Here is a 55,790-nt window from a genome sequence, read left to right as displayed (position 1 = left end):
GGTGCGGCTTCCGCGGCCCCTCGGAACCGCACGGAGAAACCCTCAGCACGCGGCACGCGACGGACCCCGGACGCGGCGTTGCGGTTTGGCACTGGAGCGGGGACGGCCGTCCGTGCCGACGGTTCCTGACCAGCCCATTAAACGGCCAGGGGGCCGCTGGGGCAAGCCGCGTCCGTTCAGTGGTCCGCCAGGGGGAGGCGCACGGTGAACCGGGTGCTGCCCGGGGCGCTGCTGACGTCGATCCGCCCGTGGTGCGCGTGCACGATGGCCTCCACGATCGAGAGCCCCAGTCCCGCGCCGCGGGCGCTCCCGGCACGGGCGTGGTCCTCCCGGGCGAAGCGGGAGAAGATGTGCTCGAGGAAGTCGGCGCCGATGCCCGGGCCGTCGTCGCCCACCGCGAGCACGGCCTCGCCGCCGGGCTCCGTCCCGGCCGCCGTCCCGAGCGACGCCGTGACCGTCGTCCCGGCGGGCGTGTGCTGGTGGGCGTTGGCGAGCAGGTTGATGAGCACCTGGCGCAGCTGGGCCGGGTCGCCCCGGACGAGCACGGGCTCGTCGGGCAGCTCGAGGCGCCAGACGTGGCCGGGCGCCGCGACCCGGAAGTCGCTGACGGTCTCGACCACCAGTTCGAGCAGGTCGACGTCCTCGCTGACCACGGCCCGGCCCTCGTCCAGTCGCGCGAGCAGCAGCAGGTCCTCGACGAGAGCGGTCATCCGCGCCGCCTCGGACTCCACCCGGGACAGGGAGTTGCGGCCCTGCTCGCTCATCGGCTCCGTGAGCCGGATCAGCTCCGCGTAGCCGCGGATGCTGGCCAGGGGAGTGCGCAACTCGTGGCTGGCGTCGGCCACGAACCGGCGCACGCGCGTCTCGCTGCGCTGTCGCGCGGTCAGCGCGTGGGCCACGTTGTCCAGCATCCGCCCGAAGGCGTGGCCGAGCCGGCCCACCTCCGTGTCCGGGTGCGCGGCCGGCGCCACGGCGCCCACGGGCAGGACCACCTCCCCGTGGTCGAGGTCGAGCTCCGAGACGCGGGTCGCCACGTCGGAGAGCCGTTCCACGGGGCGCAGGGTGCGCCGGACGACGACGAGCCCGACCAGCCCCGTGACGGCGATGGCGCCGGTCGAGATCGCCGTGGTGCTCACCCCGAAGCTGCGCAGGGTGTCCTCCTTGTCGGCCAGCGGCAGACCGGTCAGCACGAGCCCCCAGTCCCACGGGTCGTCGACCACCAGCACGCGGTAGCCGCCCACGGTCAGCTCCACGTCCACGGGGCCCCACTGACGGCCCCCGATCTCCTCCGACTCCGCCCCGAGCGACGTCACGAGCTCCCCGATGCGCCGGCGGTCCTCGTCGGTCAGCTCCTGCCGCGTCCCGTCGGCCGCGAACAGCCCGGCGCGGACCACCTCGTCGTCCACGATCCGGGCGTTGAGGGTGCCGGCGCCCTGTGCGGGCACCTCCATCATGGCCTCGAGCTCCTCTGAGGGCCCGGCCGCGGCCCGGACCCCGTACTCGATCGTGCGGAACGAGGCCTCCCGGACCCGGCCGTCCAGCTGCTCGCCCAGGGACATGTCGAGGACCGCGAGACCCAGGGCGCCTACCGCGGCGCACGCGACGGTCAGCAGCGCCAGGACCGTCAGCAGCAGCTTCGTGCGCAGCTGCAGGGCCCGGCCGGGACCCCGCGGCCGGGCCCGCGGAGCCGCTCCCCCCGTGCTCATCGGACGGCGCTCATCGGTCGTTGCTCATCGGTCGCTGCTCATGGGACGGCACGTCCTGGACGGGTGCTCACTCGGCCGGTTTGAGCACGTAGCCGGCGCCGCGCACGGTGTGGATCATGGGCGGGCGCCCGGCGTCGATCTTCTTGCGCAGGTAGGAGATGTAGAGCTCCACGACGTTGGTCTGTCCGCCGAAGTCGTAGCCCCAGACCAGCTCGAGGAGCTGCGGCTTGCCGAGCACCCGGCGGGCGTTCTCCATGAGGCAGCGCAGCAGGTCGAACTGGGTGGCCGTCAGCGCGATCTCGTCGCCGCCGCGGCGGACCTCCCGGGTGTCCGCGTTGAGCACGAGGTCCCCCACGACCAGCTCCGCGGCGTCCGGGTGGGCGATGCCCGCGCGCTGCACCAGGCGGTGCAGCCGCAACAGCAGCTCCTCCATGTCGAACGGCTTCGTCACGTAGTCGTCCCCGCCCGCCGCGAGGCCGGTGATGCGGTCCTCGGTGCTGTCCTTCGCGGTGAGGAACAGGGCCGGGACGGTGGGCGAGAAGGAGCGGATCCGCTCGAGCACCTCCACCCCCGAGCATCCCGGGAGCATCACGTCCAGGACCAGGACGTCGGGCCGGAAGCCGCGGGCCTCGGCCACCGCGGCGTCCCCGTCGTGGGCGGAGCGCACCTGCCAGCCCAGCATCGACAGCCCCATGGACACCATCTGGGCCAGCAGCGGCTCGTCGTCGACGACGAGGGCGCGCACCGGTGCGCCGTCGGGGTGCCGCAGGCGCGGGAGGTCCACGGCGGTGGGCCGCTGCACGGGTTCGGTCACGGCGGGCTCCCTCCTGGTCCCCGCCGGCGGCACCGGCGTCCTCGGACCGTCCTCAGCGTAGCGCCGGACCCGCCCCTCGCTCCTCCGCGGATCGTTCGCGGACGCACTTCACAGCCCCGGCACAGGAACCCGATAAGAGCGCCACATCCCCGTCTGCTGGAGTGGGTCTCTGACCGGGCCCTCGGGCCCGGACCCGTGGGGCAGGAGCCCGCGCGGCGCCACGAGAGGGGAACCACCGCCATGCTGCACACCCACCACCCGGTCGGAGAGGCCCGGTCCGCGGAGCCGTCCCCGGGTCCGCCCGCCCGCCGGCGCCTGGTCGGGATCGACGCGGCCCGCGGTCTCGCCCTGCTCGGCATGGTCTCCGTGCACATCCTGCCGGCCTGGGACCCGGAGACCTTCGAGGCCACCGCCCAGTGGACGCTGTTCTCCGGCCGGGCCGCCGCCCTGTTCGCCCTCCTCGCCGGCGTGGGGCTGGCCCTCGGCTCCGGCGGGACCCGGGTGCACGAGGGCCGGCGGATGACCGCCGACCGGGTGGGGCTGCTCGTGCGCGCGGTGCTCATCACGGTGCTGGGGCTGCTGATCAACCAGCTCTCGCCGGGCGACCCGCCCGCCTACAACATCCTGGTCTACTACGGCGTGTTCTTCCTGCTCGCCCTGCCCTTCCTGCACCTGTCCGTGCGGGCCCTGCTCGCCTGGGCCGCAGGGCTCGCCGTGCTCGGACCCGTGCTGGTGCACGCACTGGGCCCCGTGCTGCCGATGTTCGGCGTGTACAACCCCGGCTTCGCCGAGCTCGTCACCGAGCCGGCCACCACCCTCGCCCAGCTGCTCGTGACCGGCTCGTACCCCGGCGTGACGTACCTCGTCTACCTGCTCGCGGGCCTGGCCCTGGGGCGGCTGGACCTCTCGGCCGCACGCACGCAGGCCGGGCTGGCGATCGGCGGGGCCGCGCTCGCGGCGGCGTCCGCCGTCACCTCCTGGCTGCTGCTGCACCCCCTCGGCGGGATCGAGCGGCTGCTCGCCGCCAGTCCCTTCCTGGGCCGGGAGGACGTCCGGGACATCCTCGTGTACGGGCCGGACCCCGTCCTGCCCTCCTCCACCTGGTGGTGGCTGGCCGTGGACGGGCCGCACACCAACACCCCGCTCGCCCTGCTGAGCGGGGTGGGCACCGGCGCCCTCGTGCTGGGCCTGTGCCTCCTGGTGGCCCGGCGGGCCGGGCCCGTGCTGCTGCCGCTGGTCGCGACCGGCTCCATGACCCTCACCCTGTACTCGGCGCACCTGCTCGGCCTCTTCCTGGAGCTGCACTACGAGCAGCCGGTGCTGTGGTTCCTCGTGCACGTCCTGGTGGGCACCGTCTTCGCGGTCCTGTGGCACCGGGCCCGGGGCCAGGGGCCCCTCGAGCGGGTCGTCGGCCGGGCCGCGCACGCCGGGCGGGACCGGGTGCTGCGCCATCGCCTAAACTCGTAGACGGTCCACCCAGGTTCCCGACTTCAGGAGCGGCATGTCCACGAGCACGTCCCCGTCCGTCACCAACCAGCCCCTCGCCGAGGTCGATCCGGAGATCGCGGCGGCCATCGCCGACGAGCTCGGCCGCCAGCGCGGCACCCTCGAGATGATCGCCTCCGAGAACTTCGCGCCCCGGGCGGTCCTCGAGGCGCAGGGCTCCGTGCTGACGAACAAGTACGCCGAGGGCTATCCCGGGCGCCGCTACTACGGCGGCTGCGAGTTCGTCGACGTCGTCGAGAACCTCGCCCGGGACCGGGCCACGGCCCTGTTCGGCGCCGAGCACGCCAACGTCCAGCCGCACTCCGGCGCCCAGGCCAACACGGCGGTCATGCAGGCGCTCATGACCCCCGGCGACAAGCTGATGGGCCTCTCCCTCGCCCACGGCGGCCACCTGACGCACGGGATGAAGCTCAACGTCTCCGGCAAGCTCTACGAGATCGCCGCCTACGAGGTCGACCCCGGCACCTACACCATCGACATGGACAAGGTGCGGGAGCAGGCCCTCGCCGAGCGCCCGCAGGTCATCGTGGCCGGCTGGTCCGCGTACTCGCGGGAGCTGGACTTCGAGGCGTTCCGCTCGGTCGCCGACGAGGTCGGGGCGAAGCTGTGGGTGGACATGGCCCACTTCGCGGGCCTCGTGGCCGCGGGCCTGCACGCCAACCCCGTGCCGCACGCCCACGTGGTGACCTCCACCGTGCACAAGACCCTCGCCGGGCCCCGCTCCGGCGTGATCCTGACCACGGGCGAGCTCAAGAAGAAGATCGACTCCGCCGTCTTCCCCGGCCAGCAGGGCGGACCGCTCATGCACGCCATCGCGGGCAAGGCCGTGGCCTTCAGGATCGCGGCCACCGAGGAGTTCCGCGCCCGCCAGGAGCGCACCGTCCAGGGCGCCCGCACCCTCGCCGAGCGGCTCGGCGCCGACGACGTCGCCGCGGCGGGGGTCTCCGTGCTGACCGGCGGCACCGACGTGCACCTGGTCCTGGTGGACCTGCGCGACTCCGAGCTGGACGGCAAGCAGGCCGAGGACCTCCTGCACCAGGCGGGGATCACCGTCAACCGCAACGCCGTGCCGTGGGACCCGCGCCCGCCGATGGTCACCTCCGGGCTGCGGATCGGCACCCCCGCGCTGGCCACCCGCGGCTTCGGCGCCCCGCAGTTCGAGGAGGTCGCCGAGATCATCGCCACCGCCCTCAAGCCCGGGGCGGACATCCCCGCCCTGCGGGCCCGCGTGGACCGGCTGGCCGCGGACTTCCCGCTCTACGACGGCCTCGAGGAGTGGTGAGCGTGGGGGCGCGGGTCCTCGACGGACGGGCGGCCTCCGCCGCCATCAAGGCCGAGCTCGCCGAGCGCGTCGCCGTGCTGGCGGAGCGGGGGATCACCCCCGGCCTCGGCACGGTGCTGGTGGGCGACGACCCCGCCTCGCACTCCTACGTGGGCGGCAAGCACAAGGACTGCGCCGAGGTCGGCATCTCCTCGATCCGCCGGAACCTCCCCGCGGACGTCTCCCAGGAGGAGCTCGAGCGCGTCCTCGACGAGCTCAACGCGGACCCCGCGTGCACCGGCTACATCGTCCAGCTGCCGCTGCCGGAGCACATCGACACCAACGCGATCCTCGAGCGGATCGACCCGGACAAGGACGCGGACGGGCTGCACCCGACGAACCTCGGCCGCCTGGTGCTCAACGTCTCCGAGCCGATGACCTCCCCGCTGCCCTGCACGCCGAACGGGGTGATCGAGCTGCTGCGCCGGAACGACGTCGACCTCGCGGGCCGGCACGTGCTCGTCGTGGGTCGCGGCGTGACCGTCGGACGGCCGATCGGGCTGCTGCTGACCCGCAAGGAGATCAACGCCACGGTCACCCTCGCCCACACCGGCACGCAGGACCTCGACGCGCTGCTGGCCCAGGCCGACGTCGTCGTGGCCGCCGCCGGGCGGCCGCACATGATCACGGCCGACAGCCTCAAGGACGGCGTCGTGCTCCTCGACGTCGGGGTCTCCCGCGTGGAGGACCCCGCGACGGGGAACAAGAGGCTCACCGGGGACATCGACCCGGCCGCGGCGGAGAAGGCCTCCTGGATGTCGCCGAACCCCGGCGGGGTCGGGCCCATGACCCGGGCCATGCTGCTGCTCAACGTCGTGGAGACCGCCGAGCGCCACGCCGGTCTCCGCTGAGCACCGTCCACCGCGCCGAGCCCCCGGGAGCCGCCGCTCCCGGGGGCTCGGCCGTTCCCGGCTCCGGGCGGGGAGGGCGCCCGCGCCGGTTCGTGGCCCGGGCCGGGATTTGAGACAATGGGGACCATGCGCTCCCTCGGATCCTCGACCCCGTCCACCTCCCCGGCCGCCGAGCCCGGCAGCCGCACCGCCCAGTGGGGCACGGTGATCGGACTGGCCGTGCTCGTGGTCATCTTCGTGGTGGCGCTGCTGCAGGCCGCGAACGCCAACTCGTGGCTGGGCTGGGCGCTCGCCGGCATCGCCCTCGGCTGGCTGCTGCTCGCCACCTGGGTGGTGCTCATGGTCCGCAAGGCCGCCCGGTTCGGCCGCCGGCAGGTCGACGAGGCCCGCGAGCAGCTGCGCACCGGCTCCGGCCGCGCCCCCGCCGCCACCCGCTCCGGCGCCGCGGGCTCCATGCGGGACGAGAAGCTCTCCCACAGCTTCCAGATCGTCCTGGTCCAGTCCAAGGTGATCAAGCAGGAGCTCGCCGCGCTGTCCGTCGAGGGGCCCGAGCGCGAGGCGCTGGACCGCGCCCTCGACACCATCGACATCACGGCCGGCAACGGGATGAGCATGTTGCGCCAGGAACCCCTCAGCGGCACCGTGGTCGACTGACCTCCGCCCGCCCCCAGCACGCCCCCCCCCCGCACGCCACTCCCCGGAAGCCAGGTGCCCCCGCATGTGCCGCCCCGAGAACGTCCTGCGCGTCGCCACCGTCAACGTCAACGGCATCCGCGCCGCCTACAAGCGCGGCATGGCCGACTGGCTGGCGGGCCGTGACGTCGACATCCTGTGCCTGCAGGAGGTCCGGGCCCCCGACCGGATCGTGCGGGACCTGCTCGACGAGCAGGTGTGGGACGTCCACCACGCCGAGGCAGCCGACAAGGGCCGGGCCGGCGTGGCCGTGGCCACCCGCCGCGACGCCCGGGACGGGTCGCTGCTGCCCGTGCAGCGGCGCGACTCCATCGGCCACGACCACTTCGAGACCTCGGGCCGGTGGGCGGAGACCGACCACGCCCTGTCCGACGGCAGCACGCTGACCGTGGTCTCGGCCTACGTCCACTCCGGGGAGGTCGGCACCCCCCGCCAGGACGACAAGTACCGCTTCCTCGACGTCATGACCGAGCGGCTGCCCGAGCTCGCCCGCACGAGGGAGCACGTGCTCGTCGTCGGCGACCTCAACGTGGGGCACACGGAGCTGGACATCAAGAACTGGAAGGGCAACGTCAAGAACGCCGGCTTCCTGCCCGAGGAGCGCGCCTACTTCGACCGCTTCTTCGGCGAGCACGGGTACAAGGACGTCGCCCGGGAGCTGGCCGGTCCGGTCCCCGGGCCCTACACGTGGTGGTCCTACCGGGGCAAGGCCTTCGACACCGACGCCGGGTGGCGCATCGACTACCACATGGCCACCCCGGGGCTCGCGGCCCGGGCCGTGACGGCCGCCGTGGACCGCGCCGCCAGCTACGACACCCGCTTCTCCGACCACGCGCCCGTGGTGGTCGACTACCAGCTCTGACCCGTTCCCGCTCCGCGCCCACCCGCGCACGCCCGATCGAAGGACCCCGCACCGTGACCCCTGAGCCCGTACCGTTCGACGTCCCCACCGCTTCCGGCAGGCCCCGTGTCGTCTCGGGGGTGCAGCCCTCGGCGGACTCCCTGCACCTGGGCAACTACGTGGGCGCCGTGCGCAACTGGGTGGACCTGCAGGACGACAACGAGTGCGTGTTCTTCGTCGCCGACCTGCACGCCATCACCGCCGAGCAGGACCCGGCCGCCCTCGCCCAGCGGACCCGCACCACGGCGGCCCAGTACATCGCCGCGGGCATCGACCCCGAGCGCTCCACCCTGCTGGTGCAGTCGCACGTGCCCGAGCACGCCCAGCTCGCCTGGGCGCTCAACTGCATCACGGGCTTCGGCGAGGCGTCCCGGATGACGCAGTTCAAGGACAAATCCGCCAGGCAGGGCGCCGAGAACGCCACGGTCGGCCTGTTCGCCTACCCGGTGCTCATGGCCGCGGACATCCTGATCTACCAGGCGCACCAGGTGCCGGTGGGGGAGGACCAGCGCCAGCACCTGGAGCTGACCCGCAACCTCGCCCAGCGGTTCAACGCCCGCCTGGGGGACACGTTCGTGGTGCCGGACGCGCTGATCCTCGCCGAGTCCGCCAAGATCTACGACCTGCAGAACCCCACCGCCAAGATGTCCAAGTCCGCCGCGTCGGAGAGCGGGCTGATCCGGCTGCTCGACCCGGCCAAGAAGAACGCGAAGAAGATCAGGTCGGCGGTCACCGACGACGGCACGGAGATCCGCTTCGACCGCGAGGCCAAGCCGGGCATCGCCAACCTGCTGACCGTGTACTCGGCGCTCACGGGCCGGTCCGTGGCCGACCTCGTGGGGGAGTACGAGGGGAAGCTGTACGGCCACCTCAAGGTGGGGCTGGCCGAGGTGGTCACCGAGACGCTGGACCCCATCCAGGCGCGCGCCCAGGAGCTGCTGGACGACCCGGCGGAACTGGACCGCCTCCTCGCCCGGGGCGCTGAGAAGGGCCGGGAGATCACCGTCCGGACCCTGGCGTCGGTCTACGACCGGATGGGCTTCCTGCCGCGCCTGGGCGGGTCCGGGGGGCTGGGCTAGGCTGGGTCCCGTCCTGTGAGGAGTTGAGTTGACCCGTACGCAGCAGTCCCCCACCATCCGTCCCGGCCAGGTGTACGCGGGCGTGGTGATCGAGCTGCCCGAGCCCGTGGGCCGGGAGCTGCAGGACTGGCGCGCGTCCTTCGGGGACCCCGCCTCCTACGCCGTGCCGGCGCACATCACGCTGATGATCGCCCCGCAGGCGGAGCGCTGGGCGGACGTGGTGCAGCGGGTGGGCTCCGTGGCCCGCGAGTGGGAGCCGTTCCGGGTGGAGATCAACGGCACCGGCACGTTCCGCCCCGTGAGCCCGGTGGTCTACCTGCGCATCCAGGAGGGCGAGGAGCAGTGCCGGGCGCTGCACGACGCCCTGCACGAGGAGCAGCTCGTCTCGGCGTCCCCCTTCGAGTTCCACCCCCACGTCACGATCGCCCAGGCCGTGGAGGAGGAGGACCTCGACCGGGCCCAGGAGATGCTGCGGACCTACCGCGCCGGGTTCCTCGTGGACCGGATCGGCCTCTACGAGCTCGACGGCCGGGGCGTCTGGCGGATCCGCGAGGAGTTCCCCTTCACAGGGCGCGATCGCGACCGGCGCTGAGCCGCCCCGGCCATGAGCACCCGAGCCGGACCCCGCACCGGTCCCGCCCCGAACCTGCCGCCCCGCGCGGTCGACAGGCACGGCATGCGCCGCGAGGCGCTGCGCCAGCGGGCGCTGCTGCGCGAGAAGCGGGCTGCCGGTGCCGGCGCCCTCGGTCTGGCCGGTTCGGCGCTCGGGGTGGCGCTCGCCGAGACGTACCGGCGGATGCCCGTCCGCGTGGTCCTGCACTACCTCTTCCACGGCGGGCCCCTCATGGCGGCGGGCCTGTCCTTCGTGCTGATCTTCGCGTCGACCGCCCTGCTGGTGATGGGCTTCTCCGTGATCGGGGTGTTCCTCGGCAACGACCCCCTGGTGCGGGACGCCGTGGTGGAGGCCGTGACGGAGAGGGTGCCGGGTCTGCTGGACACCGGCAGCGGGGGAGTGGTGCCCCTGGAGCTGCTCGAGGACACCCGGCCCTTCACCCTCGCCACGGTGATCGGCGGCGCGGTCCTGTTCTTCTCCGGCTGGCGCTGGGTCTCCGGGGTGCGGCTCGCGTTCCGCCGGCTCTTCGAGGTGCCCCCGGCGCAGGGCCTGCCCATCGCGGCCGTGCCGCGCGACCTGCTGGGCCTGCTCGTGCTCGGCGTGCTGCTCGCCCTCTCGGTCGTGGCCAACGGCGCGGCCTCCGGCTTCCTCGGCTTCCTGCTGGACTCCGCCGGAGAGCTCGGCTGGGGCAGCGGCCCCGAGTGGCTGCGCACCGGGCTGACGTGGGCGCTGAGCACCCTGCTCGTCGTCGTGCTCGACGCGCTGTTCGCCCTCGAGCTCGTGCGGGGCGTGGCCGGGCTGCGGATCACGCGCCGCGCCCTGGCCGTCACGGTGCTGTCCGCGGCGGCCGGCAGCTTCGCGCTGCGCTACATCGGGGGCGCGGTGGTCGCCGGGGCCACCACCAACCCGTACCTGCTCTCGGTCGCCCTCGTGGTCGGCGTGCTCCTGTGGTTCTACCTGTTCAACCAGATCCTGCTGTTCTCGGCGGCCATCGGGGCGATCGTGCACGCGGACCAGCGCGGCGGGCGGGTGCACCCCGACGGGGAGAACGTGGCGATCACCGTGGTGCCCATGGCCTCCCTGGGCGGGCGCCGCTGAGGGACCGACCCCACGACGACGGCGGCCCGTCCCCTGCCGAGCAGGGGACGGGCCGCGGCGGCCTCGGGGCACGCTCACATGGAGCGGCTCAGGATGGCATTCTTGACCTCGGCGATGGCCTTCGTGACCTGGATGCCGCGCGGGCACGCCTCGGTGCAGTTGAAGGTCGTGCGGCACCGCCACACGCCCTCCTTGTCGTTGAGGATCTCCAGGCGCAGGTCCCCGGCGTCGTCGCGGGAGTCGAAGATGAACCGGTGCGCGTTGACGATCGCCGCCGGACCGAAGTACTGGCCGTCGGTCCAGAACACGGGGCAGGACGACGTGCACGCGGCGCACAGGATGCACTTGGTGGTGTCGTCGAAGCGCGCCCGGTCCTCCTGGGACTGGTAGCGCTCCATGGTCGGCTCGTTGCCGCCGGCCACCAGGAACGGCATGATCTCGCGGTAGGACTGGAAGAACGGCTCCATGTCCACGATCAGGTCCTTCTCGCACGGCAGGCCCTTGATGGGTTCGACCGTGACGGGCTTGGACAGGTCCAGGTCCTTCAGCAGCACCTTGCACGCGAGGCGGTTCTGGCCGTTGATGCGCATGGCGTCCGAGCCGCACACGCCGTGGGCGCAGGAGCGGCGGAACACCAGCGTGCCGTCGATCTCCCACTTCACCTTGTGCAGGGCGTCCAGCACCCGGTCGGTGCCGTACATGGTGAGCTTGAACTCGTCCCAGCGGACCTCGTCGGAGACCTCCGGGTTGTAGCGGCGGATCTGCAGGGTGAGGTCGAAGGTCGGGATCTCCTGGTTGCCCTGCTGCTCCTCGGGCAGCTCCACCCGCGCGGCGGGCTCCCCGCCCTCGGCGTTCTCGGCGGCGGGGTCCACGGCCGGGGCCGTGGCCTCGTCGCGCCCGTCGATCGAGCCGGCGTCCGCGTCGGTCTTGTAGCCGGCGCGGTCGTCCTGGTCGTGGGCCGGGGCGTGGCCGTGCTCGGGGGCGCGGTCCTGGGGATCCTCGCTGCGGCCGTCCTCGGACCGGTCGGGAGTGTGTGCGGTAGACATCAGTACTTACGCTCCATGGGCTCGTAGCGGGTGAAGATGACGGGCTTCGTCTCCTGCCGGATCCCCGCGGTGGGGGAGGAGGGGTCGAGGTAGACCATCGAGTGCTTCATGAAGTTGGCGTCGTCGCGCTCCGGGAAGTCCTCCCGGAAGTGCCCGCCGCGGGACTCGGTGCGGTGCAGGGCGGCCACGGTCATGACCTTCGCGAGCTGCAGGAGGAAGCCGAGCTCCACGGCCTCGAGCAGGTCGAGGTTGAAGCGCTTGCCCTTGTCCTGGATGGAGATGTTCGCGTACCGGGCCTCGAAGGCGGCGATGTCGTCGAGCGCCGCCTGCAGGGTGTCGGCGGTGCGGAACACCTGGACGTTGAGGTCCATGGTGTCCTGCAGGTCCTTGCGGATCGCGGCGACCTTCTCGGTGCCCGTGCCGTTGCGGGCGTTGTCGAGCAGCGACACGGTGCTGTCCAGGGCGTTGTCCGGGACGGGCACGAACTCGGCCTGCTGCGCGTACTCGGCCGCGTAGATGCCGGCGCGCTTGCCGAACACGTTGATGTCCAGCAGCGAGTTGGTGCCCAGGCGGTTGGAGCCGTGCACGGACACGCAGGCGACCTCGCCCGCGGCGTACAGGCCCGGGACGACCGTCTCGTTGTCCTGGAGCACCTCGGCCTTGATGTTGGTCGGGATGCCGCCCATGGCGTAGTGGCAGGTCGGGAACACCGGGACGGGCTCGGTGTAGGGCTCCACGCCCAAATACGTGCGGGCGAACTCCGTGATGTCGGGCAGCTTCGCGTCGATGTGCGCCGGCTCGAGGTGCGTGAGGTCGAGCAGGACGTAGTCCTTGTTCGGCCCGGCGCCGCGGCCCTCGCGCACCTCGTTGGCCATGGAGCGGGCCACGATGTCACGGGGGGCGAGGTCCTTGATGGTCGGGGCGTAGCGCTCCATGAACCGCTCGCCGTCGGCGTTGCGCAGGATCCCGCCCTCGCCGCGGGCCGCCTCGGAGACGAGGATGCCCAGCCCGGCCAGACCCGTCGGGTGGAACTGGATGAACTCCATGTCCTCGAGGGGCAGGCCGTTGCGGAACGCGATCGCCATGCCGTCGCCGGTGAGCGTGTGCGCGTTGGAGGTCGTCTTGTAGACCTTGCCGGCCCCGCCGGAGGCGAAGACCACGGACTTGGCCTGGAAGACGTGCAGCTCCCCGGAGGCGAGGTCGTAGGAGACGACGCCGGCGACGCGGCGCTGGCCGTCGACCTCGGTCATGATCAGGTCCAGGACGTAGTACTCGTTGAAGAACTCCACGTTGTGCTTGATGCAGTTCTGGTACAGCGTCTGGAGGATCATGTGGCCGGTGCGGTCCGCGGCGTAGCACGCCCGGCGCACGGGAGCCTTGCCGTGGTCCCGGGTGTGGCCGCCGAAGCGGCGCTGGTCGATCTTGCCCTCGGGGGTGCGGTTGAACGGCAGGCCCATCTTCTCGAGGTCGAGGACGGCGTCGATGGCCTCCTTGGCCATCACCTCGGCGGCGTCCTGGTCGACCAGGTAGTCACCGCCCTTGATGGTGTCGAACGTGTGCCACTCCCAGTTGTCCTCCTCGACGTTGGCGAGGGCCGCGCACATGCCGCCCTGCGCCGCGCCGGTGTGGGAACGCGTGGGGTACAGCTTGGTCAGTACGGCAGTGCGGGAGCGCTGACCGGCCTCGATGGCGGCGCGCATACCGGCACCACCGGCGCCGATGATGACCACGTCGTACTTGTGAACCTGCATACCGGTTGTTCTTTCTGTTGGATGTTCAGTCAGATGTGCTGGCGCCCGGTCGCCTGTGACCGGACGGCGGAGACGGCCCGCCGCGGGCGGACCGTCTCCGGCAGGGCTCAGCCCGCGGTGCAGAAGCTCGCGAGCAGCGCGGGGTCCGCGCCGGCCGGGCAGGGCTCGAAGGTGAAGATGACGAGGGTGCCGAGCAGGATCACGAAGGCGGAGGTGGTGAAGAGGAAGACCTTCAGCCAGAACCGGGTCCGGTCACGCTCCGCGTAGTCGTCGATGATCACGCGCAGGCCGTTGGTGCCGTGCAGCATCGCGAGCCACAGCAGCAGCAGGTCGAAGACCTGCCAGAACGGGCTGGCCCACTTGCCGGCCACGAACGCGAAGTCGACGGCGTTCACGCCGCCCTCGGGGCCCACGAGGTTGACCCAGAGGTGGACGAAGACGAGCACCAGCAGGATCACGCCGGACAGGCGCATGAACAGCCACGCGAACATCTCGAAGTTGTTGCGGCGGGACGAGGAGCGGTTGTACTTGATGCCGTTGACCTCGAGGTCCTTGCTCCGGGGGACCGAGATGTTTGCCTTGAGCGGTGTGCTCATTGTGATTAACCCCCGAAGACGTGGGACAGGTGACGGATGAGGAACGGGATCATGACGACGACCCACAGGGCCAGGACACCCCAGAGCATCTGCTTCTGGTACTTGGTGCCGCTGGACCAGAAGTCGACCATGATGATGCGCAGGCCGTTGAACGCGTGGTAGACGATGGCCGCCACGAGGCCGGCCTCGCCGAGGCCCATGACCGGGTTCTTGTAGGTCGCCATGACCGCGTTGTAGGCCTCGGGTGAGACCCGCACGAGCGCGGTGTCCAGGACGTGGACCAGAAGAAAGAAGAAGATGGCCACGCCGGTGATGCGGTGGGCCACCCAGGACCACTGGCCATGAGCCTGGCCGCGGTACAGGGTGCCCTTGGATGTCTTCGCCACTGAAAAACCTCCCTGAGTCGCTCGCCGTCGTGCGCTCTAGAAATATCCGGGAATTCGCACTGCGCACGACGTGAGCGGAGCCCTCCGGCTCTGTGTCGGATGATGCGCGAGTTCCCTCCCACGATACCAGCACGGCCGGTGTTTACTGACAGGCTGTCCCTCGCTCTCGCGCGGTTTCCGCCGCAGGCTGACGTCGTTTTCCGTGCGTCCCGGGGCGAGGTCGTATGGTGTTGTCCGTGACCTCCCCACTCGCGCACTTCCACCCCTTCATCCCTGCCGGAGGGGTCGGCTCCCGGCTGTGGCCCCTGTCCCGGGCCGACGCCCCCAAGTTCCTGCTCGACCTCACCGGCTCCGGCTCGTCCCTGCTCCGCGCCACGTACGACCGGCTCGCGGACCTCGGCGACGGTCCGGTCATGGTCGTGACCGGGCGCACCCACGCCGCCGCGGTCTGCCGTCAGCTCCCGGAGCTCTCCACGGTGGACCTCGTGCTCGAGCCGTCCCCGAAGGACTCCGCGGCGGCCATCGGCCTGGCCTGCATGCTCGTCCAGCGCCGGGACCCCGAGGCGATCGTCGGGTCCTTCGCCGCCGACCACGTGATCGAGCCCGCCGAGGCCTTCCAGGACGTCGTCCGGGAGGCCGTGGCCGCGGCGGCGTCCGGGCGGATCGTGACGATCGGCATCCCGCCGAGCTCCCCGGCCACCGGTTTCGGCTACATCCGGGCCGGGGCCCAGCTCGGGCTGCCGGACGCGCCGCACGCCCTCCAGGTCGAGGAGTTCGTGGAGAAGCCCGACGAGGACACCGCCCGCCACTACGTGGCCGGCGGCAACTACACGTGGAACGCCGGGATGTTCGTGGCGCCCGCGTCCCTGATGCTGCGCCACCTCGCCGCGAGCCAGCCGGAGCTGCACGCGGGGCTCACCGAGATCGCCGACGCCTGGGGCACGCCCGCCCAGGACGAGGTGGTGGACCGGGTGTGGCCCGGCCTGCCCAAGATCGCGATCGACTACGCCGTGGCCGAGCCCGCGGCGGCCGCGGGGGACGTGGCCATGGTCCCGGCGAGCTTCACCTGGGACGACGTCGGGGACTTCGCGGCGATCCGGCGGCTCAACCACGTCGATCCCGAGACCGACCCCGACGTCACGGTCCTGGGCGACAACAGCCGGGTGCTCTCCGACAGCTCCAGCGGCATCGTCGTCTCGGACACGGGCCGGCTGATCGCGCTGATCGGCGTCGAGGACATCGTCGTCGTCGACACCCCCGACGCGCTGCTGGTGACCACCCGGGAGCACGCCCAGCGCGTCAAGGACGCGGTGGCCTCGCTCAAGCAGAGCGGCAACACGGACGTCCTGTGAGCGTCCCGGGCCGTGCGCGCCCGGGAGTAGGCTGAACAGATGCCTGACGCGCCATCCACCGCCGCGGCCCCGGAGGCCGGCCTCCCGCCCGCCATCGGCCCCCTGCTCAAGCGCTACCTGCCCGACCTGATCGCCTTCCGGCGGGACCTGCACCGGCACCCGGAGCTGTCCTACCAGGAGTTCCGCACCACGGACCGGATCGTGGGCGCCCTGGAGAACATGGGCCTCGCCCCGGTGCGGCTCTCGGACACCGGGTGCTACGTGGACATCGGGCACGGCCCGATCGCCGTGGGCCTGCGGGCGGACATCGACGCGCTGCCGATCCAGGAGGGCACGGGTCTCGAGTACTCCTCCGTCAACGACGGCGTGGCGCACTCCTGCGGGCACGACATCCACGCCACGGTGATGGTGGGCGTGGCCAAGGTGCTCGCGGACCTGCACCGGACCGCGCACATCGCCGGGACCGTGCGGATCGTCTTCCAGCCCGCCGAGGAGCAGCTCCCCGGCGGCGCGCTCACCGTGCTGCGCCAGGGCGTCCTCGAGGGCGTGCCGCGGATGTTCGCCCTGCACTGCGAGCCCAAGGTCGACGTCGGCCAGGTGGGCACCCGGATCGGCGCGATCACGTCCGCCTCCGACACCGTGCGCATCGAGTTCACCGGCCGCGGCGGGCACACCTCCCGCCCCCACCTCACGCAGGACCTCGTCTACGCGATGGCCCAGATCGCCGTCAACGTCCCGGCCGTGCTCTCCCGGCGGATCGACGTCCGCTCCGGAGTGGCCGTGGTGTGGGGCCAGATGCACGCCGGCGTGGCGCCCAACGCCATCCCCGCCACCGGATTCATGTCCGGGACCATGCGGTGCCTCGACGCCGACGCCTGGCACCGGGCGGGCAAGCTGCTCGACGAGGTCGTGCACCAGGTCGCGGCGCCCTACGGGGTGGACGTGGAGCTGGAGCACATCCGCGGCGTCCCTCCCGTGGTCAACGGGGAGGCCGAGACCACCCTGATCGAGAACGCCGCCCGCGCCGAGCTCGGCGAGGACGCGGTGGTGCTGGTGCACCAGTCGATGGGCGGGGAGGACTTCGCGTGGTTCCTCCAGGAGGTCCCCGGGGCGATGATGCGGCTGGGCACGCGCACGCGGGACGGGCACACCTACGACCTGCACCAGTCGGACTACGTGGCGGACGAGGCCGCGATCGGCTGCGGCATCCAGGTCATGGCCAGCACGGCCCTGCGCGCCATCCGGCTGCACTCCCGGCAGACACGGCCGGACGTCACGACGAATTAACGGCGGCCTCCGGCCCGTCGCGCCTACCCGTGGGTAGAGTGGCACCACGTCGCGCTTGCCGCGTGACCGGGCCCACAGCCCGGCCGCGCCCGTCTCCTGGAGGAACCATGACCTTCTCGCCCCGGACGTCCCGAGGAACCCGCCCGCTCTCCGCCGCCGCGCTGCTCGGCGCCTCCGCCCTCGTCCTCGCCGGCTGCGGCGCCGCCCCCGAGGAGGGCGGCGAGGCGCAGGAGCAGGCCACCGACTTCACCGGCTGCATCGTCTCGGACTCCGGCGGGTTCCAGGACCGCTCGTTCAACCAGAACTCCTACGAGGGCCTGAAGGCCGTCGAGGAGAGCATGGGCATCAAGGTCAACCAGGCGGAGTCCCAGGCCGAGACCGACTTCGAGCCCAACCTGACGTCCATGGTGCAGTCCGGGTGCGACCTGACGCTGTCCGTGGGCTTCCTCCTCGCCGACGCCACCCGGGCCGTGGCCGAGGCCAACCCCGAGTCGAACTTCGCGATCGTCGACGACGCCTCGATCGAGCTCGACAACGTCAAGCCGCTCGTCTACAACACGGCCGAGGCCGCGTTCCTCGCCGGCTACGTCGCGGCGGGCAGCACCCAGAGCGGGACCGTGGCGACCTACGGCGGCATGGACATCCCGACCGTGACCGTGTTCATGGACGGCTTCGCCGACGGCGTCGACCACTACAACCGGACCAAGGGCGAGGACGTCCGGCTGCTGGGCTGGGACAAGGACTCCCAGGACGGCACGTTCGTCAACAGCTTCACGGACACCTCCGCCGCCAAGACCACCACGCAGAACTTCATCAACGAGGGCGCGGACATCGTCCTGCCCGTGGCCGGGCAGGCGGCCCTCGGCACCCTCGACGCCGTGGTGGAGGCCAACAGCGGCGGCGGCGACGACGTCCGCTTCGTGTGGGTCGACGCCGACGGCTACGAGACCCTCGACCAGGGCAAGGAGTACCAGCTCACCTCCGTGCTCAAGCAGATGAGCACCTCCGTGCAGGACGTCGTCGAGTCGGCCGCCGAGGGCGAGTTCAGCAACGAGCCCTACGTCGGCACCCTCGAGAACGACGGCGTGGGCATCGCCCCGTTCCACGACCAGGAGGAGGCCGTGGGCGAGGAGCTCGCCGGCGAGGTCGAGCAGCTGCGCCAGGACATCATCGACGGCACCGTCGCCGTCGAGTCCGAGAACTCGCCGCAGGCCTGATCCCGGACGACACCGACCACCGCACCCACCGCCGCCAGCGGAGGCCACCGCCGCAGCTGGCGGCGGTGGCGTGCCCGCCCGGGACCGGCGGACGGCCCAGGAGGAGGACCACCCCACCATGAAGCTGGAACTGCAGTCCATCACCAAGCGGTTCGGCTCCTTCGCGGCGAACGAGGACGTCGACCTCGTCGTGGAGCCCGGGCAGATCCACTGCCTCCTCGGCGAGAACGGGGCCGGCAAGTCCACCCTGATGAACGTCCTGTACGGCCTGTACCGACCGACGGAGGGGCGCATCCTCGTGGACGGCACCGCGGTGGCCTTCCGGGGCCCCGGGGACGCCATGGCCGCCGGGATCGGCATGGTGCACCAGCACTTCATGCTCGTGCCGGTGTTCACCGTCGCCGAGAACGTGGCGCTCGGCGCCGAGAGCACCCGCGGCGGCACCCTCGACCTCGAGACCACCCGACGCCGGATCCGGGAGATCTCGCAGCGCTACGGCTTCCACGTGGACCCGGACGCCGTGGTCGAGGACCTGCCCGTGGGCGTGCAGCAGCGCGTCGAGATCATCAAGGCCCTCGTGCGGGAGGCGCAGGTGCTCATCCTCGACGAGCCCACCGCGGTGCTCACGCCGCGGGAGACCGACGAGCTGCTCGAGATCATGCGCCAGCTGCGCGGCTCCGGGAAGTCGATCCTGTTCATCTCCCACAAGCTGCGGGAGGTCAAGGCGATCTCCGACGTCATCACGGTGATCCGCCGCGGCCGGGTGGTGGGGCAGACGTCCCCGGAGGCCTCGACCGCCGAGCTCGCGGCCCTCATGGTGGGCCGGGACGTGTCCCTGACCGTCGCCAAGGACGAGGCCGAGCCGGGGGAGCGCGCCCTGGAGGTCTCCGGGCTCACCGTGGTCGCGGACAACGGCGTGAAGCTGCTCGACGACGTCGGCTTCGACGTGGCCCGCGGGGAGATCCTCGCGGTGGCCGGCGTGCAGGGCAACGGCCAGACGGAACTGGCCGAGGCGATCCTCGGCCTGCGGGAGCGGGCCACGGGGTCCATCCGGCTGGGCGGCACGGAGCTGCTCGGGAAGTCCGTGCGCCAGGTCCTCGACGCCGGCGTGGGCTTCGTCCCGGAGGACCGCTCCACGGACGGGCTCGTGGGCCCTTTCACGGTCGCCGAGAACCTCGTGCTGGACCTCTACGGCGACGACCGCTTCTCCCGCGGACCGTCCCTGCGCCTGGGCGAGGTCCAGGCCAACGCCCGCCGCGCCGTCGAGCAGTTCGACGTCCGCACCCCCTCCGTGGACGCCCCCGTGCAGACCCTGTCCGGCGGCAACCAGCAGAAGGTCGTCATCGCCCGGGAGCTCTCCCGGCCCCTCGAGCTGTTCCTCGCCTCCCAGCCCACCCGCGGCGTGGACGTCGGCTCGGTCGAGTTCATCCACGAGCGGATCGTCGCCGAGCGGGACAAGGGCGTGCCGGTCCTCATCGTCTCGACCGAGCTCGACGAGGTGTACGCGCTGGCCGACCGGATCGCCGTGTTCTTCCACGGCCGGATCATGGGGATCGTGGGCCCCGACACCCCGCGCGACGTCCTGGGGCAGATGATGGCCGGGGCCACCGCCGAGGAGCTCCGCGCGGCCGGCGCCTGGCCGGCCGGCGCCCAGCAGACCGGCGCCCAGCAGACCGTCCCCCAGCCGACCGACGCCCCGCAGGACACGGCGCAGCACACGAAGGAGCAGGCATGAGTGCCACCGGACCGGCCCCCGCGGTCGCCGACCAGCAGAAGGCGCCGCCGCCCACGGCCGTCGCGCCCGGTGCGCCGCGGCGCGACTGGACGGGCTCCGCGGTGCAGTCCGTGCTCGCGATCGTCGCCGCCCTGGTCCTGGGCGGACTGCTCATCGCCCTGACCGACGACCGGGTCGCCGACGCCGCGAGCTACTTCTTCGCCCGCCCCGGGGACACGCTCGCGGCCATGTGGGCCGCCGCGTCCTCCGCCTACGAGGCGATGTTCTACGGCGCCGTCTACAACCCGAACGGCACCACGTTCGCGCAGCGGGTCTACCCGCTCGCGGAGACCCTCACCGTGGCCACGCCGCTGGTCCTGGCGGGGCTCGGCGTGGCCGTGGCCTTCCAGGCCGGGCTGTTCAACATCGGCGCCCAGGGGCAGCTGCTGATCGGCGCGGCGCTCGCCGCCTGGGTCGGCTTCGCCTGGCAGCTGCCGATGGGCGTGCACCTGCTCGCCGTGATCCTCGCGGGTGCCCTCGGCGGCGCGCTGTGGGGCGCGATCGTCGGTGTGCTCAAGGCCCGCACCGGCGCCCACGAGGTGATCCTGACGATCATGCTCAACTACATCGCGCTGAACCTCGTCGCCTGGCTGCTCACCCGCCCGGCGTTCCTGCGCCCGGGCTCCTCCAACCCCGTGAGCCCCCAGGTCGCGGACACCGCGATGTTCCCCAAGCTGCTCGGCGAGCAGTTCCGGCTGCACTGGGGCTTCGTGCTCGCGATCCTCGCCACCGTGTTCGTCGCGTGGCTGCTCCAGCGCTCCACGATCGGCTTCGAGCTGCGGGCCGTGGGCGCCAACCCGCGCGCGGCCCGGACCGCCGGCATCTCCGTGACGCGCGGCTTCGTCGTCGTCATGGTCCTCGCGGGCGCGCTCGCGGGCCTCGCGGGCGTGGCCCAGATCTCCGGCACCGAGCGGGCGCTGACCGCGGGCGTCGCCGCGTCCTTCGGCTTCGACGCGATCACGGTGGCCCTGCTGGGCCGCTCGAAGCCGTGGGGCACGTTCTTCGCGGGCCTGCTCTACGGCGGGTTCCGCGCGGGTGGCGTCACCATGCAGTCGATGACCGGCACGAACATCGACATCGTCCTGGTCGTGCAGTCCCTGATCGTCCTGTTCATCGCCCTGCCGCCGCTGGTGCGGACGGGGCAGGACCGGGTCCGCTCCCGCCGCGGCCGGGGCACCACCGCCACGGCCACCACTGCCCCCGAAGGAGGCCGGGCATGAGCTCGCAGCATCCGGGACCGCGTCCCGAGCCGGCGCCCTGGGCGTCCGGCAGCACGACCGGCGGCCCCGCCGGCAGCACACCCGACAGCACGCACGGCGGCACCGCCGCGGCGACCCTGCCCCCGCCGGCCGAGGCCGAACTGTCCACGACCGCGGCCAACGAGGTCGTGGGCGTCACGAGCTGGCGCACCCCGGTCGTGCTCGGCCTCCTGAGCCTCGTGGCCCTCCTGCTGTTCGGGCTCAACGCCCCGGACAACACGGTGAGCTTCCGCGTCTCGGAGGCCGGCGACCTCTTCCGCGTGCCGGACCTCGTGGTGCACGGCGTCCTGTGGGGCTGGCTCACGGTGGCCGTGCTGGCCGGGCTGACGGTCCTCGCGTTCCTGCGCGCCCGGGCCGGGGCGCAGCTGCCCCGGTGGGCGGTGCTCGTGGTCGGCTTCTTCTTCGTCAGCGGCTTCCTCGTGTGGGTCGTGGGCAGCGCGCGCAGCCCGGACGTGTCCCTGTCCGGGCTGCTGGCCGGGTCCGTGGCCCTGGCCATCCCGCTGATCTTCGGCTCCCTGGGCGGCCTGCTGTGCGAGCGCTCGGGCGTGATCAACATCGCGATCGAGGGCCAGCTGCTGTTCGGCGCGTTCTCCGCCGCGGTGGCCGGCTCGCTCTCCGGCAGCGCCTGGGTGGGGCTGCTCGCCGCCGTGCTGGGCGCCGGGCTCGTCTCCCTCGTGCTGGCGGTCTTCTCGATCACCTACCGGGTCAACCAGGTGATCGTGGGCGTGGTGCTCAACGTGCTCGTGTCCGGGCTGACCGGCTTCCTCTTCGCCACGGTGCTGGAGTCGAACCCGGGCGTGTTCAACTCCCCGCCGCGGCTGCCGCGCTTCGCGGTCCCGGTGCTCTCGGAGATCCCCCTGATCGGGCCCATCGTCTTCGACCAGTCCGTGATCGGCTACCTGATGTACGCCGCGGTGGCGCTCGTGTGGTTCGCGCTCTACAAGACGCGCTGGGGGCTGCGCACCCGGTCCGTGGGCGAGCACCCCAAGGCCGCCGACACCCTCGGCGTGAAGGTCAACGCCCTGCGCTTCCGCAACGTGCTGCTGGGCGGGATGGTCGCCGGTCTCGGCGGCGCGTTCTACACGCTGGTCTCCGTCTCCGCGTTCACCCGGGACATGACCTCCGGGGCCGGCTACATCGCGCTGGCCGCCCTGATCTTCGGCCGGTGGAACCCGGTGGGGGCGCTGCTCGCGTCCCTGCTGTTCGGCTTCGCGTCCAACCTGCAGTCGATCCTGTCCTTCCTGGGCACGCCCGTGCCCAGCCAGTTCCTGGCCATGCTCCCGTACGTCGTCACGATCCTGGCCGTGGCCGGGCTCGTGGGAGTCTCCCGCGGCCCCGCGGCCATCGGCAAGCCCTACACCAAGGAGTGAGCGCCTCGTGAACGAGCCCCTGCGCACCGGCGGCGAGGAGAGCGGCGACGACGGGACCCGGGTCGACTGGGACCGGCTGCGGAAGGCCGCCGTGGCCGCCCTCGAGCACGCCTACGTCCCGTACTCGCACTACCCGGTGGGCGCGGCCGCCCTCACCGAGGACGGGCGGGTGGTCTCCGGGTGCAACGTGGAGAACGCCTCCTACGGGCTGACCCTGTGCGCCGAGTGCACCCTGGTCTCCGCGCTGCACATGTCCGGCGGCGGGCGGCTCGTCGCGTTCGTGTGCGTCGACGGGCACGGCGACGTCCTGATGCCCTGCGGGCGGTGCCGGCAGCTGCTGCACGAGCACCGCGGCCCCGGCCTGCGGCTGCTCACCGTCTCCGGGGTGCGCACCATGGCCGAGGTGCTGCCCGACGCCTTCGGCCCCGAGAACCTCTAGTCCCCGAAAGGACCCCTCATGACCGAGCAGTTCGACGCCGTGGACGTCATCCGGACCAAGCGCGACGGCGGTGCCCTGTCGCCCGGGCAGATCGCGTGGGTCCTGGACGCCTACACCCGCGGGGCCGTGGCCGAGGAGCAGATGAGCGCCCTGGCCATGGCGATCTTCCTGCGGGGCATGGACCGGGACGAGATCGCGTGCTGGACGCGGGCGATGATCGCCTCGGGGGAGCGGATGGACTTCTCCGCGCTCGTGCGCTCCGGGGCGCGCTCGGCCACCGCGGACAAGCACTCGACCGGCGGGGTGGGGGACAAGATCACCCTGCCGCTGGCCCCGCTCGTGGCGGTCTACGGCGTGGCCGTCCCCCAGCTGTCCGGGCGCGGTCTCGGCCACACCGGCGGCACCCTGGACAAGCTCGAGTCGATCCCCGGCTGGCGGGCCGCCCTGTCCAACGAGCAGATGCTGGCCCAGCTGCGGGACGTGGGCGCCGTGATCTGCGCGGCGGGCTCCGGCTTGGCGCCGGCGGACAAGAAGCTCTACGCGCTGCGGGACGTCACCGGGACGGTCGAGTCGATCCCGCTCATCGCGTCCTCCATCATGTCCAAGAAGATCGCGGAGGGCACCCAGTCCCTCGTGCTCGACGTCAAGGTGGGCTCCGGGGCGTTCATGAAGGACCTGGCGTCCGCCCGCAAGCTGGCCCGCACGATGGTCGACCTCGGCACCGGCGCCGGGGTCACCACCACCGCCCTGCTCACCGACATGTCCACGCCCCTCGGCCTTACGGTCGGCAACGCCGTGGAGGTCCAGGAGTCCGTCGACGTGCTCGCCGGCGGCGGCCCGGCCGACGTCGTGGAGCTCACCGTGGCGCTCGCCGCGGAGATGCTCGCCGCGTCCGGGCTCCCCGACGCCGACCCGGCGGAGGCGCTGCGGGACGGCCGTGCCATGGACGTGTGGCGGGCCATGGTGGCCGCCCAGGGCGGCGACCCCGACGCCCCGCTGCCCCGGGCCCGCGAGTCCGAGACCGTCGTGGCCGAGGCCGACGGCGTGCTCGCCGAGCTCGACGCCCACCGGGTCGGAGTGGCCTCCTGGCGCCTCGGCGCCGGCCGCGCCCGGCGCGAGGACCCGGTCCAGGCTGGCGCCGGCGTGCTGCTCCACGCCAAGCCCGGGGACGCCGTCCGGGCCGGGCAGCCCCTGCTGACCCTGCTCACCGACACCCCCGACCGCTTCGCGCGCGCCCGGGAGGCCCTCGAGGGCGCCGCCGTGGTCGCCCCGGAGGCGCCGGCGTCCCGGCCGGACCGGGCCGTGGTCCTCGAGACCGTCCGCTGAGCGCTGGGCACTGAGCGCCGGACGCCGATCGCCCGGGCACCGGGCTCCGCACGTCGAGCGCTGGGCGTCGAGCGCCGGACGCTCAGGGCCGGCCGCTGAGAGCCCGGGGCGGGGGCGGGGCCCGCCTATACTGCGGAGAGAACCAGCGCGAAACGAGAACCGAGGGCGTGCGCACACGCTCGGAAGGGTGGGTCCAGTTGGGTCTGCGAGGCATTTTCCGGAAGAACACCGAGGACAGCACGCCGCACCGCGAGACCGGACGGCCGGAGCAGCCGGCCGGTCCGACCCCCGGCCCCGACGGTCGCGACACCGGCGCCCGGGACACGGGCGCCGGGGAGGGCCAGGACACCCGAGGCCAGGACTCCGCTTCCCGGGACCTCGGCGGGAACGGACACGAGGAGCACGGCGCCGGGGAGGCCCGGCCGCTGCCCGACCGCGGCCCGCTGCCCTTCCTCGTGGACCGCCTGACGTCCCGGGGGGCGGACCGGGCCGTGCTCACGCTCGTCCAGCGCGGCAACACCATGACCCACCAGACCCAGCAGTCCGTGGGCGACGCCGATCCGTCCGTGGAGTCCGGCACCGTGGACCAGGACTCGCCGCTCTTCGACCCCGTGGCCGACCTCTACAGCGAGTCCATGTCCTCGCCGCGCGGCGCGTGGCAGAACGCCCGCATCGAGGTGGGCCCGGAGCAGGACGGGGTCCGGACCGTGGTGACGACCTACGGGTTCGCCGACGGCACCGAGGACGTCCGCACCTGGCGATCGGGCCGGCCCGTCCCGGGCGCCGCCGCGGCGGGAGGCCGGCAGCCCGCCGCGGACGCGCAGTCCGCCCGGGCGCAGACCGCCGGCGGGCCCTCCACCGGCGATCGGCTCCGCGCCGGGGCCCCGTCCGAGCCGGTGTCGCCGGCCGCGGAGCGTGCGGCCGGCGGCGTCACCGCGGCCGCCGCCGCAGGCACCGGGTCCTCCGCGGCCGGCACCGCCCCCTCCTCCCAGTTCGCCGACGGGTCGACCCCCGGGTCGACCCTCGAGCCCGTCGACGTGCCGGCGGCCGAGCGGACCGGCGAGCCGGCCACCGGGGCGGAGTCCGCCTCCGCCGCGGAGGCTCCTGCGGCCGGCCAGGAGGACGACGAGCAGCGCGCTGCCGACCACGGCGTGTCGTCCCACGACGCCCCCGACCAGGGGGCGCCCCACCACGACGTCCCCGACCACGTCGACCACGAGGAGTGGCACGAGGACGTCGAGCCGGCCGCGCCCACCGGGGCGGCGGCCGCGACGGCCGCCGCGGCCGCCGCCGGCACCGCTGCGGGGGACGACCACGACTCCTCCGCCCCGGGGACCGCGGTCTCCACGGACGTCTCCCCGTCCTACCGGGCGCCGGCGGGGGTCCCCGACCGGCCCTCCCAGGACAGGCTGGCCGAGGGCAACCTGGTGCTCAAGGAGGCCGACGTCCTGCGCCGGCTCGCCGACGCCCAGCGGCGCCTGTTCGGCGAGGACGGCACAGCGATGGACGTCTCCACCGTCCTGGTGCGGGTGCGGGCCCTGGGCACGTACTACGACGCCCTCACCCACGTGCGCAAGAACGGCTTCTGGGACCAGCGCCGCACCTTCGAGCTCATCCCCGAGGAGCTGCTGCACGTGCAGGAGCTCAAGGACGAGTCCTACGTGGAGGGCAGCGGCGCCCCGCTGGCCATGATGTTCCGCTTCCGCCCGGGCATCCCCCCGGAGGTGTCCTTCGACTACGCGGACGAGGAGGCCTTCGTGCGCTACGAGGACCGGCTGCCCGCGCAGAACTACCTCGAGGAGCTGCGCATGTACCCCCGCACCGGGGCGCACATCCCGCAGCACATGAACGAGGCCCTGCAGGACTGGAACTACTGAGACCGACCGAGACAGGGGCCGTCCCGACCGTGATGCTGACCTCCGCCGAACGGCACCCGGGCCGCGTGCCGGACCGGGTCCTGCGCGACCTGCCCAAGGTGTGCCTGCACGACCACCTGGACGGCGCCCTGCGCCCGGCCACGATGGTCGAGCTGGCCGCCGCCGCCGGGCACCGGCTGCCGGCCGAGGACCCCGAGGCGCTGCGCCGGTGGGTGCGCCGGAGCGCCGACTCCGGCTCGCTGCTGCGCTACCTGGCGACCTTCGAGCACACGGTCGCGGTGATGCAGACCCCCGAGGCGCTCGTGCGCTGCGCCCGGGAGTACGTCGAGGACCTGGTGGCGGACGGGGTGGTCCACGCCGAGGTGCGCTGGGCCCCCGAGCAGCACACCGCCGGCGGCCTGTCGATGGCGGAGGCCGTCGAGGCCGTCCGGCTGGGGCTCTCGGAGGGCGTGCTCGCCGCGGAGGACGCCGGCCACATCGTGTCCGTCACCCAGATCCTCTGCGCCATGCGCCACGCGGACCGCTCCCTCGAGGTCGCCCGCCTCGTGGTGGACAACCGGGACCGCGGCGTGGTGGCCTTCGACCTCGCGGGCCCCGAGGACGGCTTCCCGCCCGCCCGCCACCGGGCCGCCCTCGAGCTGCTCGCGGACGAGCTGGTGCCCGTCACCCTGCACGCGGGGGAGGCGGCGGGCGTCGAGTCGATCCGGGACGCGCTGGCCACGGGCCGCGCCCTGCGCCTGGGCCACGGCGTGCGCATCGCGGAGGACATCGACATCGACTACCTGGAGGACGTCGCCGTCGTCGACCTCGGGCGCACGGCCGAGTGGGTCCGGGACCGGGGGATCGCCCTCGAGGTGTGCCCCACGTCCAACCTCCAGACCGGGGCCGTGGCCGCGTTCGGCGCCGGCCCCGAGCGGCACCCGGTGGACATGCTCTACCGGACCGGCTTCACGGTGACCATCTCCCCGGACAACCGGCTGATGAGCGGGACCACGGTCACGGACGAGCTGGCCCTCCTCGTGGCGCACTTCGGCTACGGGCTCGAGGACCTGGAGCGGCTGCAGCGCAACGCCGCGGCCGCCGCCTTCCTCCCGCTCGAGGACCGCAGCGCCCTGGACGGGATGATCACCGAAGGCTTCGAAGGGATGCACGCATGAGCCAGGGGCACGGCACGGACGACGTCGCGGCGGGACTCGGCGTCCCGGAGCGGACCGGGCAGCGCTTCGCCGAGCTCGTGGCGGTCATGGACCGGCTGCGCTCCCCGGGCGGGTGCGCCTGGGACGGGCAGCAGACCCACGAGTCCCTCGTGCGCTACCTCGTGGAGGAGGCCTACGAGGTGGTCGAGGCGGTCGAGGCCGAGGGTGGGCCGGCGGCCCACGCCGGGCTGCTGGTCGAGGAGCTCGGGGACGTCCTGCTGCAGGTGGTCTTCCACTCCCGGGTCGCCCAGGAGCGCCCGCGCGACGAGGGCGGCTTCGACGTGGCGGACGTGCTCGAGGCGATCACCGCGAAGCTGATCCGCCGCCACCCGCACGTCTTCGGCGCCGGGGCCACCGGGGACGTCGAGGGGGAGCAGACCCTCGAGCAGCTGCACTCCCGCTGGGAGGACCTCAAGCGGGCGGAGAAGCCGGAGCGGACGGGTCCCTTCGACGGCATCCCGCCGCACCTGCCGGCCCTGGCCCTCGCGGAGAAGACCCTCGCGCGGGCCCGCAAGCACGGCCTCGAGCCCGCGGCGCCCACCGCGGAGGAGCCCGGCGGCCCGCGCACCGAGGAGGAGCTCGGCGAGGCGCTGTTCGCGCTCGTGCGCTCCGCCTCTGCCCGGGGCCTCGACGCCGAGCGGGCTCTGCGCGGAGCCGCCCGCGCCTACGCCACGGCGCGGACCGAGGACTGATCCCGTCACGGGCGGTTGTCCACCGGCCGCCTCCGGCGCCGAGTCGCTAGGCTGGGAGCCGCCGGGGGCGCCCGGCCCCGCCGGTGCGGACCCTCGGCCGGAGCCCCCATCGGAGCCCCGACCGCCCCACCACGCAAGTTCCACCCACGTCAGCGACCAGCTCAGCACCAACGTCAGGAGCAACCCATGGCCATGATCACCGCAGTGCACGCCCGCCAGATCCTCGACTCCCGCGGCAACCCGACCGTGGAGGTCGAGGTGCTGCTGGAGGACGGCAGCTACGGCCGGGCGGCGGTGCCCTCGGGCGCCTCGACCGGTGCCTTCGAGGCCGTCGAGCGCCGCGACGGCGACAAGAACGTGTACCTCGGCAAGGGCGTGCTCGACGCCGTGAAGGCCGTCGACGAGGAGATCGCGGAGGCCGTGATCGGCCTCGACGCGACCGACCAGCGGCTGGTCGACCGCACCATGCTCGACCTCGACGGCACGGACAACAAGGGCGGCCTCGGCGCCAACGCCATCCTCGGCGTCTCCCTGGCCGTGGCCCGCGCCGCCGCGAACGCCTCCGACCTCGAGCTCTACAAGTACCTGGGCGGGCCCAACGCCCACGTGCTCCCGGTGCCCATGATGAACATCCTCAACGGCGGCTCCCACGCCGACTCCAACGTGGACATCCAGGAGTTCATGATCGCCCCGATCGGCGCGGCGACCTTCTCCGAGGCCCTGCGCACCGGCGTGGAGGTCTACCACTCCCTCAAGGGCGTGCTCAAGGAGCGCGGCCTGGCCACCGGGCTGGGCGACGAGGGCGGCTTCGCCCCGAACCTCGAGTCCAACCGGGCCGCCCTCGACCTCATCTCCGAGGCGATCGAGAAGGCCGGGTACACCGTGGGCACCGACGTGGCGCTCGCCCTGGACGTCGCCTCCTCCGAGTTCTTCGAGAACGGCAAGTACAGCTTCGAGGGCAAGCAGCTCAGCGCCGCGGAGATGACCGCCTACTACGAGGAGCTCGTGCGCGACTACCCCATCGTGTCCATCGAGGACCCGCTGGACGAGGACGACTGGGCGGGCTGGCAGGCCCTCACCGCGTCCGTGGGCACCCAGGTCCAGATCGTGGGCGACGACCTGTTCGTCACGAACCCGGAGCGGCTGGCCCGCGGCATCGAGGAGGGTGCCGGCAACGCCCTGCTCGTGAAGGTCAACCAGATCGGCTCCCTCACGGAGACCTTCGACGCCATCTCCCTGGCCCAGCGGCACATGTTCCACTGCATGATCTCGCACCGTTCGGGCGAGACCGAGGACACGACGATCGCGGACATCGCGGTGGCCACCAACGCCGGGCAGATCAAGACCGGGGCGCCGGCCCGCTCCGAGCGCGTGGCCAAGTACAACCAGCTGCTGCGCATCGAGGAGGAGCTCGGGGACGCCGCGCGCTACGCGGGTGCCTCCGCGTTCCCGCGCTACACCGCGAAGTGACGTCCTGCGGCGGCTGACCGGCCCCGCCGGTCCGTCGTCGCACGGGGGAGCGGCCGTTCCCAGCAACGGCCGCTCCCCCCGTGAGCGCTACACTGGTCCCCGTCCCCGCTCTTCCCCCGTGAGGTCAGCATGCCCGCTCCCCGTCCGCGCACCACCCGCCTGCTCGGCGGGAGCGACACCGCGCAGGGCACCAGGGGGCGCGACGGTGGACCTGGTGGCGGACCGGGCGGCGGGTCGAGCGCCGTGGGATCGCCGGTCCCCGCCCGGACCTTCAGCGGGCGGTTCCTGGTCCTCACGCTCGTGGCCGTGCTCATCGTGTTCCTGGCGGCGCCGACCACCAAGATCTTCCTCGAGCAGCGGGCGGAGATCGCCCAGCTCGAGCGCGCCATCGCCGACATGGAGGCCCAGCGGGCGTCCCTGGAGGACCAGGTGGACCAGTGGTCGGACGAGACCTACGTCAAGCAGCGGGCCCGGGACCGGCTCCTCTACGTGATGCCGGGGGAGCGGTCCTACCTCGTGGTGGGCGCCGAGGAGATGGACGGCGCCGTGGTGGACTCCTCGGCGGCGCAGGTCGAGGCCGAGAAGCCCGCGTGGGTGGACGCCCTCTGGCAGTCCGTCGTGGCGTCCGCCTACGACGACGCCCGTCCCGCGGCGGGCACCGGCGGGACCACGGACAGCACCGAGGGCGCCGACACCGCCCGGGAACCGGGCGGCACCGACGACTCCGCGGCCCCCGGGGAGCCCGGCACCACGGAGGAGCCCGGAGCGAGCCAGGACCCCGGCACCACCGGGCCGGCAGAACAGACAGAGCAGAGCGTCCCGGCCGCACCGGCGGACGGGACCGGCACGCCGCAGGACGCGGCGACGGACAGCCGCGGCAGCCCCGCGGAGTGAGGAACGGCGTGAACCCCCAGCACGGACACGAGCCCGGCGACCGGCCGGCCCCCGCCCCCCGGGGACTCGGGGTCACGGCCGCGACGGTCGAGCCCACGGCCCTGGACCTCCGGGTGCTCTCCCGGCAGCTCGGGCGCCCCGTGCGCGACGTCGTCGAGATCCCCGCCCGCTGCACGTGCGGGAACCCGCTCGTGGCGGCCACCGCGCCCCGGCTGGCCAACGGCACCCCGTTCCCCACCGTGTTCTACCTGGCCCACCCCGTCATCACCGCCGCGGTGTCCCGGCTCGAGGCCGCCGGCCTGATGTACGCGATGACGGACCGCATCGCCGAGGACGAGACCCTGGCCGCCGCCCACCGGGCCGCGCACGAGGACTACCTCGCCGAGCGCGCCCGGATCGGCGCCAAGGCCGGCACCGGGCCCGTCCCCGAGATCGAGGGCATCTCCGCCGGCGGCATGCCCGTGCGGGTCAAGTGCCTGCACGTGCTCGCCGGCCACGCGCTCGCGGCCGGGCCCGGTGTGAACCCGCTCGGCGACGAGACCCTCGACGCCATCGCCGAGTGGTGGACCCCCGCCGCCTGCCACTGCGACCCCGCCTGGCGCGAGGCCTGAGACCCACCCGCCCCCGACACCCCCGAGGACTCCCCATGCGCGTAGGCGCCATCGACTGCGGTACGAACTCCATCCGACTGCTCATCGCCGACACCCGGGAGGAGCAGGGCCGCGCGGTGCTCGACGACGTGGTGCGCGAGATGCGCGTGGTCCGGCTCGGCCAGGGCGTGGACGCCACCGGGTGGCTCGCCGAGGCGGCGCTCGAGCGCACGTTCGCGGCCACGGACGAGTACGCCCGGCTGCTGGCGAAGCACGACGTGGAGCAGCTGCGCTTCGTGGCCACGAGCGCCACCCGCGACGCCGGCAACCGGGACGTCTTCCTCGCGGGGATCCGCGAGCGCCTCGGCGTGACCCCCGAGGTCATCAGCGGCGACGAGGAGGCCGAACTGTCCTTCCGCGGCGCCTCGGCCGCCGTGGGCGGCACAGATCCCGAGGACCGGGTCCTGGTGATCGACCTCGGCGGAGGATCGACCGAGTTCGTGCTGGGCAACTCCCAGGGGGTGCGTGCCGAGCGCAGCATGGACATCGGCTGCGTCCGCCTCACCGAGCGCCACCTCGGCTCCAACCCGCCCACCCCCGCCCAGCAGGAGGCCGTGCTGCGCGACGTGGACCACGCCGTGGACGTGGTCCTGCAGACCGTGCCCCTCGCGGAGACGACCCACCTCGTGGGTGTCGCCGGCACCATCACGACCGTCACCGCGCACGCCCTCGGGCTGTCCGCCTACGACCCCGCGGCGATCGACGGCGCGGAGCTGCCCGCCGAGCGGGTCGCGCAGGCGTGCCGGGAGCTCACGGGCATGACCCGCGCGGAGCGCGCCGCGCTGCCCTACATGCACGAGGGCCGCGTCGACGTCATCGGCGGCGGCGCCCTCGTGTGGCGGCGGATCGTCGAGCGGGTGGTCGCCGCCACGGGTGGACGGGTGGACTCGGCGATCGCGAGCGAGCACGATATTTTGGACGGGATCGCCCTGTCCCAGGTCGGCTGACCCGCCCGTCCCCTCCCCCCGACCCGGAAGGACACATGTCTTCCAGCGCACTCCGCCGCCACCCTCCGCGCCACCGCGCCCTCACCCGGTGGAGCGCGGTGGGCGCGGCCTCGGCCGTGGTCGGCGCGAGCGTGCTGGTCCTGCCCGGGACGGGACCCGCGCAGGCCCGCCCCCCGGAGCCCGGACCGGCCCCCAGCATTCCGCTCGAGGACCCCGTCAGCGTGGCGCCCGCGCCCAGCGACGAGGCCACCCGCGCCCCGGATACCTCCCGCATCGCCGAGGACGGGATCCGTCCCCTGCAGTACTGGCTGGACGAGTACGGGGTGCGCGAGGCCTGGGAGGAGTCCACGGGGGAGGGCGTGCGGATCGCCGTCATCGACACCGGGGTGGACGGCTCGCACCAGGACCTGGAGGGCGCCGTGGTGGGCGGCACCGACGTCTCGGGCGGCGGCGCCGACGACGGCCAGGAGGGGCTCGGCACCGAACCGGAGCACGGGACGCTGGTCGCCTCCGTGGCCGCGGGCCGCGGGCACGTGCCCCCGGGCGGCCGGGACGACGACGTCCCCGGCCGGCCCGCTGGCATCGTGGGCGTGGCCCCGGACGCCGAGGTGCTCGCCGTGTCCACGTGGCTGGGCGACGAGAGCCCGGAGGTCCGCAGCGTCGACGAGCAGCTCCCGGACGCCGTCCGGTGGGCCGTGGACAACGGCGCTGACGTCATCAACATGTCGGTGGGCTCCAACGCGACCTCGTGGCCCGAGAGCTGGGACGAGGCCTTCCTCTACGCCGAGGAGAAGGACGTGCTCGTCGTCGCCTCCGCGGGCAACCGGGGGTCGGGGCTCGTCCAGGTAGGCGCACCCGCCACCATCCCCGGCGTGCTGACCGTGGGCGGCGTCGGCCGCACCGGGGAGGCGAGCTGGGAGTCCTCGTCGCAGGGGATCTCCATCGCCGTGGCCGGCCCGTCCGAGGACATGGTGGGCGCCATCCCGGGCGACCGCTACGCCTCGTGGGCCGGGACCTCCGCGTCCGCCCCCGTCGTGGCCGGCACCGCGGCGCTGATCAAGGCCAAGTGGCCGGACATGAGCTCCGCCCAGATCGCGAACCGCATCGTCTCCACCGCCCGGGACACCGGGGCGCCGGGCAAGGACCCGCTCTACGGCTACGGGGTGCTGGACGTCGGGGCCGCGCTCACGGAGGACGTCCCCGAGGTCGACCGCAATCCCCTCGGCAGCATGGAGCAGTGGGTGCGGGTGCACCGCAGGACCGCCGCGGCGACCCCCACGGCGAGCTCCGGCGAGAGCCCGGCGTCCGTCACGGAGGAGGTCGAGGCGGAGGTCGCCCCGCCCGAGCCCGTCGCCCCGATCGACGAGACCGGACTGCTGCCCGTGGTGGTGCTCGCCGGGTTCGGGCTGCTGGTGCTGGGCCTCACGGCGGGTGCCGTGGTGCACATCCGCCGCATCGCGGCCGACGGCTCGGACGCAGACCCGGACGGGGGTCCGGGCGGCGGCGCCTGAGGCGTGCGCCGGAACACGGTGCGGGCGCCCCTCGCCGGAAGAGATATGGACAGCGTTCTGAGTAGACTCGGGGGCATGTCTTTCACTCAACTGGCCAAGGACCGTCCGCGCCTTCTGATCGTCGGCGGCGGCTACGTCGGCTTCACCGTGGCGCAGGAACTGCAGAAGCGGATCAAGGACTCCGGCGGAGTCGTCACCGTGGTGGATCCCAACCCGTACATGATGTACCTTCCCTTCCTCCCCGAGGTGGCCGGCGGCAACATCTCGGCCCGCAGCGCGGTGGTGCCCCACCGGCAGCACCTCATGCACTCCGAGATCATCACCGGGCACGTGCTCGGGGTCAACCACGCGAACCGCACCGCGACCGTCAAGGGCATCGACGAGGGCGAGACCTTCGAGCTGACCTACGACGAGATCGTCATCGCGGGCGGCTCCGTCACCCGCGCCTTCCCGATCGAGGGCCTCGCCGAGAACGGCATCGGCCTCAAGACCATCGAGGAGGCCGTGGCGGTGCGCAACTGGGTGCTCGAGCGCATCGAGGTCGCCTCCCTCTCCAACGACGAGGAGGCCAAGCGCCGGGCGCTGACCTTCGTGGTCGTCGGCGGCGGCTACGCCGGCACCGAGACGATCGCCGAGATCGAGGACATGGCCCGCAGCGCGGTCGAGCGCAACGAGCGGCTCACCGTCTCCGACCTGCGCTTCGTGCTCATCGAGGCCATGGGCCGGATCATGCCCGAGGTGTCCGAGGACCGCGCGGAGAAGGTCGTGGCCCACCTGCGCAGCCGCGGCATCGAGGTGCTGCTCAACACGTCGCTCGACTCCGCGGTGGACAAGCACCTCAAGCTCGTCAACATGCAGGACAAGTCCCCGGCCGGGGAGTTCAGCACCGACACGTTGATCTGGACCGCCGGTGTGCAGGCCAACCCGCTCGTCAAGAGCACGGACTTCCCGCTGGACGAGCGCGGCCGCGTCCGGGCCGGGGCCGACCTGCGGATCACCGGCGACGACGGCCCCCTCGAGGGTGCCTGGGCCGCCGGCGACGTCTCCGCGGTGCCCGACCTCACCGGCGGGGGCGTCGGCGGGTTCTGCGTCCCCAACGCCCAGCACGCGGTGCGCCAGGCGCACACGATGGCCAAGAACATCATGGCCGCCCGCGCGGGCAAGCCGCTCGAGGACTACTACCACGAGAACCTCGGCGCGGTCGCAGGGCTCGGCCTGTACAAGGGCGTGGCCAGCATCAAGAACCTCCCCGGCCTGCCGGAGAAGGGCCTGGAGTTCTCCGGCGTCGCCGCGTGGGCCATGCATCGGCTCTACCACGGCTACGCGATCCCCACCGTGGACCGCAAGGCCCGGGTCTTCACCGAGTGGGCCCTGAACTTCGTGTTCGGCCGGGACATCACCACGCTGCGCCACGAGCGGGACCCGCGCACGCGGTTCCAGACCGCGGCCGGCAAGGCACCCGCCCCGCGCAAGGCCAACCTCTGATCCGACCCGTCCTCCGCTCGACCCCGTCCCGGCCACGTGCCGCGGCGGGGTCGAGTCGTTCGACGGGTCACGAGCTCGAAGGACCCGTGCCGGAGCGCTCAGGAGCCGCCGGGGGCGGGGCGCCGGCGCAGTCCGTCGTCGCGGGCGTGGCTCCTCCGCGGGCAACCGTCCCCGGGAAGCCCTGGCGGGTGTCGAGCTCGGCCACCAGCTCCTGGCGGCGGTCCTGCGTCACCGGGGGGATCCGTCCGGGGCGGCGAGGTACTCCTTCTCCAGCTGGCGGCAGACGCGGCTGTGCAGCACCTGCAGCTCGGTGAGATCCAGCTCCGCGAGGACCGAGGGGAACGGGTCCGCGGGAGCCGGGAACGTGTCGGGCACCGAGGACGCCGGTGGGCGGGGGAGGGGCGGGGCGAGCTGCGAGTTCATGAGGGCGACCTTTCGACCGGAGGTGGCGGGGCCGGCTGGTCGACCGGTTTCCCGGCCAGGTTGCCGTGCGCAGCCTGACCAGTGCTTTGCATGATGTGCACTTCGGCGGCCGGGCCGCGCCCGGCCCGCGGCACCGGTCCGGTGCCGACCTGCCCGGCCCGGCCGGCCGTCACCGGGTGTGCTGGGGGTCCACGATCTCGCGGGCGTCCAGCTCCACGGTGAGCTCCTGGTGGCGCTCGAGGGTGACAGGGTGGGCGCCGGACGCGCCGCCGAGGTACTCACGCTCGAGCTGGCGGCCGACCCTGCTGTGGAGGACGTGCAGCTCGGCCAGGGACAGCTCGGTCAGATCTGCCGGGAACGCGGCCTCGGGTGCCAGATACGTCCTGCCGAGGGGTGGGGCCGCGACCTCGCTCATGCGGCCGTCCCTCGGCGCGGTGCCGGGGCGCACCGGCGGTGGGCGAGGGCCGGGAGCGGTGCGCCGCCCGGTGGGAGTCCGGGGGAAGGGGTAACGGGGTGGTCCACGGGGGTCAGCCTCCTGCGCGTGCGACGATGCCGCGGCCGGCTGCTCGACCACCGTGCCAGACTACTGGATCCCGGGGCCGCCCGTCAGGACCGGCTCCCGCTCGCTGCGCGGGTCTGTCCCGGGGGATCGGGGACGAGGCGATAGGGTGGGCGGCGACCCGGTGACGTGACCGGGACCGGCCCCCATAGCCCAATCGGCAGAGGCAGCGGACTTAAAATCCGCTCAGTGTCAGTTCGAGTCTGACTGGGGGCACGCGGGATCCGCCTCCTGGCGCGGACGTCGGCGACCTGATGCTCTGGCTTCCGCGCCGCGCACGCGGGCGCGGCGCGACGATCCGGCCATGCCGAGCGCGCCGACAGGTGGAGCACAGGAACCGGTGGCAGAGTCAGGACCGATGAGCACACGAGCACCCCACCACCGGCGACCGACGACGTCGACGACGACGCGCGCGATCACCCGGATGAGCCTGGCCGCCCTCACGAGCGTCCTGTTCGCCGCGGCGATCTTCTTCGGCGAGATCGAGTTCGTCACAGCGGCACTGCTCGCCGGGGTGTCCGGCATCGCGGTGGACCTGCGGCAGACCACGAGCCTGGCCCGGGCGAGGGTCGAGCCCTAGCCGAGCGTCACCCCGGGCTCGTGCCGACGGACGGGTCGGGGCCGGTCAGCCCTCCACGTCGATGCCCAGCTGAGCGGCCGGCGCCGGCTGCTGCAGCTGGAAGTCGTTGATCGTCGCCCCGCGCAGGTGCGCCGGTCCGGTGATCTCCGGCAGGTCCACCGCGCGCAGGTCGACGTCCTCGGGCGTCGCGCCGGAGACGTCGAGGGTGCCGACCTCGGTGTCGTCGAAGGAGACCCGTTGCACCGCCGCGCCGGTGAGGTCCAGCTCGTCGACGACGCAGCCGGTGAACCGGACGTCGGTCAGGTCCATCCCGGTGAGGTCGTCGCCGCTGAAGGACAGCGCCTCGTACGTGCCGTGGGCGCGGAGCACGGACGGGGCGCCGGGCGTCAGGCCGGGCAGGTGGAGGGTGCGCAGCTTCGGGGGAGCGGGGGTCTCGCGCCGGGGCATGCTCTCCACCGCAGCCGCGTCCCGGAGCGGCGGCCGGACGCGCCGGACACGCGCGGCCGACGAACGGGACCAGCGGAGTCCGGCTCAGCGGGGAAGGTGGCGCTGCAGCCACAGCGTGCACCACAGCTTCAGCCGCAGCTCGTCCCAGTCCGCGACGTCCACGACCAGGGCGGCCGGTCCGTACCGGTGGACCGACGCGACGCCGTCGCGGTCGCACAGCTCGGCGATCAGGTGCTCCACGACGCCCAGGTGCTGAGCGGGGATGTCCTCGCGCAGCCCGACGTCGAAGCAGTCGAGCTCGGCGACCACCGTCACCAGCGGCTCCTCGACGGCCGCGGCCTCGGGGCCTTCGCCGTGCAGGGCGTCGATGTTGCGGCGGACGTGGGCGAGCATCTCGGTCCCGCTCATCGGGTCCCGTCCGTGGGCGGACTGGTAGACGCTGTAGAGCGGGAGGGCGGGCAGGAAGATCTGGTGGTGGTCCGAGGCCAGCACCGGGTAGTTGAGCAGTGGGTGATCGGCGATCGCGTGCTCGCCGACCTCCCAGCGCGCCTCGGGTGCCGCGGCGCTGATGGGCCGGCCGAGGTAGGAGGCGAAACCGTCGACGAGCATGATCGTCTCGGTCGGCGGGTGCGGGTCCACGAGCCGGCCGTGCCGGGCCCAGGACGGCCAGGATGACCGCGACGGGTCGGCGGTGAGCGAGTGCGGGTCCATGCCGAGCTGACCGGCCCGGGCGTTGATCCACGCCCACAACGGGGACACGGAGTAGACCGAGGAGTCGAGCATCTTGTCGGGGTCACGGCCGTGGCCGGCCATGGCCGTGCGCAGACCGTCCAGCGCGGCGGCGCGTTCGTCCAGGTAGACGTCGAGCGCGTCGGCGGCCTGGCGCGCGTCCATCAACTCGTAGGGTGTCTCGGGCATGGGCGCGACTCTACTGCGGACGCGCCCATCAGACAGAGGCGGTCGTGCGTTTTCTGGACAGGGGCCGTGGACTCCCCGGTGCGTCGGGGTCCGGCGCCGGACGCGCCGCGGCCCCGCTCCGGGGAACGGAGCGGGGCCGCGGCGGGACCGGTGCCGGATCAGCGGTAGTCGATCCGGACGGATCCTCCCGGACGCCAGGTGATGGAGCCGCCCTGGAAGTACTGCACCACGGACCGGTCGGCGCGGGCGATCTCGCCCGTCCTGGGGAAGCCCAGGCGGCTCGTCGTGCCGCCGAGCGCCACGTAGGCGTTGCCGATCGAGCCCTTGGTCTCCTGGGCGTAGGTGGTGGGGCTCCAGTAGATCCGGCCCTTCTGGAACACCTGGTAGAAGCCGCCCGTGCTGGTGGGCGCCTCGTCGGTCGTGGGGTAGCCCAGGGCACCGGCCGTGCCGCCGGAACGGTTGTGCTGGGCGCCGATCGAGCCCTTGAGGGCGTGGGCCCCGCCGGCGGCGCTCCAGACGATCCGGCCCTTCTGGAAGGACTGGGAGGTGCCGCCCCGGCCGTCGGGGACGGCCCCGCCGGTGGGGTAGCCCAGCGACCCCCGCTCGCTGCCGGCCCGCGAGTAGGCCGCGCTGGTGGCGCCGGTGACCGCGTGGGCCCCGTGGGCGGAGCTCCAGAGGACCCGGCCGTTCTGGAAGGTCTGGTAGAACCCGCCGATGCCGTTGCCCTGCCGATCCGCGGTGGGGTAGCCCAGGGCTCCCCTCTCGCTGCCCGCCGCGGCGAAGGCCGCCTCGACGTCCCCGGTGAGGGCGTGGGCCCCGGTGCGGGAGGACCAGAGGATCCGGCCGTTCTGGAACAGCTGGTAGGCCCCTCCGATGCCGTTGGACAGCTCGTCGGAGCGCGGGAAGCGCAGGACGCCGGCAGCGGTGCCGTTGCGCTTGTAGGCGGTCTCGACACTGCCCCGCACCCAGTAGGCGCCGGTGGCCGAGGACCAGTAGATGGTGCCCTTGGCGAAGGTCTGGCGGGTCCCGCCGGCGACGGCCTGCTCGTGAGAGGTCGGTGCCCCGGTCTGGCTCTTGATCCGCTGGTACAGGGACCCGATCGCGCCCTTGGTGGTGTAGGTCGGGGCGGGCGCGGCCGGGGCGGCGGTGACGGCTGGCTTCGTGATCCAGAGCGCGTCGTGGGAGTTCAGCGTCTTGCCCCCGGGGAGGGTGTCCCAGGCGTCCCCGGAGTCGAGGATCAGCTGCTTGTACTGGTCGGAGCTCAGCGACGGGTTCTTCTGCTTGAGCAGCGCCAGGGTGCCGGCCACGTGCGGGGTGGCCATCGAGGTGCCGTAGTCGAAGCGGCTGTTGGGCGCGACCGGTCCCCGCGTGCCGGTGTTGCCGGCGGAGAGGATGTGGTGGCCCGGTGCGTAGATGTCCACGGCGCCGCCGTGGTTGGAGTAGCCGGCCCGCACCCGGTCGGAGCCGATGGCGCCGACCGTGATCACGTTGTAGCAGTTGCCCGGGGCGTACTCGATCGCCGGGCGGCCGCTGTTGCCCGCGGCCACGGCCACGGGGATGTTCCGGGACCAGGCGGTGTTGATGGCGTTCTGCAGCGTCGCCGGGCACGCCCCGCCCATGGACAGGGACATGTTGATCACGTCGGCGCGTTTGCGCGGGGCGGGGGCCCCGCCCACCGAGTCGCCGGCCAGCCAGCGCACGGCGTCGGCCATGTCGGAGACGTAGCCGAAGCCGCACGCGCCCAGGGCACGGGCGTTGAGGAGGGTGGCGTCGGGGGCGACGCCGACGGTGCCGTAGGTGTCCCGTCTGGCGGCCACGGTGCCGGCCACGTGCGAGCCGTGCCAGATGGAGTTGGTGGCCGCGGAGCCGGCGTAGCACTGGCCGGCCGTGGAGTAGGTGCCCGGGTCGCGCGGGTCCGCGTCCCGGCCGTTGCCGTCGTTGCCCAGGGCGGCGGTGGAGACGAAGTCGTAGCCGCCGATGGTCTGGGAGTCCAGGTCCGGGTGGTTGGCGAAGCCGGTGTCGACGACGCCGACCGTGACGCCCTTGCCGGTGGCGGTGTCCCACGCCTCGAAGGCGCGCAGGTTCGTCAGGGCCCACAGGGACGGGACGCCCGGGTCCGCGGCGGTCGCGGCGACGGAGCCCATGGCCTCCGGCTCCGCCTCGTCCGTGCCGGGGATCCGGGCGGTGGAGACGAGGCGGTCGGGCTCGGCGTAGACCACGGCCGGGTCCTTGGAGAGCTGCTCGGCCAGCTTCTCGGCCCGGTCGGTCGAGACCTCGCCGGCCAGCTCGACGACGGCCGCGCCGTCGCCGGTGGTCCGGACCTCGGTGGTGTCCTCGGCCTCCGGGACGTCGGCCTCGGCCGCGGCGTCCTCGACGACCTGCTCCGACTCGGCGTCGCTGACGGGGGTGCGGTACTTGACGATCATCCGGTCGGTGATCTCGGGCGGGGCCTCGCCGCTGAGCTGCTGTGGGGACAGGGACGTGGCGTTCTCGGCGGGGGAGGCCGTCGCGGGCGTGAGAGGAGCCAGCACGAGGGCCAGGGTGAGGGCGGACAGGGTGGGGGCGAGCATGGATCGTTGCATGGGCGAACTCCTGGGGCTGGGGGGATCCCGGAAAAGGTTCTCACATGCAAATCAATGCGAACAGATCTAAATGAAGATCACGGCTTCATCACGAAGTGTGACGCCCGCAGGGTCGGCCGGCGGTCACGGCGGGGCGCTTCAGGCGGTCCTCGCGAGCACCGCGAGCCACTCGAGATGGCGCAGCATCGTGGGGACGCCTGCGGTCAGCAGGGCCACGGCGGTCGCGGACGCGGCGCGGCCCAGGTGGTTCCGGGCGGAGGCGCGGGCACCGGGGGGCCGGCGGCGTGCGTCCGGGGCCAGGTCGAGCGCGGCCTGGACCAGGCTCCACAGGGCGGTGGCGCCCGACCCGGCGACGACGAGGCAGCCGTAGAGGAGCACGGCGCCGGGCAGCTGGACCACGGGAGCGTGCCCCGGCTCAGCCGGCGAGCACGGCGGCGCTCAGACCCGCGGCGAGCACCCCGGCCACCGCCCACGTGAGGCGGTAGGCCCGGTGGTAGTGCTCCTCGCGGCGGAGCTCGAGCCGGGCGGCGGTGGCGGCATCCGGTGCGGTCCGCGCGCGCTCCAGCCGGCCGATCGCCCCGAGGTAGCGGCTCCAGTGCAGGACTGCCAGGGCCCCGACGGCGAGCAGCACCGGGATCGCGGCCAGCGGCACCCAGTGGGCGGCGGACTCGGGCATGACGGGCCTCCGGATCGGGTCTGCGGTCGTTCCCCCCAGCATGTGTGCACGAGCAAAAGGTTGTCTGTCCGCTCTCCTGGGGAGCCGCCGTCCGCGCCCGGCGGGCCGCGCGCACGCCCTCGGCTTAAGCACAGCAGTTCCCATGCTTTCGTCAGGCCGGCCTTGCTACGCTGGACGCACATCTCGCACATCAGTGCCACGGAAGGACCCCTCAATGGCCGGCGGTAACCCGCTTCTCCGCGATCTCTCGAAGCCGGGCGCAGGCAGCGCCCAGTCCCACGGGAACCAGTACGGACAGAGCTCGTACGGAACCCCCTACCAGCAGCAGCCCGGCTACGGACGGACCGGCTACCAGCAGCCCGGCTACCAGCAGGGCGGCTACCAGCAGGGTGCCCCGTACTCGGCCGATCGCCTGGACTCGATGTACAACGCCCCGGCCGCCGGGACGAACCAGACCGGCCGGATGACCTACGACGACGTCATCATGCGCACCGCCACGGTGCTCGGCGCCGTGGTCGTCGGCGCGCTCGCGGGCTGGATCATGCCGATCCTCACCATCCCCGGTGCCCTCGTCGGTCTCGTCCTCGGTCTGGTCAACGCCTTCAAGCGCGAGCCCTCGCCCGCGCTGATCCTCGCCTACGGCCTGTTCCAGGGGATGTTCCTCGGCGGCATCTCGGGGATGTTCGAGGCCATGTACCCGGGCATCGTGGTGCAGGCCGTGATCGGCACCATCGCCGTGTTCGTCTCGGTGCTCGTGCTCTTCCGGTCGGGCAAGGTCCGGGCCTCCCCGCGCGCCACCAAGATCTTCATGGTCGCGCTCATGGCGTACGCCGTCTTCGCGCTGGTCAACCTGGGCGCGGTGCTGCTGTTCGGCTTCAACATCCGCACGGACAGCCCGCTCGGCCCCTGGCTGGGCCTGCTCATCGGCGCCGTGGCCATCCTCCTGGCCGCCTACAGCTTCGTGCTGGACTTCGACAACATCAAGCGCGGGGTCGAGGTCGGCGTCCCGGAGAAGATGGCCTGGTCCGCGGCCTTCGGCCTGACGGTCACGCTGATCTGGACCTACGTCGAGATCCTGCGCATCCTGGCGATCATCCGGGAAATGACTTCGAACTAGGTCCTCGCCCCGGCTGCGTCACCCCCGACGGCCCGGCACCCGCTCACCGCGGGTCCCGGGCCGTCGTCGTGCCGTGGCCCGCGGGCGCAGGACGGGCGCGGAGGCACGGGCTCAGTGGTACGAGATCCGGGGCCCGGGCGTGGGCCGGGTGGCCGCGTGCTCGGCGGCCACCCCGCGGGGCGGGCGGCCCACGAACAGCCAGCCGAGGAGCTTCTCCTCCTCCGCCAGCCCGTAGAACGCGCGGACCGCGTCCTCGCCCTCGCCGTCGCGGTGGGACCAGACGGTGCCCCAGCCGGCGGCCCAGAACGCCGCCTCGAGCAGGGGACGGGCTCCGTGCGCCGCGTTCAGCTGCTCCTTGCGGGGGACGCCCAGGGAGTCGTCGGGACTGAAGACGAGCGCGCAGCCCAGGCCGCCCGTGCTCGCCCACTTCAGCGCGCCCCGGAAGGCAGCGAGCCGGCGCAGCTGCTTGCCCTTGAGCCGGGGGAAGGGCGCCGACATGTTGGGCACCCGGGTCAGTCCCGCCAGTGCGGCCGCGAGCTCCGGCGCGGAGCGGCGGGTGGTCACGGCCACCCGCCAGCTCAGCCCCGGATCGGCGGCCGCGGTCCCCGCGGCCGCGCGGAGCACGTCCTCCAGCTCCTCCCGCGGTGGAGCGTCCGGGGTCAGGCCGGGAGCCGGCCGGCGCTGGGCGAGGACGCGGAGGAAGGTGCGTGACATGCCGCCAGTCTTCCACCGCCCGCGCTCGGCGGGCCGGACCGGCCCGCGGATTCGTTCCCCGGCCCCGGCCGGGGGGCGACCGGCGGTCGGACCGGCGTGCCAAGATGGCTCCATGCCTTCGACATCGCACGACGCCGAGCGGCCTCTGCGTCCGCCGCCCGGCACCGAGCTCCCCCCGCTGCACGGCAACGCCGCGGGCGGCGTCGCCGTCTCGGTGCGGGTGGCCGCGGCGTGGTCGTGGCGGCTCCTCATCATCCTCGCGGCCGTGGGCCTGTTCGGCTACATGCTGTCGACGATCACGGTGGTCATCATCCCCGTGCTCATCGCGGGTCTGCTCGCCGGGCTCCTGTTCCCGCTGGTGAAGTGGCTGCGGGGACGGCACGTGCCGGCCGGCCTGGCCTCGGGCACCGCGGTCCTGCTCCTCATCGCCCTCGTGACGGGTCTGCTCGTGCTCGCGGGCCGGCAGATCGTGCTGGGTTTCGCGCAGCTGTCCGAGAACGTCGTGGTCGGCACCCAGCAGCTGCTGGGCTGGCTCGAGGACGGACCGCTCAACCTCAGCGCCGACAGCGTGAACGACTGGATCGACGACCTCGGCACCACGGTCCAGGACAACAGCGAGGCCATCCTCTCGGGGGCCATGTCCTTCGGGTCGACGGCGGGCAACGTGCTGACCGGCATCATCATCATGCTCTTCACCCTGCTGTTCTTCCTCATGGACGGGGAGCGGATCTGGCTCTTCCTCGTCCGGCTCTTCCCGGTCAGCGCGCGGCGGGCGGTCAACGGCGCCGGTCGCCGGGGCTGGACCTCGCTCGTCCAGTACGCGCGGATCCAGGGCTTCGTGGCGTTCGTGGACGCCGTGGGCATCGGGCTCGGCGCGGCGCTGCTCGGCGTCCCGCTCGCCCTGCCCATCGGCATCCTCGTGTTCCTGGGCTCCTTCGTCCCGATCGTGGGCGCCGTGCTCACCGGCGCGGTCGCCGTGCTCGTCGCCCTCGTGGCCAACGGCTTCGGCACCGCCCTGGCCATGCTCGCCGTGGTCCTCCTGGTGCAGCAGATCGAGTCCAACGTCCTCCAGCCCCTCGTGATGGGCCGGGCCGTGTCCCTGCACCCCCTCGCGGTCTTCCTCGCCGTCGCGTCCGGCACCATCCTCTTCGGCATCGCCGGTGCCCTGTTCGCGGTGCCCGTGATGGCCTTCCTCAACACGGTGGTGCGCTACCTGGTGGGCGGGACGTGGAAGGAGGACGACGAGATCCCGTGGGAGCCGTACTACTTCCCGTGGGAGATCAAGAAGCACGCGCGCAAGAACGAGCTCACCCGCGACCAGATCATGGCGCAGCTCCAGCGCTTCCGCCGGACCCGCGCCAAGGAACGGCTGCAGGCCGCGCTCAAGCGCGGCCGCCGGGACGACCGCGCCCGGGCCGCTGGGGGAACGGGGCCGGGCAACGGCCGGAGCGCCGGACAGGGGAGCGCCCGGGGGACAGGGCAGGGGACCGGCCGCGAGGCTCCCTCCGGGCCCGAGCGGTCACCGGGCAACGACTAGGATGAGGACCGCGCCCGCCGCCGGCGGGCGCTCGCCGTGACCGGACCCAGGGGGTCCGCCGCGGTCCCGCCCTGACGCACCGACCGGGAAAGAAGACGCACCGTGAGCCTGGCCGAACTGCCCGTCCGTCTCGCCGACATCCAGGACGCCGCCGCGCTCCTCGAGGGCGTGATCGACCGGACCCCGGTGGCCCACTCCCGGGCGCTCTCCCGGCTGGTCGGCTCCGAGGTCAACCTCAAGGCCGAGAACCTGCAGCGCGCGGGCTCCTTCAAGGTCCGCGGCGCCTACGTGCGGATGGCCAAGCTCACCGACGAGGAGAAGGCCCGGGGCGTCGTGGCGGCCTCCGCCGGCAACCACGCCCAGGGGGTGGCCCTCGCGGCCGCCAAGCTGGGCATCACCGCCCGCATCTACATGCCGCTGGGCGCGGCCCTGCCCAAGATCGCCGCGACCCAGGACCACGGCGCGGAGGTCATCCTGCACGGCACCAGCGTGGACGAGGCCCTCGCCGAGGCGCAGCGCCACGCCACCGGGACCGGCGCGGTGTTCGTCCACCCCTTCGACCACCCGGACATCGTGGCCGGGCAGGGCACGCTCGGACTGGAGGTGCTCGAGCAGGTGCCCGACGTCGACACCGTCATCACCGGCGTGGGCGGCGGGGGACTGCTCGCCGGCATGGCCGTGGCGGTCAAGGCCCGCGCCGAGCAGCTCGGCCGGCCGATCCGGCTCATCGGCGTGCAGGCGGAGAACGCGGCCGCCTATCCGCCCTCCCTCGCGGGGGACGCGCTCGTGACCCTCGACCGGGTCTCGACCATCGCGGACGGCATCGCCGTGGGCAAGCCGGGGCAGCTGCCGTTCAGCATCATCAAGGAGCTCACCGACGACGTCGTGACGGTCTCGGAGGACTCCCTCGCCCAGGCGCTGATCTTCCTGCTCGAGCGCAACAAGCTCGTGGTGGAGCCGGCCGGCGCCGTCGGCGTCGCCGCCCTCCTGGACGGCCGCCTGCAGGCCGCGTACCCGGACCTCGGCAGCACGGTGGTGGTGCTCTCGGGCGGCAACGTCGACCCCATGCTCATGCTCAAGGTCATCCAGCGGGGCCTCTCCGCGGCCGGCCGGTACATGACCATCAAGATGATGCTCACCGACCGCCCGGGCGAGCTCGCGCGCATCTCCCAGCTCATCGCGGTCCAGGACGCCAACGTCACGGGCGTGGACCACACCCGGATCGGCGGCTCGCTCAGCCTGGGCGACGTGTCCATCACCATCGACATGGAGACCAAGGGGCACGAGCACTGCCGCCAGATCCTCCGGGCGCTCGAGGCGGAGGGCTACCACCCCGTCGTCGTGCACTGATTGTCGTCCGGCACCGGTCGCGGCCTCCGACGACGACGGCGCCGGTTCCCGCGGGGACCGGCGCCGTTCGTGGACGGGGCGGCGTCAGGAGCGGCGCCGGCCGGTGAGGTAGGTGACGAACGCGCTGACGAACGTGGCGAAGACGAAGACGTTGCGCAGGCTGCCGGGGGCGCTCGCGGCCGGGTCGCCCTGACCCGCGAAGTGCAGCACGACGGCCACGACCCCGAGCACCGCCGTCAGCACCATCAGGACCGTGGTGCCGGGCCCGGGGCTGCGCAGCCAGTGGGTCGTCACAGGAGCCTCAGACCTGGAACGGCTTGGCGTCCAGGATCTTCACCGGGATCTCCTTGCCGTTGGGAGCGGTGTAGGACAGCTCGTCGCCGACCCGGTGGCCGGAGATCGCGGAGCCCATCGGGGACTTCTCGGAGAAGACCTCCAGCTCGCTGCCGGCGGCCAGGTCCTCGGCCACCTCGCGGGAGCCGATGAGGAAGGTCATCGCCTCGCCGGCGATCTCCGCGGTGACGACCATGCCGGCCTCGACGACCCCGTCGTCGGCAGGGGCCTCGCCGACCTGGGCGTTCTCCAGCAGGTTCTTGAGGTGGACGATGCGCCCCTCGTTCTTGCTCTGCTCCTCGCGGGCGGCGTGGTAGCCGCCGTTCTCCTTGAGGTCGCCCTCCGAGCGCGCCTGGTCGATGCGCTCCACGATCTCGTGCCGGTACGGGCCGGAGATGTGGTCGAGCTCCTTCTTCAGGCGGTCGTACGCCTCCTGGGTCAGCCAGGCGCCGGTCTTGTTCGTGGTGGTCACAGTCTCTCCTCGGTGAACGGGCGGTCGGGCCGCGGCTGGCCGTCCGGGGTCCGGGCGGGTCCGCGGCGGACCGGGACGACGGCGTGGGGGCCGCCGGCGGTGCGGGGGTCCGCTACGCAAAGACCCCGCCCCGGTGCGGGTCGTCCGTTTCGGACGGGGTCCGGCTGCCGGGGACGGGGAGTCCTGATCCCCAGTCTAGGCGGGGCGGGCGGACAAGCCCAAAGCTTGACGACGACGGCGACACACGGGCGCTGCGTCCGCCGAGGGGCTCAGTCCTCGAGCCAGCAGGAGTCCACGACCGCGGTGGTCGCCAGGTTGGTGGTGCGCACGGCCGCCCGGTGCGAGCTCGTCCCGCCGTCGCCCAGCCGGTCCTCGGGTACGGCACCGATGGTCACCTCCGCCCAGCCCACCACGGCGTACTCCTGGTTGAGGGCCTGCACCGCGCACGTGACGACGTCCTCGGGGCGCTTGGTGAGCTCGAAGTCCGCCGTGGCCCGCGCCTCCGAGACGACGTCGAAGCCGATGTCCTTGAACGTGGGGGCGCTCTGCCGCGCCGTGACCACCCAGACGACGAAGACGGCCGTGAGCAGGGTGGCCCCCAGGACGATCCCGGTCCAGCCGCGCGTCCCGATCCTGCGCTCGCGGCGGGCAGCTCCGTAGCGGTCGCGGAGCAGGTCTGGGGAGTCGGTGGACACGGCGGCCTCGGGTCTCGGGGGTCAGGGGGGCGGCGCCGGGCCCGGCGACCGCCCGACCACTGTAGCCGAGGCCCCTGGGAGCATCCCGGGCGCAGGACCGTCCGGCGAACGCGTAAAATGGGCGGCGGCCCGTGCCCGCACCGGCCGCGTCCCCGTCTCCCCGACCGTTCCCGAGAGGACCTCCCGAGTGACCTCCCTGTCAGAGATGCGCCTGCTGGCCGTCCACGCCCACCCCGACGACGAGTCGAGCAAGGGCGCCGCGACCATGGCCCACTACGTCCGGCAGGGGGTCGAGGTCATGGTGGCCACGTGCACCGGTGGGGAGCGGGGGTCGATCCTCAACGCCGAGATGGAGGGCCACCCGCATGCCGAGCGGGACCTGACGGGCCTGCGCCGGCACGAGATGGCGCAGGCGGCCACCGCGCTGGACGTCCACCACCGCTGGCTCGGCTTCATGGACTCGGGCCTGCCCGAGGGGGACCCGCTGCCGCCGCTGCCGTGGGGCTGCTTCGCCCTGCAGCCGCTGGAGCGCGCCGCCGCGCCCCTGGTCCGGCTCGTGCGCCGGTTCCGGCCGCATGTGATCCTCACCTACGACGAGAACGGGGGCTATCCCCACCCCGACCACATCCAGACGCACAACGTCTCCGTCGAGGCGTTCCGCGCCGCCGGCGACCCGGAGCGGTACCCGGGCCTCGGCGAGCCGTGGACCCCGCAGAAGCTCTACTACGACCGGGCGTTCAACATGGAGCGCTTCGTCGCCCTGCACGAGGCCCTCGAGGAGCGCGGCCTGCAGTCCCCGTACGCGGCCCGGATCGCGATGCTGCAGGAGAGCGACCCGGAGGGCCACCGCCCGCCGGCTCCCCGGCACGAGACCACCACCAAGGTGCGGTGCCCGGGCACGTTCGCGCTGCGGGACGAGGCGCTGCGCAGCCACCGGACCCAGGTGGCGCCGGACGGGATGTTCTTCGCCGTCTCCGCCGAGCTGCAGTCCCAGGTGTGGCCGTGGGAGGACTACGTCCTGGCGGAGTCCCGGGTGCCGACCGATCTGCCGGAGCACGACCTGTTCGCCGGGATCGTGGGCTGAGCGCCGCGATGACCACCGTGCTGAACGTGCTCGCCCTGCTGCCGGCGATGGCGCCCAACCCGATCGACGAGGGCACCCTGCGTCCCGGCCTGGACCCGAGCCAGGTGACCCCCGGGGTGGCGGGCTTCCTCATGACGCTGCTGCTGGCCGTGGCCGTGATCTTCCTCGTGCGGGACTTCAACCGCCGCAACCGGCGCCTGCGCTACCGCGCGGAGTACGCCGAGCGCCGCGCCGCCGAGGTGCGGGCGGCCCGCCACGCCGAGGCGGACGGCGCCGGGACCGGCGGAGCCGGGTCCGACCGTGCCCGGGCCGACGGCGCTCCGGCAGGCGGTGCCGGCGCGGGTCGGGCCGGGGCAGAGCCGGTGGCGCCGGCCGAGGAGCCGGAGGGCCCCGACCGGCGCGGCTGAGACCGGGGCCCGCCCGCGGGCCCGTGTGCAGGACCCGAGATCCGAGGAGCCCCCGTGCCCAACCGATTGACCGGACAGTCCTCCGCCTACCTGCGCCAGCACGCGGACAACCCCGTGGACTGGCAGCCGTTCGACGACGCCGCGTTCGCGGAGGCCGTCCGCCGCGACGTGCCGGTGTTCCTCTCGGTGGGCTACGCGGCCTGCCACTGGTGCCACGTGATGGCCCACGAGTCCTTCGAGGACCCCGGGATCGGCGCCTATCTCAACGAGCACTTCGTGCCCGTCAAGGTGGACCGGGAGGAGCGCCCCGACGTGGACGCGACCTACATGGCGGCCACGCAGCTGATCACCCGCCAGGGCGGCTGGCCCATGAGCGCGTTCCTCACCCCGGACGGGCGGGCGTTCCACGCGGGCACGTACTTCCCGCCCCGCCCGGCCCACGGCATGCCGTCCTTCCGGCAGGTCCTGGAGGCGGTGGCCGCGGCGTGGTCCACCCGCCGGGACGAGCTCGAGCAGGCCGCGGACGCGGTCGCCCGGGCGATCGCCGGGCAGGCGGAGGACCTGCGCTCCGCCCTCGACGGTGCCGCCGTGACCGTGCCGGCGACCGTGCCGTCGGAGAAGGACGGGACGGACCCGGCCGCGGTGGCGCTCGAGGCGCTCCTGCGGGAGGAGGACCCCGTGCACGGGGGATTCGGCGGCGCGCCCAAGTTCCCGCCCTCCACGGTGCTGCCCCTCCTGGAGCGGCTCGCCGCCGGCGGAGTCCCGGGGACCGCGGACCGGGCGCGGGGCCTGCTCGGGCGGACGCTCGGCGCGATGCGTGGCTCGGCGCTGTTCGACCACGTGGGCGGCGGCTTCTTCCGGTACTCCGTGACCCGGGAGTGGTCCCTGCCGCACTACGAGAAGATGCTCTACGACAACGCCCAGCTGCTGCGGGCCTTCGCGCGCGCCGAGGCCCTCGAGCCCGGCGCCGGCCACGGGCGGACCGCCGCGGACACCGCCGGGTTCCTGCTGGCCGGGCTGCTCCTGCCCGGCGGGGCGTTCGCGTCCTCCCTGGACGCGGACACGGCCGCCGCGGACGGCGACGTGCACGGCGGCGAGGGCGCGTTCTACGTGTGGCGCCGGTCCGAGCTGCGCGAGGTCCTGGGCGCCGACCGCGGCACGGCGGTGGCCGACCTCATGGGCGTGGCGGCCGGAGCCCCGCAGCCCCTGCACCCCGGGCGCGTCCTGGACGAGGCGGAGCAGGCCCTGTGGGACGGGGCCCGTCCCGCGCTCGCGGCCGCGCGGGCCCGGCGCCCGGCCCCGGCCCGGGACGACAAGGTCGTGGCCGGCTGGAACGGCATGACGGTCGCCGCGCTCGCGGAGGCCGGGGTGCTGCTGGGGGACCCGGCGCTCGTGCTCGCCGCCGAGGAGGCCGCGGGGCACTTGTGGGCGGTCCACTGGGACGCGTCCCGCCGGAGGCTGGCGCGCACCAGCCACGCGGGCTCGGCGGAGCACTCGATCGAGGGCCTGCTCGAGGACTACGCGATGGTGGCCGAGGGCTTCCTGGTCCTGTACCGGGCCACCGGGGCGACGCCCTGGTACGAGCGGGCCCGGGAGCTCGCCGACGTCGCGGAGGAGCGGTTCTCGCGGCGGGTCCCGGACGCCCCGGAGCGGGTGTGGTCCGACCTGGCCGACGTCCCCGCGCCGCTGCTCGCCGCCGGCACCTCCGGGCGGGCCGACCCCCTCGACGACGTCACACCGGCCGGGACGGCTGTGCTCGCGGCGGTGCTCGTGGAGCTGTGGGCCCTCGAGGAGGACGAGCGGAGGATGCGGCCGGTCGCGTCCCTGCTGGGCTCCCTGGACCTGCTGGCCCGCCGCTCGCCCCGCAGCGCCGGACGGGCGCTGGCCGTGCGGGCGGAGCTCGCGTCCGCCCCGGCCCACGTGGTGCTCGCGGGCGGGACGGCCGAGGACAAGCTCGTGGCGCGCCGGGCCGTGGGGCCCGCCGCGGTGCTGAGCACCAGGGTGGTGGACGCCGACGCCCCGGGGGCGCCGGGCGCGGCCCGCGGGAAGACCGCGCTCGGCGGGCGGTTCACGGTGTACGTGTGCCGGGACTTCGCCTGCCGCGCTCCCGTCCACTCGGTCCCGGAGCTCCAGGAGCAGCTGACCGGGGCGGGTCCGCTCAGCTGAGCATCGCGAGCATGATCGCCACGTAGTGCAGCACGAAGCCCAGCACCGTGAAGGCGTGGAAGACCTCGTGGAAGCTGAACACCTCGGGGAGCAGGCGCGGGCGCCGGGTGCCGTAGACCACGGCCCCTGTGATGTAGGCGATGCCCCCGGCGGCGGTGAGCGCGGCCGCCGGGGGGCTGGACTGCCAGAACTGCGGCAGGTAGAAGAGGGCCAGGCAGCCCATCACCACGTACAGCGGGGTGTACAGCCAGCGGGGCGCGAGGGTCCACAGCAGCCGGAAGAGCACCAGGCCGGCGGCGCAGGACCAGATCACCACCAGCAGCAGCCGGGACTGCCCCGGCGTCAGCAGCGCGACCGCCAGCGGGGTGTAGGTGCCGGCGATCAGCAGCGCGATGTTCGAGTGGTCCATCCGGCGCAGGACCATGTGCAGCCGCCGGGGCCAGTAGGCGCGGTGGTAGATCGCCGACACGCCGAACAGGAGGATGCCCGTCACGCCGTACACGGCGCACGCGATCCGCAGCTCGGTGGTGGGCGCCAGGAGGATCGCCACGAGGCCCAGGGCGACGACGACGGGCGTGAAACTCGCGTGGATCCAGCCCCGCCACGCGGGCTTGCGCTCCACGAGGCCCTCCAGCCCGTGCTCCACCGCCCCCTCGACGCGGCCGGCGGCCCGGCCCACGGGGCCGTGCGTGTGCTCCATGATCTTCCTTCCGGCGTGCTGGGCGTGAGTCCGTCCGGTCTCCCACCGGGTAGTTTAGGAGGCGTCGCCGAGAGCAGGCCGGGTCCGTGACCACCACCACGCCCGGCACCGTGGCCCCCACCACGTCCGGCCCCACCGCCGACACCGTGCGCGAGAACCCGGGAGGAAGCACAGATGCGCAAGCCACGGCCGCTCTACCGGTTCTACGAGCGCCGGCTCTCCGCCGAGCTCGACCCGCGGCGGCTGCCCAAGCACGTCGGCGTCCTCGTGGACGGCAACCGGAGGTGGGCCAAGCAGTTCGGCGCCTCGACCGAGGACGGGCACAAGGCGGGGGCGCAGAAGATCGTCGAGTTCCTCGGCTGGTGCCGGGAGCTGGACATCGAGGTGGTCACCCTCTACATCCTCTCGACCGAGAACCTCAAGCGCCCGGCCGCGGAGCTGGAGCCCCTGCTCGAGATCATCTCCGACCTCATGGACACCCTCACCGAGGCGGGCATCTGCCGGGTCCAGCCCGTCGGCGCCCTCGAGATGCTGCCGCCGAGGCTCGCGGCGTGCCTGGCGGACCTCACGGAGCGCACCGCGGACAACGCCGGCCCGCACCTGAACATCGCGGTCGGCTACGGGGGGCGCCAGGAGATCGTGGACGCCGTGCGGGAGGTCCTCACCGAGGCCCTCGACGCCGGCACGGACGTCCGGGAGCTCGCGCAGAGCCTGTCCGTGGAGGACATCTCCCAGCACCTCTACACGCGCGGGCAGCCGGACCCGGACCTGCTGATCCGCACCTCGGGCGAGCAGCGGCTCTCGGGGTTCCTCATGTGGCAGTCCGCCTACAGCGAGTACTACTTCTGCGAGGCGCTGTGGCCGGACTTCCGGCGCGTGGACTTCCTGCGGGCGCTGCGCGACTACGCCTCGCGGCAGCGGCGCTTCGGCGGCTGAGCACGCCGGTCCCCGCCCGTCGTCGTCCCGGGTGCCGGACCGGGGCCCGGGCGTCGCCCCTGGTGGTCGCGGGCAATTTCCGCGCCGTTCACCGTTTCTGCTCGCGTGGCGGGTCCGGTCCGCATACGTTGTCCTCAGGTGGACGGCGCGGACGCCGCCGACCGGATCGAGGAGGAAGGGCCGCCATGAGCATCTCCAAGAAGCAGGAGCGCATCACCGACATCTCCGCCCCCCTGGGCGCCGGGGTGCGCTCCTACGTGATCGACACGTCGGTGCTGCTGTCCGACCCCCGGGCGATCCTGCGCTTCGCCGAGCACCAGGTGGTGCTGCCCGTCATCGTGATCACCGAGCTGGAGGGCAAGCGGCACGACCCGGAGCTGGGCTACTTCGCCCGGCAGGCGCTGCGGCTGCTGGACGACCTGCGCGTGGAGCACGGCGGGCTCAACCGGCCCGTGCCCCTCGGGGACCAGGGCGGGAGCCTCGTCGTGGAGCTCAACCACGTCTCGGACACCGTCCTGCCGGTGAGCTTCCGGCTCAAGGACAACGACTCCCTGATCCTGGCCGTGGCGCTGAGCCTCGCCAACGAGGGCAAGGACGTGTGCATCGTCTCCAAGGACCTGCCGATGCGGGTCAAGGCCTCCGCCCTGGGCCTGGAGGCCGAGGAGTACCGGGCCGAGTGGGTCGGCTCCGACGTCGAGTGGTCCGGGACCGCGGCGCTCGAGGTGCCCGACGACGTGGTGGACCGGCTCTACGGCGGCGAGGCCGTCGTGGTCCCGGGCGCCGAGGGGCTGCCGGCCAACACGGGCCTGACGCTGCACTCCGTGCGGGGCAGCGCCCTGGCCCGGGTCCGCGCCAACAGCTCCGCCCGGGTGGTGCGCGGCGACCGGGACGTCTTCGGCGTGCACGGACGCTCCGCCGAGCAGCGGCTCGCGATCGACCTCCTCCTGGACCCCGAGGTGGGCATCGTGTCGCTGGGCGGGCGTGCCGGCACCGGCAAGTCCGCCCTCGCCCTGTGCGCGGGCCTGGAGACGGTGATGGAGCGCCGCGAGCACCGCAAGGTCATGGTCTTCCGGCCCCTCTACGCGGTGGGCGGTCAGGAGCTCGGCTACCTGCCCGGCTCCGAGGAGGAGAAGATGAACCCGTGGGGCCAGGCGGTGTTCGACACCCTCGGGGCGCTGGTCTCGCAGGAGGTCGTCGAGGAGGTGCTCGACCGGGGCATGCTCGAGGTGCTGCCGCTGACCCACATCCGCGGCCGGTCCCTGCACGACGCCTTCGTGATCGTGGACGAGGCGCAGTCCCTCGAGAAGAACGTGCTGCTCACCGTGCTGTCCCGCATCGGGCAGAACTCCAAGGTGGTCATGACCCACGACGTCGCCCAGCGCGACAACCTCCGCGTCGGCCGCCACGACGGGGTCACCGCCGTGGTCGAGGCGCTCAAGGGCCACCCGCTCTTCGGCCACGTCACGCTGACCCGCTCGGAGCGCTCGCCGATCGCCGCCCTCGTCACGGAGGTTCTGGGCGACCTGGACGGCTGAGCCCCGGCTCTGCCCGGCTCCCCGTCCGGGGCCCCGCCGCCGTCTCTGGGCGGTGGGGTCCCGGACGTGCCGAGGGCCTCCGGAGTCCCGGGGACCCCGGGGTCCGAGTGGACTTCAGGGGCCGACGGGCCAGGGCAGGTGCCTGCTCACGTCCGTGAGGTCCAGGCGCACCGAGCGGAAGAGGTCGTCGATGAAGTACTCGTCCACGGCTTCGACCCGCAGGTCGTGGCCCGTGCCGGCCAGCGGCCCCTCGAGCACCTCGGAGCGGACGCAGATCGCCGTCCGCTCGTCGAGGAGCACCCGGGTGCGGGCCGGGGCGAGGGGGTGCCCCGGCGTCGTCGGGGTGTAGGCGTGGCCGGGAGCGACCACGGCGGCGCGTACGCGCCGCCCGTGGTGGGTGCCGGTGCTGACGTCCTCGACCGTGCAGGGCCGCCGCTCCGGCAGATAGGGCGGCACGGGGGCGTCCCCGGCCAGCTCGACCGGGTCGAGGATGGCCTGCCAGCGACCGCCGCCGAAGACGGGGTCCCCGTAGGCCGCCTCGGGCCGGCGCTCGACGAGCCCGGAGTTCGTGAACACCGGGGCCACGAGCTGCGGCGCGAGCAGCCACGAGGCCGGGGTCGAGGCGACGTAGAAGTCGTCGCGGGACTGCTCCCGCGTGCCGGCCGTGTACAGCGGGGTGCCGTCCAGGGCTTCGACGCGCAACCCGTCCGGGCGGCGGACCCAGGCCCGGACCGGTCGGCGGGGCGCGGCGTCCCCCGGGGCCAGCCAGGACAGCACGAAGCGCACGGTGTCCCAGCGCCACGGCGAGGAGCGGCTCAGCGCGCAGAACTCGTCCGGGTCGTCGGGCGCGGGGACGGGGGAGCGGGGCATGGCCCCAGTCTAGGGACGGCCCCGTGCGTCCACAGGCGCCCCGTACCCGGCGGCGGCCGGGGCTACGATGCCCGGTGTGGGCACCTTCCTGACCGAGCAGTTCACCCGCGGGGACGTCGCCGGGTGGGCCGCCGGGGCGCTCGCGGTGCTCGGCACCGCCGTGCTCGCGGTCGCGTGCGCGTGGCTGTGGCGCACGGACGTCCGGGAGCACCGCCTGCCCGGCCGCGTGGTGCGCCCGCTCTACCCCGTGTGCGGGGTGCTGCTGGGCGGGGCGGCGGTCGTGGCCGGGGAGCCCGTCCGGCTGCTGTGGATGCTGTGGGGCCTGGTGGTCGTGGGCGGGCTGTACGTCCTGCTCCGCATGCTCCACCCGGGCGGAATGGGCATGGGCGACGTCCGGCTCTCCGGGCTGCTCGGCATGTGCCTCGGCTTCGTCTCGGTCTGGCACGCCGTGCTGGGGGCGGCGGCCGGGTTCGTGCTCGGCGGACTGGCCGGAGCCGTTCTCGTGGCGCTGGGCCGTGTCGACGCCCGCTCCCGGGTGGCGTTCGGCCCCGCCATGATCGCCGGAGCCCTCGGGGTCCTCCT

General features: G+C 73.4%; 54 protein-coding genes and 1 tRNA gene. 36 read left to right on the top strand and 19 right to left on the bottom strand.

Annotated features, from left to right (window positions below; translation table 11 throughout):
* Positions 1–176 precede the first annotated feature (176 nt).
* The gene (locus ACYVM4_RS11085; protein ID WP_460668602.1) at positions 177–1,706 is read right to left on the bottom strand and encodes a sensor histidine kinase; all 1,530 of its coding nucleotides are present in this window, start codon (positions 1,704–1,706) and stop codon (positions 177–179) included.
* Positions 1,707–1,773: 67 nt separating this feature from the next.
* The gene (locus ACYVM4_RS11080; protein ID WP_368821681.1) at positions 1,774–2,520 is read right to left on the bottom strand and encodes a response regulator transcription factor; all 747 of its coding nucleotides are present in this window, start codon (positions 2,518–2,520) and stop codon (positions 1,774–1,776) included.
* A 240-nt stretch (positions 2,521–2,760) separates the two neighbouring features.
* Between ACYVM4_RS11080 and ACYVM4_RS11075 the strand changes: the two genes are divergently transcribed.
* From ACYVM4_RS11075 to ACYVM4_RS11040, 8 genes are all read left to right on the top strand, one after another.
* On the top strand, positions 2,761–3,987 hold the full coding sequence (locus tag ACYVM4_RS11075) for a heparan-alpha-glucosaminide N-acetyltransferase domain-containing protein (RefSeq protein ID WP_460668601.1): 1,227 nt from the start codon (positions 2,761–2,763) through the stop codon (positions 3,985–3,987).
* Positions 3,988–4,021: 34 nt separating this feature from the next.
* Positions 4,022–5,308: a serine hydroxymethyltransferase gene (gene glyA / locus ACYVM4_RS11070; RefSeq protein WP_368821679.1), complete on the top strand. Its 1,287-nt coding sequence runs from the start codon at positions 4,022–4,024 to the stop codon at positions 5,306–5,308.
* Between the two features lie 2 nt (positions 5,309–5,310).
* A complete protein-coding gene (locus ACYVM4_RS11065; RefSeq protein ID WP_368821678.1) occupies positions 5,311–6,198 on the top strand; it encodes a bifunctional methylenetetrahydrofolate dehydrogenase/methenyltetrahydrofolate cyclohydrolase in 888 nt (295 codons plus the stop codon).
* A gap of 126 nt (positions 6,199–6,324) precedes the next feature.
* Positions 6,325–6,852: a hypothetical protein gene (locus ACYVM4_RS11060; RefSeq protein ID WP_368821676.1), complete on the top strand. Its 528-nt coding sequence runs from the start codon at positions 6,325–6,327 to the stop codon at positions 6,850–6,852.
* 64 nt (positions 6,853–6,916) lie between these two features.
* Positions 6,917–7,753, top strand: a complete 837-nt coding sequence (locus ACYVM4_RS11055; protein WP_460668600.1) for an exodeoxyribonuclease III — start codon at positions 6,917–6,919, stop codon at positions 7,751–7,753.
* Positions 7,754–7,806: 53 nt separating this feature from the next.
* Positions 7,807–8,871 (top strand): tryptophan--tRNA ligase, encoded by a 1,065-nt coding sequence (gene trpS / locus ACYVM4_RS11050; protein ID WP_368821674.1) that lies wholly within the window; start codon positions 7,807–7,809, stop codon positions 8,869–8,871.
* 28 nt (positions 8,872–8,899) lie between these two features.
* Positions 8,900–9,463: a 2'-5' RNA ligase family protein gene (locus ACYVM4_RS11045; RefSeq protein ID WP_368821672.1), complete on the top strand. Its 564-nt coding sequence runs from the start codon at positions 8,900–8,902 to the stop codon at positions 9,461–9,463.
* A 12-nt stretch (positions 9,464–9,475) separates the two neighbouring features.
* Positions 9,476–10,582, top strand: a complete 1,107-nt coding sequence (locus ACYVM4_RS11040; protein WP_368821670.1) for a YihY/virulence factor BrkB family protein — start codon at positions 9,476–9,478, stop codon at positions 10,580–10,582.
* A gap of 74 nt (positions 10,583–10,656) precedes the next feature.
* Here the strand turns inward: ACYVM4_RS11040 and ACYVM4_RS11035 are convergent, their stop codons facing one another.
* From ACYVM4_RS11035 to sdhC, 4 genes are all read right to left on the bottom strand, one after another.
* A complete protein-coding gene (locus tag ACYVM4_RS11035; RefSeq protein WP_460668599.1) occupies positions 10,657–11,628 on the bottom strand; it encodes a succinate dehydrogenase iron-sulfur subunit in 972 nt (323 codons plus the stop codon).
* A complete protein-coding gene (gene sdhA / locus ACYVM4_RS11030; RefSeq protein ID WP_460668598.1) occupies positions 11,628–13,379 on the bottom strand; it encodes a succinate dehydrogenase flavoprotein subunit in 1,752 nt (583 codons plus the stop codon). The genes ACYVM4_RS11035 and sdhA overlap by 1 nt, the downstream gene beginning before the upstream one ends.
* A 107-nt stretch (positions 13,380–13,486) precedes the next feature.
* Entirely contained in the window at positions 13,487–13,975 is a 489-nt protein-coding gene (locus tag ACYVM4_RS11025; RefSeq protein WP_368821665.1) for a succinate dehydrogenase hydrophobic membrane anchor subunit, read from the bottom strand.
* A 5-nt stretch (positions 13,976–13,980) separates the two neighbouring features.
* A complete protein-coding gene (gene sdhC / locus ACYVM4_RS11020; protein ID WP_017832184.1) occupies positions 13,981–14,361 on the bottom strand; it encodes a succinate dehydrogenase, cytochrome b556 subunit in 381 nt (126 codons plus the stop codon).
* A gap of 224 nt (positions 14,362–14,585) precedes the next feature.
* On the opposite strand from sdhC, the gene ACYVM4_RS11015 reads away from it, so the two are divergent.
* From ACYVM4_RS11015 to ACYVM4_RS10935, 17 genes are all read left to right on the top strand, one after another.
* On the top strand, positions 14,586–15,713 hold the full coding sequence (locus tag ACYVM4_RS11015) for a mannose-1-phosphate guanylyltransferase (protein ID WP_460668597.1): 1,128 nt from the start codon (positions 14,586–14,588) through the stop codon (positions 15,711–15,713).
* A 39-nt stretch (positions 15,714–15,752) separates the two neighbouring features.
* Positions 15,753–17,000, top strand: coding sequence for an amidohydrolase (locus ACYVM4_RS11010; protein WP_368821663.1), 1,248 nt, complete (start codon positions 15,753–15,755; stop codon positions 16,998–17,000).
* 107 nt (positions 17,001–17,107) lie between these two features.
* A complete protein-coding gene (locus ACYVM4_RS11005) occupies positions 17,108–18,217 on the top strand; it encodes a BMP family lipoprotein (protein WP_460668596.1) in 1,110 nt (369 codons plus the stop codon).
* A 118-nt stretch (positions 18,218–18,335) separates the two neighbouring features.
* Positions 18,336–19,952, top strand: coding sequence for an ABC transporter ATP-binding protein (locus ACYVM4_RS11000; protein ID WP_460668595.1), 1,617 nt, complete (start codon positions 18,336–18,338; stop codon positions 19,950–19,952).
* Positions 19,949–21,211, top strand: a complete 1,263-nt coding sequence (locus ACYVM4_RS10995; RefSeq protein ID WP_368821659.1) for an ABC transporter permease — start codon at positions 19,949–19,951, stop codon at positions 21,209–21,211. Before ACYVM4_RS11000 ends, ACYVM4_RS10995 begins: the two co-directional genes overlap by 4 nt.
* Positions 21,208–22,620: an ABC transporter permease gene (locus tag ACYVM4_RS10990; protein WP_460668594.1), complete on the top strand. Its 1,413-nt coding sequence runs from the start codon at positions 21,208–21,210 to the stop codon at positions 22,618–22,620. Before ACYVM4_RS10995 ends, ACYVM4_RS10990 begins: the two co-directional genes overlap by 4 nt.
* Positions 22,621–22,627: 7 nt before the next feature.
* A complete protein-coding gene (locus tag ACYVM4_RS10985; RefSeq protein ID WP_460668593.1) occupies positions 22,628–23,059 on the top strand; it encodes a cytidine deaminase in 432 nt (143 codons plus the stop codon).
* 18 nt (positions 23,060–23,077) lie between these two features.
* Positions 23,078–24,385: a thymidine phosphorylase gene (locus ACYVM4_RS10980; RefSeq protein WP_460668592.1), complete on the top strand. Its 1,308-nt coding sequence runs from the start codon at positions 23,078–23,080 to the stop codon at positions 24,383–24,385.
* Between the two features lie 167 nt (positions 24,386–24,552).
* On the top strand, positions 24,553–26,262 hold the full coding sequence (locus ACYVM4_RS10975; protein ID WP_460668591.1) for a hypothetical protein: 1,710 nt from the start codon (positions 24,553–24,555) through the stop codon (positions 26,260–26,262).
* Between the two features lie 32 nt (positions 26,263–26,294).
* The gene (locus ACYVM4_RS10970) at positions 26,295–27,419 is read left to right on the top strand and encodes an adenosine deaminase (protein WP_460668674.1); all 1,125 of its coding nucleotides are present in this window, start codon (positions 26,295–26,297) and stop codon (positions 27,417–27,419) included.
* Positions 27,416–28,150, top strand: a complete 735-nt coding sequence (locus ACYVM4_RS10965; RefSeq protein ID WP_460668590.1) for a MazG nucleotide pyrophosphohydrolase domain-containing protein — start codon at positions 27,416–27,418, stop codon at positions 28,148–28,150. The genes ACYVM4_RS10970 and ACYVM4_RS10965 overlap by 4 nt, the downstream gene beginning before the upstream one ends.
* A gap of 186 nt (positions 28,151–28,336) precedes the next feature.
* The gene (eno, locus tag ACYVM4_RS10960) at positions 28,337–29,620 is read left to right on the top strand and encodes a phosphopyruvate hydratase (RefSeq protein ID WP_368821651.1); all 1,284 of its coding nucleotides are present in this window, start codon (positions 28,337–28,339) and stop codon (positions 29,618–29,620) included.
* A gap of 129 nt (positions 29,621–29,749) precedes the next feature.
* Positions 29,750–30,514 carry an FtsB family cell division protein gene (locus ACYVM4_RS10955; protein WP_460668589.1) on the top strand — a complete coding sequence of 255 codons (765 nt, stop codon included), beginning with the start codon at positions 29,750–29,752 and terminating at the stop codon, positions 30,512–30,514.
* 8 nt (positions 30,515–30,522) lie between these two features.
* On the top strand, positions 30,523–31,125 hold the full coding sequence (locus ACYVM4_RS10950) for a DUF501 domain-containing protein (RefSeq protein WP_368821649.1): 603 nt from the start codon (positions 30,523–30,525) through the stop codon (positions 31,123–31,125).
* 35 nt (positions 31,126–31,160) lie between these two features.
* The gene (locus ACYVM4_RS10945; RefSeq protein WP_460668588.1) at positions 31,161–32,111 is read left to right on the top strand and encodes a Ppx/GppA phosphatase family protein; all 951 of its coding nucleotides are present in this window, start codon (positions 31,161–31,163) and stop codon (positions 32,109–32,111) included.
* A gap of 35 nt (positions 32,112–32,146) precedes the next feature.
* On the top strand, positions 32,147–33,622 hold the full coding sequence (locus ACYVM4_RS10940; protein ID WP_460668587.1) for a S8 family serine peptidase: 1,476 nt from the start codon (positions 32,147–32,149) through the stop codon (positions 33,620–33,622).
* Between the two features lie 75 nt (positions 33,623–33,697).
* Positions 33,698–35,107, top strand: a complete 1,410-nt coding sequence (locus tag ACYVM4_RS10935; RefSeq protein ID WP_460668586.1) for an NAD(P)/FAD-dependent oxidoreductase — start codon at positions 33,698–33,700, stop codon at positions 35,105–35,107.
* A gap of 228 nt (positions 35,108–35,335) precedes the next feature.
* Here ACYVM4_RS10935 and ACYVM4_RS10930 read toward each other — a convergent pair whose 3' ends face one another.
* Together ACYVM4_RS10930 and ACYVM4_RS10925 are read right to left on the bottom strand one after the other, a co-directional pair.
* Complete coding sequence (locus tag ACYVM4_RS10930) at positions 35,336–35,530, bottom strand: hypothetical protein (RefSeq protein ID WP_368821645.1); 195 nt, start codon at positions 35,528–35,530, stop codon at positions 35,336–35,338.
* A 169-nt stretch (positions 35,531–35,699) separates the two neighbouring features.
* Complete coding sequence (locus ACYVM4_RS10925) at positions 35,700–35,945, bottom strand: hypothetical protein (protein WP_368821644.1); 246 nt, start codon at positions 35,943–35,945, stop codon at positions 35,700–35,702.
* 286 nt (positions 35,946–36,231) lie between these two features.
* On the opposite strand from ACYVM4_RS10925, the gene ACYVM4_RS10920 reads away from it, so the two are divergent.
* Positions 36,232–36,305, top strand: a tRNA-Leu gene (locus ACYVM4_RS10920).
* A gap of 142 nt (positions 36,306–36,447) precedes the next feature.
* Positions 36,448–36,669, top strand: coding sequence for a hypothetical protein (locus tag ACYVM4_RS10915; protein WP_368821592.1), 222 nt, complete (start codon positions 36,448–36,450; stop codon positions 36,667–36,669).
* Between the two features lie 45 nt (positions 36,670–36,714).
* Here the strand turns inward: ACYVM4_RS10915 and ACYVM4_RS10910 are convergent, their stop codons facing one another.
* From ACYVM4_RS10910 to ACYVM4_RS10890, 5 genes are all read right to left on the bottom strand, one after another.
* Entirely contained in the window at positions 36,715–37,116 is a 402-nt protein-coding gene (locus tag ACYVM4_RS10910; protein WP_368821591.1) for a pentapeptide repeat-containing protein, read from the bottom strand.
* A gap of 84 nt (positions 37,117–37,200) precedes the next feature.
* Positions 37,201–38,034 carry a hypothetical protein gene (locus ACYVM4_RS10905; RefSeq protein WP_460668585.1) on the bottom strand — a complete coding sequence of 278 codons (834 nt, stop codon included), beginning with the start codon at positions 38,032–38,034 and terminating at the stop codon, positions 37,201–37,203.
* A gap of 158 nt (positions 38,035–38,192) precedes the next feature.
* On the bottom strand, positions 38,193–40,616 hold the full coding sequence (locus ACYVM4_RS10900; protein ID WP_460668584.1) for a S8 family serine peptidase: 2,424 nt from the start codon (positions 40,614–40,616) through the stop codon (positions 38,193–38,195).
* 138 nt (positions 40,617–40,754) lie between these two features.
* Positions 40,755–41,015, bottom strand: a complete 261-nt coding sequence (locus ACYVM4_RS10895; RefSeq protein ID WP_368821587.1) for a hypothetical protein — start codon at positions 41,013–41,015, stop codon at positions 40,755–40,757.
* Between the two features lie 16 nt (positions 41,016–41,031).
* Positions 41,032–41,292, bottom strand: coding sequence for a hypothetical protein (locus tag ACYVM4_RS10890; RefSeq protein ID WP_368821585.1), 261 nt, complete (start codon positions 41,290–41,292; stop codon positions 41,032–41,034).
* A 214-nt stretch (positions 41,293–41,506) separates the two neighbouring features.
* On the opposite strand from ACYVM4_RS10890, the gene ACYVM4_RS10885 reads away from it, so the two are divergent.
* Positions 41,507–42,409 (top strand): Bax inhibitor-1/YccA family protein, encoded by a 903-nt coding sequence (locus ACYVM4_RS10885; RefSeq protein WP_368821584.1) that lies wholly within the window; start codon positions 41,507–41,509, stop codon positions 42,407–42,409.
* A 111-nt stretch (positions 42,410–42,520) separates the two neighbouring features.
* Here the strand turns inward: ACYVM4_RS10885 and ACYVM4_RS10880 are convergent, their stop codons facing one another.
* On the bottom strand, positions 42,521–43,123 hold the full coding sequence (locus tag ACYVM4_RS10880) for a nitroreductase family protein (protein ID WP_460668583.1): 603 nt from the start codon (positions 43,121–43,123) through the stop codon (positions 42,521–42,523).
* Positions 43,124–43,235: 112 nt separating this feature from the next.
* Here ACYVM4_RS10880 and ACYVM4_RS10875 point away from each other — a divergent pair, with 112 nt between their 5' ends.
* Positions 43,236–44,660 (top strand): AI-2E family transporter, encoded by a 1,425-nt coding sequence (locus ACYVM4_RS10875; RefSeq protein ID WP_368821582.1) that lies wholly within the window; start codon positions 43,236–43,238, stop codon positions 44,658–44,660.
* A 102-nt stretch (positions 44,661–44,762) separates the two neighbouring features.
* A complete protein-coding gene (gene ilvA / locus ACYVM4_RS10870) occupies positions 44,763–46,010 on the top strand; it encodes a threonine ammonia-lyase (RefSeq protein WP_368821580.1) in 1,248 nt (415 codons plus the stop codon).
* Positions 46,011–46,094: 84 nt separating this feature from the next.
* Here ilvA and ACYVM4_RS10865 read toward each other — a convergent pair whose 3' ends face one another.
* From ACYVM4_RS10865 to ACYVM4_RS10855, 3 genes are all read right to left on the bottom strand, one after another.
* Positions 46,095–46,304 (bottom strand): hypothetical protein, encoded by a 210-nt coding sequence (locus ACYVM4_RS10865; protein WP_368821578.1) that lies wholly within the window; start codon positions 46,302–46,304, stop codon positions 46,095–46,097.
* 7 nt (positions 46,305–46,311) lie between these two features.
* Positions 46,312–46,815, bottom strand: a complete 504-nt coding sequence (gene greA, locus ACYVM4_RS10860) for a transcription elongation factor GreA (RefSeq protein ID WP_368821577.1) — start codon at positions 46,813–46,815, stop codon at positions 46,312–46,314.
* 269 nt (positions 46,816–47,084) lie between these two features.
* Complete coding sequence (locus ACYVM4_RS10855; protein WP_460668582.1) at positions 47,085–47,510, bottom strand: DUF4307 domain-containing protein; 426 nt, start codon at positions 47,508–47,510, stop codon at positions 47,085–47,087.
* 205 nt (positions 47,511–47,715) lie between these two features.
* Here ACYVM4_RS10855 and mca point away from each other — a divergent pair, with 205 nt between their 5' ends.
* The 3 genes from mca to ACYVM4_RS10840 are packed head-to-tail and all read left to right on the top strand — an operon-like array spanning position 47,716 to position 51,167.
* Positions 47,716–48,594 carry a mycothiol conjugate amidase Mca gene (gene mca / locus ACYVM4_RS10850; protein ID WP_460668673.1) on the top strand — a complete coding sequence of 293 codons (879 nt, stop codon included), beginning with the start codon at positions 47,716–47,718 and terminating at the stop codon, positions 48,592–48,594.
* An 8-nt stretch (positions 48,595–48,602) separates the two neighbouring features.
* Positions 48,603–49,001, top strand: a complete 399-nt coding sequence (locus tag ACYVM4_RS10845; RefSeq protein WP_460668581.1) for a hypothetical protein — start codon at positions 48,603–48,605, stop codon at positions 48,999–49,001.
* A gap of 54 nt (positions 49,002–49,055) precedes the next feature.
* Complete coding sequence (locus ACYVM4_RS10840) at positions 49,056–51,167, top strand: thioredoxin domain-containing protein (protein ID WP_460668580.1); 2,112 nt, start codon at positions 49,056–49,058, stop codon at positions 51,165–51,167.
* On the opposite strand, the gene trhA is transcribed toward ACYVM4_RS10840, so the two are convergent.
* Positions 51,160–51,867, bottom strand: coding sequence for a PAQR family membrane homeostasis protein TrhA (gene trhA, locus ACYVM4_RS10835; protein ID WP_368821571.1), 708 nt, complete (start codon positions 51,865–51,867; stop codon positions 51,160–51,162). The genes ACYVM4_RS10840 and trhA overlap by 8 nt on opposite strands.
* A 174-nt stretch (positions 51,868–52,041) precedes the next feature.
* On the opposite strand from trhA, the gene ACYVM4_RS10830 reads away from it, so the two are divergent.
* Together ACYVM4_RS10830 and ACYVM4_RS10825 are read left to right on the top strand one after the other, a co-directional pair.
* On the top strand, positions 52,042–52,803 hold the full coding sequence (locus ACYVM4_RS10830; RefSeq protein ID WP_368821570.1) for an isoprenyl transferase: 762 nt from the start codon (positions 52,042–52,044) through the stop codon (positions 52,801–52,803).
* Positions 52,804–52,988: 185 nt separating this feature from the next.
* A complete protein-coding gene (locus ACYVM4_RS10825; RefSeq protein WP_460668579.1) occupies positions 52,989–54,338 on the top strand; it encodes a PhoH family protein in 1,350 nt (449 codons plus the stop codon).
* Positions 54,339–54,452: 114 nt separating this feature from the next.
* On the opposite strand, the gene ACYVM4_RS10820 is transcribed toward ACYVM4_RS10825, so the two are convergent.
* Positions 54,453–55,208 (bottom strand): hypothetical protein, encoded by a 756-nt coding sequence (locus ACYVM4_RS10820; protein ID WP_460668578.1) that lies wholly within the window; start codon positions 55,206–55,208, stop codon positions 54,453–54,455.
* Between the two features lie 67 nt (positions 55,209–55,275).
* On the opposite strand from ACYVM4_RS10820, the gene ACYVM4_RS10815 reads away from it, so the two are divergent.
* Positions 55,276–55,790 (top strand): prepilin peptidase (locus ACYVM4_RS10815; protein WP_460668577.1); only part of this gene is annotated, 515 nt, incomplete at its 3' end.

Source organism: Kocuria himachalensis, from assembly GCF_054784195.1.
This window is presented reverse-complemented; position numbering and strand designations above follow the sequence as displayed.

What these genes read in the sequence shown, in the direction of transcription:
- ACYVM4_RS11085 (WP_460668602.1), bottom strand. Translation starts at nt 1,706, where the DNA reads ATGAGCACGGGGGGAGCGGCTCCGCGGGCCCGGCCGCGGGGTCCCGGC.
- ACYVM4_RS11075 (WP_460668601.1), top strand. Translation starts at nt 2,761, where the DNA reads ATGCTGCACACCCACCACCCGGTCGGAGAGGCCCGGTCCGCGGAGCCG.
- glyA (WP_368821679.1), top strand. Translation starts at nt 4,022, where the DNA reads ATGTCCACGAGCACGTCCCCGTCCGTCACCAACCAGCCCCTCGCCGAG.
- ACYVM4_RS11060 (WP_368821676.1), top strand. Translation starts at nt 6,325, where the DNA reads ATGCGCTCCCTCGGATCCTCGACCCCGTCCACCTCCCCGGCCGCCGAG.
- ACYVM4_RS11055 (WP_460668600.1), top strand. Translation starts at nt 6,917, where the DNA reads ATGTGCCGCCCCGAGAACGTCCTGCGCGTCGCCACCGTCAACGTCAAC.
- ACYVM4_RS11040 (WP_368821670.1), top strand. Translation starts at nt 9,476, where the DNA reads ATGAGCACCCGAGCCGGACCCCGCACCGGTCCCGCCCCGAACCTGCCG.
- ACYVM4_RS11035 (WP_460668599.1), bottom strand. Translation starts at nt 11,628, where the DNA reads ATGTCTACCGCACACACTCCCGACCGGTCCGAGGACGGCCGCAGCGAG.
- sdhA (WP_460668598.1), bottom strand. Translation starts at nt 13,379, where the DNA reads ATGCAGGTTCACAAGTACGACGTGGTCATCATCGGCGCCGGTGGTGCC.
- ACYVM4_RS11025 (WP_368821665.1), bottom strand. Translation starts at nt 13,975, where the DNA reads ATGAGCACACCGCTCAAGGCAAACATCTCGGTCCCCCGGAGCAAGGAC.
- ACYVM4_RS11015 (WP_460668597.1), top strand. Translation starts at nt 14,586, where the DNA reads ATGGTGTTGTCCGTGACCTCCCCACTCGCGCACTTCCACCCCTTCATC.
- ACYVM4_RS11010 (WP_368821663.1), top strand. Translation starts at nt 15,753, where the DNA reads ATGCCTGACGCGCCATCCACCGCCGCGGCCCCGGAGGCCGGCCTCCCG.
- ACYVM4_RS11005 (WP_460668596.1), top strand. Translation starts at nt 17,108, where the DNA reads ATGACCTTCTCGCCCCGGACGTCCCGAGGAACCCGCCCGCTCTCCGCC.
- ACYVM4_RS11000 (WP_460668595.1), top strand. Translation starts at nt 18,336, where the DNA reads ATGAAGCTGGAACTGCAGTCCATCACCAAGCGGTTCGGCTCCTTCGCG.
- ACYVM4_RS10995 (WP_368821659.1), top strand. Translation starts at nt 19,949, where the DNA reads ATGAGTGCCACCGGACCGGCCCCCGCGGTCGCCGACCAGCAGAAGGCG.
- ACYVM4_RS10990 (WP_460668594.1), top strand. Translation starts at nt 21,208, where the DNA reads ATGAGCTCGCAGCATCCGGGACCGCGTCCCGAGCCGGCGCCCTGGGCG.
- ACYVM4_RS10980 (WP_460668592.1), top strand. Translation starts at nt 23,078, where the DNA reads ATGACCGAGCAGTTCGACGCCGTGGACGTCATCCGGACCAAGCGCGAC.
- ACYVM4_RS10970 (WP_460668674.1), top strand. Translation starts at nt 26,295, where the DNA reads ATGCTGACCTCCGCCGAACGGCACCCGGGCCGCGTGCCGGACCGGGTC.
- ACYVM4_RS10965 (WP_460668590.1), top strand. Translation starts at nt 27,416, where the DNA reads ATGAGCCAGGGGCACGGCACGGACGACGTCGCGGCGGGACTCGGCGTC.
- eno (WP_368821651.1), top strand. Translation starts at nt 28,337, where the DNA reads ATGGCCATGATCACCGCAGTGCACGCCCGCCAGATCCTCGACTCCCGC.
- ACYVM4_RS10955 (WP_460668589.1), top strand. Translation starts at nt 29,750, where the DNA reads ATGCCCGCTCCCCGTCCGCGCACCACCCGCCTGCTCGGCGGGAGCGAC.
- ACYVM4_RS10945 (WP_460668588.1), top strand. Translation starts at nt 31,161, where the DNA reads ATGCGCGTAGGCGCCATCGACTGCGGTACGAACTCCATCCGACTGCTC.
- ACYVM4_RS10940 (WP_460668587.1), top strand. Translation starts at nt 32,147, where the DNA reads ATGTCTTCCAGCGCACTCCGCCGCCACCCTCCGCGCCACCGCGCCCTC.
- ACYVM4_RS10935 (WP_460668586.1), top strand. Translation starts at nt 33,698, where the DNA reads ATGTCTTTCACTCAACTGGCCAAGGACCGTCCGCGCCTTCTGATCGTC.
- ACYVM4_RS10930 (WP_368821645.1), bottom strand. Translation starts at nt 35,530, where the DNA reads ATGAACTCGCAGCTCGCCCCGCCCCTCCCCCGCCCACCGGCGTCCTCG.
- ACYVM4_RS10925 (WP_368821644.1), bottom strand. Translation starts at nt 35,945, where the DNA reads ATGAGCGAGGTCGCGGCCCCACCCCTCGGCAGGACGTATCTGGCACCC.
- ACYVM4_RS10915 (WP_368821592.1), top strand. Translation starts at nt 36,448, where the DNA reads ATGAGCACACGAGCACCCCACCACCGGCGACCGACGACGTCGACGACG.
- ACYVM4_RS10910 (WP_368821591.1), bottom strand. Translation starts at nt 37,116, where the DNA reads ATGCCCCGGCGCGAGACCCCCGCTCCCCCGAAGCTGCGCACCCTCCAC.
- ACYVM4_RS10905 (WP_460668585.1), bottom strand. Translation starts at nt 38,034, where the DNA reads ATGCCCGAGACACCCTACGAGTTGATGGACGCGCGCCAGGCCGCCGAC.
- ACYVM4_RS10900 (WP_460668584.1), bottom strand. Translation starts at nt 40,616, where the DNA reads ATGCAACGATCCATGCTCGCCCCCACCCTGTCCGCCCTCACCCTGGCC.
- ACYVM4_RS10890 (WP_368821585.1), bottom strand. Translation starts at nt 41,292, where the DNA reads ATGCCCGAGTCCGCCGCCCACTGGGTGCCGCTGGCCGCGATCCCGGTG.
- ACYVM4_RS10885 (WP_368821584.1), top strand. Translation starts at nt 41,507, where the DNA reads ATGGCCGGCGGTAACCCGCTTCTCCGCGATCTCTCGAAGCCGGGCGCA.
- ACYVM4_RS10880 (WP_460668583.1), bottom strand. Translation starts at nt 43,123, where the DNA reads ATGTCACGCACCTTCCTCCGCGTCCTCGCCCAGCGCCGGCCGGCTCCC.
- ACYVM4_RS10875 (WP_368821582.1), top strand. Translation starts at nt 43,236, where the DNA reads ATGCCTTCGACATCGCACGACGCCGAGCGGCCTCTGCGTCCGCCGCCC.
- mca (WP_460668673.1), top strand. Translation starts at nt 47,716, where the DNA reads ATGCGCCTGCTGGCCGTCCACGCCCACCCCGACGACGAGTCGAGCAAG.
- ACYVM4_RS10845 (WP_460668581.1), top strand. Translation starts at nt 48,603, where the DNA reads ATGACCACCGTGCTGAACGTGCTCGCCCTGCTGCCGGCGATGGCGCCC.
- trhA (WP_368821571.1), bottom strand. Translation starts at nt 51,867, where the DNA reads ATGGAGCACACGCACGGCCCCGTGGGCCGGGCCGCCGGCCGCGTCGAG.
- ACYVM4_RS10830 (WP_368821570.1), top strand. Translation starts at nt 52,042, where the DNA reads ATGCGCAAGCCACGGCCGCTCTACCGGTTCTACGAGCGCCGGCTCTCC.
- ACYVM4_RS10825 (WP_460668579.1), top strand. Translation starts at nt 52,989, where the DNA reads ATGAGCATCTCCAAGAAGCAGGAGCGCATCACCGACATCTCCGCCCCC.
- ACYVM4_RS10820 (WP_460668578.1), bottom strand. Translation starts at nt 55,208, where the DNA reads ATGCCCCGCTCCCCCGTCCCCGCGCCCGACGACCCGGACGAGTTCTGC.